The sequence below is a fragment of the Gemmatimonadota bacterium genome, from assembly GCA_041390125.1.
GTDB lineage: Bacteria > Gemmatimonadota > Gemmatimonadetes > Longimicrobiales > Gaopeijiaceae > JAGQIF01.
Genome location: JAWKQN010000004.1, coordinates 173,015 through 230,685, shown reverse-complemented (window position 1 = coordinate 230,685; position 57,671 = coordinate 173,015). Strand labels below are relative to the sequence as shown.

Below are 57,671 nucleotides of genomic sequence, written 5' to 3'. Positions count from 1 at the left end.
GTGTGGGGGGCCTCCCACGGCTCGGGAGCGCTACCGACCCAGCGCGCCAGCGCCCGGCCGATGTCCTCCAGCCGGATGGGTTTGGCCAGGAAGTCGTCCATCCCGGCTGCGACGCACTTCTCCCGGTCGCTCTCCAGCGCGCTCGCGGTGAGCGCCACGATGACCTGATGCGGTCGGTTGCCTCCCTGCTCGGCGTGGCGGATCCGGCGCGTGGCCTCGTATCCGTCCAGCACCGGCATCTGGCAGTCCATGAAGACCACGTCGTAGTGGCCGCCCTCCCGCGACAGCAGCCGCTCCACGGCCTGCTCGCCGTTGCCCACGATGTCGACGTGATGACCCAGGCGGCGAAGCATGCTGGAGGCGACCTTCTGGTTGACCGGCTCGTCCTCGACCAACAGCACGTGGGCGGGCGCGATCTCCGCATGGGTGGCTTCCGAGCTCGGCCGCGGACCCTGGACGGCGCGCGGCTCGGCCGCGAGCAGGTCGAAGAGCCTGCGCTCCCGCAACGGCTTGGCGAACACGCGCTCGTAGCCTTCCCCGAGCTGCAGGGTCGCCTCGTCGCGCAACATCATGGGCGCCATCAGGTGCAGCACCGACCCGAGCGTCGCCGGCGCGGTCCGCGCCCACGCCGCGATGCGGCGGAGCTCTTCGTCGCCGAGACGGTAGTCGACGAGCCCGATGTCGAACCGTCGGCCGTGCTCGAGCGCCAGACGCTCGCGCAATGCCGAGGCGCTGTCGGTCGCCACGACGTGCGCGCCCATCGCCTGGAGCCGCTCCCGCAGCGTCTCGCGCAGCGGAAAGCACGGCGTGACCAGGAAGGCCGTCCGCGGCACGCCCAGACGCGGGGCCGGATCGATCTCGTTGGCGAGGCGGGCCGGGAGAGACGCCCAGAAGGTCGAACCCGACCCGAGCCGGCTCTCCACGCTCAGCTCGCCGCCCATCAGGGACGTCAGCTCGCGGCTGATCGACAGGCCGAGCCCCGTGCCGCCGTAGTTGCGGGTGGTCGACGAGTCCGCCTGCGTGAACTTCTCGAACATGTGGAGGAGCTTGTCTTCGGCGATCCCGATGCCCGTGTCCTCGACGGCCATCCGGAAGCGCCCTGCGCCGGCCTCGCTGCCGCTCCACGACACGTCGACGAGCACATGACCTTCGGACGTGAACTTGATCGCGTTGCCGACCAGGTTCACGAGGACCTGCCGCACCCGTCCCGGGTCGCCGTACACACCGCGCGGCGCATCCGGAGCGTAGCGCAGGATCAGCTCCAGCCCCTTCTCGTACGCGCGCGGCGCCAGCAACTCCACGACGTCCTCGACCGTCTGGTGGAGATCGTACGCGACGTCCTCCAGCGTGAGGCGCCCCGCTTCGATCTTGGAGAAGTCCAGGATGTCGTTGATGATCGTGAGCAGGTTGTCCGCCGAGCGCTGGATGGTCTCGGCCTGCTCGCGCTGTTCACCGTCGAGATCACCCGCCAGCATGAGCGAGTTCATGCCCACGATGCCGTTGATGGGGGTCCGGATCTCGTGGCTCATGTTCGCCAGGAACTCGCTCTTGGCCTTGGAGGCCGCAAGCGCCGCCTCCTGGGAGTTGCGAAGCTCCTGCGTCCGCTCCTCGACCAGCACCTCGAGGTTCTGCGTGTGCCGGCGCAGCTCACGGTAGAGCTGGCCGCTCTCCATCACCGACGCGGCGTTGAAGAGGACCACCGAGAGGATCTTCTGGGCCGCGTCGGGCACGAACGAGGCGTGGCTGGGCAGCGCACCGAAGAACATCCCGAGCACGCGCGTGGGCGTGGCCAGGACGTGCAGGAGCACCCAGGGCCCCACGAAGTGACCGGGCACGAGGATCGGGCGGTTCTGGTAGAGCGACCAGGCGAACGTGCCGTCGCCGACCAGATGGTCGAGCTCGCGCCGGATCAGCTCGGCGGCCGGGCCGGGATCGACGTCCTCGATCTCGAAGCTGACGCCGTCGGGGTCGAGGCTCAGGAAGGCCACGGTCTGGAACTCCGCCAGCCGCCGGAGCACCGGCTTCGTGGCCGCGAACACGTCGATGGGCGAGTAGTCGCTGCGGGCATCCCCGGCCAACGACCGACTGAGCTCCACGACGGCGTCGAGCGCGTCGGACAGCCACGCCTGCTCCCTCGCCGTCCGTTCGGACGCCGAGGGCAGGCCCAGCTGGGTCCCGCCGGCCGGCTGGATCATGCGGCCATTCCGAGCTGGATGTGGGCGGCGTCGGTGAACTGGCGCTCGACCTCCTCCAGGATGGTCGGGATGAGTCCGGCGTCGACGCCGATGGTCTCCCACGCGGCCGCGTCGAGCTGCGGCACGTCGTGCGTCCCGGACGAGCCCAGGCTCAGGCCGTTGGCGATCAGGTCCGCGACGTGTACGACCGCCGTCTCGACCGGGAAGCGACCCGCCTGCGCCGGGCGATGATGGAAGGACACCGCCTCCTGGAACGCACCCGGGAAGTTCCACTGCGCCATGAGCGCGCCCCCGACCTGTGCGTGGTCGAAGCCCAGGACCTCGCGCTCGACCGCGTGGAGGGTCTCCCCCGATGCCTCGGCCCGCTCGATCGTGTCGCGCGCCTCGGCACCCTTCTCCTGGAAGATCACCAGGCGGCCCAGGTCGTGGAGCATGCCGGCGACAAAGAAGCGCTCGACGTTGAACTCGCGACGGTGGCTCGCCAGGACCCGCGCAGCGATGCCGCAGGCCAGGCTGTGCCGCCAGAAGGAATCCATGTCCACAAGATCCGCCGGCAGATTCTTGAACGCCGACATGATCGAGGTGGCCAGGGCCAGGTCGCGTACCTGCGCCGTCCCCACCACGCGGACGGCGTGCGTCACCGTGCCGATGCGCTGCGGGAACGAGAACAGCGCGCTGTTCACGAGACGCAGGAGACGGGCGGTCAGGCCCGTATCCTCCGACAGGACGCGGGCCACGTCGGCCGCACCGCTGCGCGGATGATTGATGACGGCCACCAGGCGCTGGTAGATGATGGGCGGCGACGACAGATTGGTCGCGTTCTTGAGCAGTTCGCGCGCATCAAGAGGCATGAGCGGATGCCTCCTCGGGCTGATGTTCCGAAGGGGTCTGGGACAGGGCTTCGGCGCGCTTCAGGACCGCGCGCTGGTAGAGCCCCGCGATCAGGGGATGCTGCAGGTTGTTGCGCGCGAAGCGGGCCTGGACCTCGGCCTGTACCTGCTCCATCACCTCGGGCGGGAGATCCGCGAAGGGGTCGACCGGGTCCTCGGCTTCGCCCTCGACCTCGATCTGCGTCACGCCCCACATGCGGAGCGCCTTCAGGAACTTCTCGTCGAGCTCCTTTCCGGCCGGAATGAGGAGGCGTCCCCGACGGTCGGTGACCGGTGCGGCCAGCACCATCCCGAGGTCGGCGCGATCGACGGAAATGACGGCCATGACGGATCCCGCTCGCTGGTGGTCGTGGAGGGACGCGCCTCTTGGGAGGGCGGTCCACCTGCGAGGAGTATCGGAGCGGCGGCGCGGGTTGTTGAAACGCGCTTCGCGTCCTGCGCCCCGGGCCGCGGGGTGTGGTGGTGCCGCCTCACTCGAGGGCGGCGGCGGCCGTGCTGTGCCTCGGGAGCACCGCCTCGTTCACCCGGAGGCGCCTACTCCACCCGCAGGCCTTCTTCCCCGATCTCGATGCGGATCACAGGAGTCTCGCGCAGCTGACGGGGGAGCTCGTCCACGTCCAGCTTGTCGAGGATGGGACCGAGGGCTTCGTCATCGAGGAGGGTCGCGTCCTCGATCGTGAGCCAGGCCCGAGCCGTGTCGTTCTCGATGACGGACCAGGTGTGCTCGTCGGAGTCGACCCCGTGCCCGTGATACTGGGTGGAGGCGCCAGGGAAGTGACGGGCGGCCCAGCGCGCGAGCCACGCGTCGACCCGCGCCACCGCGGCGTCCACCTCGGAGGTGTCGTCGTTCATGGAAAGCTCCCGGGAAGCTGGGGGTGAGGCCCCGGGGGACGGAGGACCAGCAGGAACGATAGCGCGGGCGACAGCGCGGCAGGAGGGGTGCGGCCGAGCGGGTGGCTGCCGATCGACCGGTCGCGGATCGGAGCGGGTCGGGGCCGGTCCCGCTCTACGCTGTGGGGCGCACGCCCGGGGGTCCTCCGTCCGAGAGTCGAACGGGTTCCGTCGGGCGGGATCGTCCTGCTCGCGGCGGGATCGTCCTGCTCGCGGCGGGATCGTCCTGCTCGCGTCAGGCCTCCCCGCCCGTCCCGCGCAGCACCACCTCGGCGACCTCGCCGGGCACCAGGACCGCCGCCTCGCGCGTCCACGGACGCCCCCGGTCCAGGCTCACCCGCCCGCCCGCCATGCCCGTCACCAGCACCCGTCCCTGGTCGCAGGGCACGGCGAACTCCACGGACTGGTTCGGCTGCAGATCGCCTAGCGACCCGCGCACGCCGCTGGAGTAGGAGGTGTCGAGCACGTAGTCGCTCGCATTGCGCACCCGGACCTGGCAGAGGGCGGCTGTGCCCACGCCCGTGTCCTGCACCTCCGCTCGGGGAGGGGCGGAGGAGGCGCAGGCGGACAGGAGCAGCCCGGCCACGGCCGAGACGGTGGACAGGGACGATCCGGGATTCACGGCTCTTCCTCCGATGGGGCGGGGTCGGAACGGGGGGCGGCTCCCGCTTACCCTGTGCAGGAGCCGTTCCGACGGGATCACGCGCCGATCGGGCGCACGTTGTCCAGCGGGAGGGACATCCCACGCGTGCGGAGCGGACATTCCACGCCTGCGGAGCGGAACATTTCCGCGCCTGCGGAGCGGGAACATTCCGCGCCTGCGGAGCGGACATTCCACGCCTGCGGAGCGGGACACGTGCCCGGACGTTCCCGCGGGAACGTGGGGGCGGGCGGATGCGTGGATGGGACGAGGCGGGCGGAGTCGAACCGCCGAATGGCCCTCTCAGGTCCGCGAATCAGACGTTCTGCTTGCGACGGCGCGGCCGTTCCATCGGCCCGGGCTTGTCCTGACGAGGCTTGGGCTATCCGATTGGCCGGAGCTTGCCAACCGCGGCGGCCATCTCGGGGCGCAGCCGCCCGGCGTCCGCTGCTGACGAAAGCTCTCGCACCGCAGCTCGCCTGGTCGAGAGGCTCAGGCCGCGGTCGTCGGCCTCTGACCAGTACTCCAACTCCTGGATCACCGCCCAGAGCGTGGCCTCTGCCTCCGGCCGGCTGAGATCTGCCAGAGCCGCAGGCGTGACGGCGCGCACGAACGCGTCCCGGTGGTCGCCACCGAGGAGCACGAGTCGGGCGTATCCCGCGTATCCATGAGGCATTCCACCGCTGGCCATCGCCGCGAGGTAGAGGTCCACCTGATCCGCACCAGGGAGACGAAAGTGGAGCCGCTGGAGCAACTCGCTCCGCACCGCCGCTGGGGCTCCGCCCTGTAGACCCGCCGCTCGAAGCGCTGCTGCCTCCGGCAGCACGTCATGCTGCACGTAGCCACGCGCCAACAGGTCGGCAAGCTCGGGCGTATCCGCCGAGCGAAGCCTCTCCTCGTACCAGGGAACCAACATCGCGGAAAGGCATGAGACCGCCCCTCCAGCCCAGTCCGCAGCCATTCTCGCGACGGCATTCCGATCCTGTACGTTGAGCAGGCGCTCCAAGAGCTCTCGATGCCAAGGGCTGTCCGGGCACGCCGAAATAGCCCAGGCAGGAGCCATCCGTGCATCGCGATGGCCTTCGACGAAACGCTCCACCAACTCTTCAGCATCGGGCCACACCGGTTCCCGGGTGACCTCCTGCCCCTTGGCGGGTGCCGACTGTGCCCAGAGCGCGAACGCGATTCCGATCGTCTTCATGCGCATTCGATGGCCCTCCGCAGATCGTCGAGTGTGCCTGGGGTTCCCGCGGGAACGCGGGGGCGGGCGGATGCGTGGATGGGACGAGGCGGGCCGACCGGGCCATTGCCCCCGCGCCGCTGCACGGGCGCTCAGGGCTGGAGCGTCCGCCGAAGCAGCAGCGCAGCTTCGATCAGAGGGGCTGTCGCGGCCGGATCGGCGGTTTCGCGCACAACCTCCGCCAGCACCTCGAGCATGGCCTCCCGGGTGCTCGAGGCCAACCCTCGGCCCGCGGTCATGACGGTGGCCTCGCGCACGATCGAGCGGAAGGCGGCGGACCCTTCGACATCACCCAACCGCCGGGCAGCGATCGGAAACAGACGCAACGAGAAGGCGTCGCGCGACTCACCCCCGATCAGGTCAGCCCTCGCCCGCTCCGCGTACATCCCGATGATCACCCCGCGCTCCAGAGCGATCGCATAGAGGTCGATCTGTGCACTTGCGTCCGAGTACGCGTGCAGGGCGAGCTGCGCGAACCCCCGTTGCTCGGCCTTGCGACCGGCAGCGAGCGCCTCGGCCTCGAGCGCGAGACGCGCACCTCGCGTCCCGATCCGCGACGCCAGCCGTCCCAACATCAGATACGTGACTCGCTGGAGCTCCAGGCCGCTAGTCATCACGCGCTGCAGCCACGGCTCGAGAAGCGGTCGGTGGCAGTCCTGGGCGGCGCCGGACCAGACGGACGCCAGTTCCAGGATGCGCTGCTCGTCCAGGTCGAGCTCCACCAGCCCGTCCAGGAGCTGACCATGCCAGGAGCTCGACGCGGGACACTCCGCCATGGCCTGGGCCGGCTCGACGAGTCCTCTCCCGTCTGCCCACCGCGCCACGGCCGCGGCGGGATCTTCGGGCGCTACCTGTGCGCTCGCGTCCTCGAAGACGAGCAAGAGAACGACGAGTGCTGCCCCGTGAGCCCAGAGCCGCCGTGGCATCCGCATCCGATCGCCTCCAGGGAGGAGCATTGGAGATTCCAGCGGGACCGGATCCCCTGGTCCTCGGATCCGCCCCCGTTCGGGACGGGAGCGAGGCAGGAGGCATGCCGCCATCGGGAGCGCCTGTGGCTCGAACCCGGGGCGCGGGCCGCGACCTGTGGCGGCGAGGTCGGTGCCCGGACGTTCCCGCGGGAACGGGGGGGCGGGCGGATGCGTGGATGGGACGGGGCCGGCGGACCGGGGTGGAGGCGAGCGGACCGGGGACGAGGCGAGCGGCCCGGAGACGAGGCGGGCGGACCGGGGACGAGGCGGGCGGACCGGGGACGAGGCGAGCGGATCCCGATCGACCTCCACCGGCGCACGATGCCCGGGGTCGATCGCCGCCGGGATGCACGAACGGCAACCCTGCGCGGGTGGCCGTTTCACACGTACGAGAGGCGCCGGGCGGAGTCGAACCGCCGAATGGAGGTTTTGCAGACCTCTGCCTTACCACTTGGCTACGGCGCCGGAAACAGGACGGGGGAGCGGGTCGGGTGACCGACACCACTCCCCCGTCAGAGCGGGAAACCGGACTCGAACCGGCGACCCCCACCTTGGCAAGGTGGTGCTCTACCAACTGAGCTATTCCCGCGGAAGTCCGCCCGGACCGGGGCGGGAAGAAATGCTATACGTTCGGGGTACGAGGTGTCAAGCCGGCCGGAACCTCCCGAAGCCCCGCAAATGCAGGTATCTTCACGCTTTCCAGGCCCCGGGCGCATGCGCGCGCACGGGGCGCCACCGTCCCCTCCCGGGTGGAGACTCCGCGACACGGTGTCGGACCTTCAGAGACGTCTGCAGGCGTGCACCGTCGCGGGGCTGACCGCGCTGGCCGCGCTCCTTCCCTCCCCTCGCTCGGCGTCGGCGCAGTCTCCCGAGAGCCCGCTGCTCCGCGGCGGCCAGGTCCGCCTGGAGATGCTGCCCGAGATCCGGATCTGGAACGAGCGCTACGGCGGAACGGCCGAGCCCTTCGACGAGCTCGAGCCCTGGGCCGCGGACTTCATCCTGCCGCAGGTGGACCCGTCGTTCCTCCCGCCGCTCGCAGACATCCAGAGCAGCCTGCGCGACCTCCTGGCCGATCCCGACCTGGTCGCGGACCTGGGCAGCACCCGCGCGCGCATGCAGGCCAACCGCACGGAGATCCCGCTGGGCCTGGCCGTCGGGGTGTTCGATTGGCTCACGGTGGGCGTACGCGTCCCCTTCGTCCGCCGCCGGGTCGAGGTCGACTGGGCCCTGGACCCCACGGATGCCACCCTGGGACGCAGCCCCGGCATCGCGGACGCGTCCGTGCAGACCTGGTTGGCGGAGCTGGGCGCCGTCATCGACCACGTGGCCGCCCTCGTGGACGAGCGCTGCACCACGCTCGGGGCCGCGGACCCGGCCTGCGTGCGCGGACAGGAAGCGGTCTCCACCGCCACGATGCTCTCCGAGAACCTGGCCGACGCCTGGGTGGGGCTGTTCTTCGTGCGCGCCGGCACCTCCGCCGCCGGTCGTCTGGGATCCCGCGTGGACGCCGTCGCGGACCTGCTGCGCCAGGAGGGCGACCCGGCCTTCATCGACCAGACCTGGGTGACGCCCCTGCCGTTCGCGACCGGGCCCGCACAGGTGGAGGACCTCCAGACCCTGGTGACGGACCCCGCCTACGGCGTGACCGCCGACCCGGTGGACTCGCAGCTCAGCTTGTGGGAGATGGGGGACGTGGAGGTCTCGGCCGCCCTGCGGGTCTTCGAGCGCCTTCCGGCCCGGGATCCGTCCGTCTCGGATTCGCTCGCCCGGGCGGGTGGGGGCGGCGTGGGGGTGCTGCTGGGCGTGGGCGCCACCTACCGCCTGGGCACCGGGCAACCCGACCTGGCCTTCGACTTCGTGGACCTGGGCAGCGGGGACGGCCAGGACGACCTGGAGGCCATGGTGTTCGGGCGCTTGGACCTGGGTGCCCGCATCCGAACCCGTTTCGAGGCCCGCTACGGCGTCCAGCAGGAAGGCGAGCGCATCGCCCGCGTGGGCCCACCCGAGCAGCCGATCCGGCTGCTGGCCACCCAGCGCACCCTGCTGTGGGACCCGGGAGACTACCTGGACCTGATGGTGGCCCCGGAGCTCCGCATCGCGCCCGAGCTCTCGCTGGGGCTCCGCTACCGCTACTACAGCAAGGGCGCCGACGCCTGGAGCCTGCCGGCGGGCGCGGAGCCCGACGCCGTGCTCCCGCCCCTCGAGGTGCTCTCCCGCGAGACGGAGGTGACCGTCCAGCACCTGGGGATCGGGGCGACGCTGTGGCCGTCTCCCCGCAGCCGGGCGCGCGACCAGTGGCCGCTGGCGGTGTCGGCCGAATACCAGCTTCCCTTGGGGGGTCAGGGCGGGATGGTGCCGCGCGACGCCCGCTTCCGGGTCTCGGCGCGGCTGTTCGTGACGCTCTGGTAGGTGAAGATGCCGCGTCCGCCCGATCGGAGCGCGGCGCGCACCGGAGGGTCGGACCGCCGCTCCGCCCTACGCCTTCCCCGCCAGCAGCTCGCGGGCGTGCTCGCGCGACACGCTCGACTCCGCGTCCCCGCCCAGCATCCGGGCGATCTCCTCCACGCGGGCGTCCCCGTCCAACCGCTCCAGCGAGGCCTGCGTGGCCTTGGCGCCGCTGCGCTTGGTCACCCGCAGGTGCTCGCCGGCGCGCGACGCGATCTGCGGCAGGTGCGTGACCACGAACACCTGGTGGCGTCCGGCCACGCGCAGCAGCGTGTCCCCCACGGCGTTGGCCACGGCGCCGCCGATGCCGGCGTCCACTTCGTCGAAGATCAGCGTGGGCACGCGGTCCACCTCCGCCAGCACCGTCTTGAGCGCGAGCATCACGCGCGCGAGCTCCCCGCCGCTGGCGATGCGGGCGAGGGGACGCGGCTCGAAGCCGGCGTTCAGCGACGCGTGGAACTCCACCCGCTCGCCGCCGTGCAGACCGGGCTCGGGCAGCGGGTCCAGGCGCACCTCGAACGTGGCCCCCTTCAATCCGAGGTCCGGGAGCAACGCGCTCACCTCCTCCGCCAGACGGCCCGCGGCCTGTCGGCGGCGCGCGCCCAGATCCCGGGCGGCCTTGGCCAACCGCCGCTCGGCCTCGGCGAGGCGCCGGTCCAGCTCGCCCAACTCGATGGAGCTGCCGGACAGCTCCTCCAGCTCGCGCTCGACCTGGGCCTGCGTGGCGCGCACGTCGGACAGCTCGGGACCGTACTTGCGCTTGAGCCGGTAGAGCAGGTCCAGACGGGCCCGGAGCTGCTCCACCCGGCCGGGATCGGCTTCGGTGCCCGACGCATAGCTCGCAAGCGCCCGACCGACCTCCACCAGGCGGTGGTAGGCCTCGTCCAGCAACGTCCCGTGCCCGCCCAGCTCCGCGTCCATCCGCGCCAGCTTGGCCAGCTCGTCCCGCGCGGCGCGCAGGCGGTCCGAGAGGGAGTCCTCGCCCGCGTACAGCAGCTCGGACAGGCCGTGGCTGCCCTGGAGCAGGTCGTCCAGGTGCTCGAGGCGGTCCAGCTCGGCGCGCAGGCGCTCGTCCTCCCCCTCCTCCACCGCTGCGCCCGCCAGCTCTTCGAGCTGGAACTCCAGGAAGTCCCGCCGCCCTTCGATCTCGCGCAGGCGGACCGCCCGCTCCTCGCGCTCGTCCCGCAGCGCAGCGCGCGCACGCCAGGCATCCTCCACCTCACCCACCACGCTACCCGCGCCCGCGAAGGCGTCGAGGATCTCACGCTGGGCGTCGCGACCCGTCAGGGCCTGATGCTCGTGCTGGCCGTGCAGGTCCACGAGCGCACGGCCCAGCTCCCCCACCTGGCCGGCGGTGCTGGGCGAGCCGTTGACCCAGGCCCGGCTGCGACCCTCGCGCGCGACCTCGCGGCGGAGGATGAGCAGACCGTCCGGGTCGTCCACGCCCAGCTCCTCCGCGCGGCGGCGCACGTCGGGCAGCCGGCGCACGTCGAACACGGCTTCGATGCGGGCGCGAGCCGCGCCCACCCGCACGGTGTCGCTGGAGGCACGCTCACCCAGCAGCAGGGAGAGCGCCCCCACGATGATGGACTTCCCCGCTCCGGTCTCGCCGGTGAGCGCGACCAGCCCGGGACCGAATTCGGCACGCAGGTCGTGGATGACCGCGTAATCGCGGATGCGGAGCTCGATGAGCATCGCGGAGGAATCTACCGGGGCGCCCGGGGCGCGCTCAATGGAGGGACGGGACGGAGCGGGTCGGCGACCGGGTGTCGTGACGCCGCACCAGGACCTGGTCCCGCGCGCTGCCTTCGGCGGCCGCGCCCGCTCAGCCGTGCGTGCTCGGCAGCGCCCAGCCCAGCTTCTCCCGCAGCGTCGAGAAGAACGTGTAGCCTTCGAGGCGCATCAGATCGATGCCGATGCTCCCGCGCCGGACGTGCACCGCGCTGTCCGGCTCCAGGTTCTGGGCCACCTGTCCGTCCACGGTGAGGCAGAGCTCGCTCGTGGGCTCGGCGGCGCGGATCGTGACCTCTGCGTCCGACGGCAGGGCCAGCGGGCGCACGGACAGGATATGCGGACAGATGGGCGTGACCAGCGTGCACTCGACGCCGGGAACCACCACCGGTCCCCCCGCGGAGAGGGAGTAGGCGGTCGAGCCCGTGGGCGTCGACAGGATGACGCCGTCTCCCGAGAAGCTGCCGATCTCCTCCCCCGTGGCGAGGGAGAGGTGGAGTCGCACGACGCGCGCCACACCGGTCGTGTGGACCACGACGTCGTTCAGGGCCATGTGGCGCCCGGCCGTGGTGCCGCTGACGCGCGCGTCCATGGTCACGCGCCGATCGATCTGGGTACGCCCGTCGAAGAGCGCAGCAAAGGCGCCGTCCAGGTCCCGCGCGGGGGCGGCCGTGAGGAAGCCCAGCCGTCCCAGGTTGATCCCGAGCACGGGGACGTCCCGACCGGCCACCAGGCGTGCCCCGCGGAGCAGGGTGCCGTCGCCGCCCAGCGTCACCATCAGGTCGATGCCGCTCGCGTCCGCCGGGAGGACCTCGACGCCGGGCCGGTGCAGTGCGGGCTCGGCGAAGACGGTGATGTCGCGCGCGTCACACAGCGAGCGGATGCGGTCGACCAGATCGGGCAGGCGCGGCTCATGGTCCTTGCCGATCAGGCCGATCCGCGCGAAGCGGCGCGGCGTGCTCACGCGGTCTCTCGCGACCGGCTCCCGGCTTCGGCCACCAGCGCCCGCACCCGCTCCTGGATGCCGTCCACGTCCAGACCGACCTCGGAGAGCAGCGCGCCACGGCCGCCGTGCATGATGAAGCGGTCGGGAAGCCCCATGGTGGCGATGCGCACGCCAGGCTGACGCTCGGCCAGCGTACGCGCCATCAGCGCGCCGAAGCCGTTGACCACCGTGCCTTCTTCGACGGTCAGGACCAGCGGACACGTCCGGACCACACGCTCCAGGACCTCTTCGTCGAACGGCTTCAGGAAGCGGCAGTTGACGACGGTGGCATGGATGCCCTGCGCGAGCAGCTGGCGTGCGGCCTCGTCTGCGACGCGCACCATGGTACCGACCGCCAGGATGGCCACGTCCCGACCCTCCCGCACCACCTCCCAGCGGCCGTATCCGATCGGCGGGATCTCGGCGAGCGGCGGCACCTCCTCCGGGACCGCGTCCCGCGGCCAGCGGATGGAGAACGGTCCGTCGTGCTCGACGCCCAGACGCAGCAGCGCCAGCATCTCGGCGCCGTCCATCGGCGCCGTGACGGTCATGCCGGGCACGGTCAGCATGTACCCGATGTCGAAGCAGCCGTGATGGGTGGGGCCGTCCTCGCCCGCGATGCCCGCGCGGTCCATGCAGAAGACCACGGGCAGGTCCTGCAGCGCGACATCGTGGACGATGTTGTCGTATGCACGCTGGAGGAACGTGCTGTAGATGGCCACCACCGGCTTGACGCCGCGCGTGGCCATGCCGGCCGCGAAGGTCACGGCATGCCCCTCCGCGATCCCCACGTCGAAGAAGCGGTCGGGGAATGCCTCGGCGAACTGATCCGTGCTGGTTCCATCCGGCATGGCGGCGGTGACGGCCACCACGTGCGGGTGGGTCCGCCCGATCTCGACCAGGCCCCTCCCGAACACCGTCTGGTAGCGCGGCAGACCTCCGCTGCGCTTGAGGCCCTGCCCCGTGATCTTGTCGAAGGGCGAGGCGCCGTGCCACTTGAACGGGTTCTCCTCCGCCAGCGCGTAGCCCCGTCCCTTCTGCGTGAGCACGTGCACGAGGATGGGGCCCTTCAGCTCCTTGACCCGCGCCAGCGTCTCGACGAGCGCGTCCAGGTCGTGGCCGTCCACCGGGCCGATGTAGCGGAAGCCCAGCTCCTCGAAGATCATGCCCGGCACGAAGAAGTGCTTGACGCTCTCCTCGAACTTGCCCACGGTGGCGCGCACCACGTCCGCGAGGCTGGTGGGCGCCTTGTGGATCAGATCGCGCACCTCGTCCTTGACCCGGTTGTAGACCGGGTTGGTGATCATCGAGGTGAGGTACTTGTTCATGGCGCCCACGTTGGGCGCGATGGACATGTCGTTGTCGTTGAGGATGACGATGAAGTCGCGCCCGCTGTGGCCGGCGTTGTTGAGCGCCTCGTAGGCCAGACCACAGGTCATGGCGCCGTCGCCGATGATGGCGATCGACTCCAGCTGCTCCCCCAGGACGTCGCGGGCCACGGCCATACCCCAGGCCGCCGAGATGGACGTGGCCGCATGGCCGGCGCCGAAGGCGTCGTACTCGGATTCGTCCCGGCGGCAGAAGGGGGCCAACCCGTCCTTCTGGCGGATGGTGGGGAGCTGTTCGTTCCGGCCGGTCAGGATCTTGTGGATGTAGGCCTGGTGCCCCGTGTCCCACACGATCTGGTCGCGCGGCGGTTCGAACACGTGATGCAGGGCCACGGTCAGCTCCGCCACCCCCAGGCTGGCCGCGAAATGGCCCCCCAGCCGGGAGACCACGTCGATGTGCCGGTCCCGGACGTCCTTGACCAGCTGGTGGAGCTCCTCGCGGGAGAGCTGCTTGACGTCGGCGGGAGATGCGACCCGATCGAGAAGGGACACCGTGCTGTCGACTCCGGGGTGGATGGGCGGACCGTCCGGCCCGTGGTGACCGCTCCCCCGCGGGGACCGGCCGGTCAGCGTTCTCGCCCCAATATATAGACGGCGAGCCCGTCGAGGGCAGCCGAGTGGATCCCGGCCTCCCGGAGCCCGGCGCGCGCGGCATCGACCACCTCCGCTCCGCGGGCACGGGCGCCGTCGAGCCCCAGGAGCGCCACGAAGGTGGACTTGTCGAGGTCCGCGTCGCTCGGCTCCTTGCCGAGCGCGGCGGCCGATTGCGTCCGATCCAGGATATCGTCGGCGATCTGGAAGGCCAGCCCGATGGCGGTGCCGTAGGCGATCAGCGCCTCACGCCGGGCGGGATCGGCCCCGGCGGCGCGCGCGCCCAGCTCCAGCGAGGCCGCCAGCAGCGCGCCCGTCTTGCGGCCGTGCAGGTGCGTCAGGGCCTCCTCGTCCAGGTGGCGCCCTTCGGCCTCGAGGTCCAGGACCTGCCCCGCCACCATCCCGGTGCCGCCCGCCGCCCGGCAGAGGCAGGCCACCACCGCGCCAGCCTCCCGCTCCGCCAGCCCCAGCGCCCGCGCGGCGGTCCAGGCCTGCCGCGCCGCGAGCGGGATCAGGAGCAGCCCGGCCCGGGTGGCCGCCTCCACCCCGTGCACCATGTGGGGGGTGGGACGCCCGCGCCGCAGCGGCGCGTCGTCCATGCACGGCAGATCGTCGTGCATGAGCGAATACGCGTGGATCATCTCGAGCGCCGCGCCGAGATCGTACACCGCGTCGGGCGCCCGCGCCGGATCGCCCTGCACGGCCTCCCAGGCCGCAGCCACCAGGATGGGCCGGATGCGCTTGCCGCCGGAGAGGACGCCGTCGTGCACCGCCGGGGCCAGCCGGCCCAGGTCGGGGGCCGCGGCCTCCAGCGCCCGGGCGAGCGCCGCCTCCACCCGGGCGCCGCCGGCCTCCAGGTACGACGGCAGCTCGAACGCGGCGGCCTTCACGCGTCCTCCGCCTCGAACGGCTCCAGACGGGCGCGCTCGCCCTCGCCGACCAGCTCGTCGATCCGCAGCTCGGCCGCCGCGAGGATCTCCTCGGCGCGCCGCAGGTGACCCACGGCTTCCTCGAACAGGGCGATGGCGCCATCGAGCTCCATTGGCTCCGACTCGAGGGAGCGGGCGATGCGCTCCAGGCGCGCGGCCAGCTCCTCGAGCGTGGGATTGGACGACGAAGACGAGCTCACGTGGATGGGCGTCCGGTGCGGCAGGGGATGGGCGAGGCGCGACGGAAGTTGTCCCCCGGCGCAGGAGCCGACAAGACGGTGCAGGTCACCCGTCGGTCGCAGCTGCCATCGTGTTTCGGGGGGGGAGGCCCCCGCACGGACTCGACCCGCAGCATCTCCCGCGGGCAGCCACGACACCGCGCCGGACACGAGCCGCCCCGCCGGAACACCTCTTGCGCTGTTCGGCCGTCGACGCTTCTCGAGTCGGGGGCGAGTCATGCCGTCCAGCGCCCGCATCCTCCTGGTCGCCCTCCTGGCGGCTCTCCTGTGTCCGTCCGCGGTCCCTGCACAGTACTTCGGCCGCAACAAGGTCCAGTACGACGACTTCGCCTTCCGCGTCGTGGAGACGCCGCACTTCGACGTGCACGTCTATGAGCGGGAGAGCGAGGGGCTGGTGGTCGACGCCACCCGCATGGCCGAGCGCTGGTATGAGCGCCTGTCGCGCTTCTTCGGGCACGGCTTCACCGAACGCAAGCCGATCCTGCTGTATGCGAACAAACCGGACTTCCAGCAGACGAATGCCGTATCGGGCTTCCTCTCGGAGGCGACGGGCGGCGTGACGGAGTCCATCAAGAACCGCCTGATCATGCCGTTCACGAGCTCGTACGCCGAGACCGACCACGTGCTTGGTCACGAGATGGTGCACGTGTTCCAGTACGACCTCGGGCGCGGCCGGGACGGAGCGGGACCGGTAGCGATCGGACGGCTTCCGTTGTGGGCCATCGAAGGGCTGGCCGAATACCTCTCCCTGGGGCGATCCCATCCCCACACCGCCATGTGGCTCCGCGACGCCGTAGTGCGGGACACGCTTCCGACCCTCGACGATCTCACGAACGAGCCGCAGCGGTATTTCCCGTACCGGTTCGGACACGCGTTCTGGGCCTGGTTCGCGGGCCGCTACGGCGACGTGGCATTGCGCACCTTCTTCCTGACCGCGGCCCGGGGCGGCCTGGAGGCCGCGGCTCGCACGGTGCAACGCCCGCTCGACTCCCTCTCGGTGGAGTGGCAACGAGATACCCGCGCCTGGTACGCCCCGCTGCTCGAGGGTCGGTCCGGCGGCGAAGCCTTCGGTCAGGCCGTGCTCGACGAGGGCGAAGAAGGAGGCCGCATCCATCTCGGTCCCGTGCTCAGCCCCGACGGCAGCCGGGTGATGTTCCTGTCCCAGCGCGACCTGTTCACGTTCGATCTCTACGTGGCCGACGCCACGACCGGCGAGATCCAGGCGCGGGTCTCGAGCATGGGCTCGCAGGACCCGCACCTGGAAGGGCTCGCGTTCACGCAGTCGTCGGGCACGTGGGCACCGGACGGCGAGCGCATCGCCTTCGTGACCTACGCGGACGGGGACAACCGGATCGCAGTGGCCGACGCCGCCACGGGCGAGCTTCTGCGCAGCTACGGGCTCGGTACCGCGGAAGCCGCCTACTCCATCGCCTGGTCGCCCGACGGTGCCTCGATCGCGGTATCGGGTTCCGAGGGCGGTGTGACCGACCTGTTCCTCCTGGACGTGGAGTCGGGGGCACTCCAGCGCCTGACCGACGACCCCTGGACGGAGCTGCACCCCGATTGGTCGCCCGATGGTCGCAGCCTCCTGTACGCCACCGACGCGGGCGACGGGAGCGATCTCACCGCGCTCTCGTTCGCTCCGCTGGGCCTCGCCCTGCTGGACGTGGCCACGGGCGAGCGCCGGGTCTTCCGGCCGCTTCCGGGCGGCGACCACACCAATCCGCGCTTCGGACCGGACGGACAGCGCATCTGGTTCCTGTCCGACCAGGACGGCTTCCGCGATCTCTACCGGATGACGCTCGGGAGCGGACGGGTGGAGCGCATGACACGGCTGCGCACCGGGATCTCGGGCCTCGCCGGCGACGCGCCCGCCCTGTCGGTGGCGCGCGAGACGGAGCGCGTCTTCTTCACGGTCTTCGAAGGCGGCGACTACATCGGGTACGGCGCGGATGGGGCGACCTGGGCCGGGGAGGAGATCGCGGGAGCCCGGGTCGCGGCCACCGTCCCGTTCGCGGGCGCGCCGCGCCCGATGGCGCGGCTCCTTCCTCCCGTGGAGTCGGTCACCGCGCCGCAATGGGTGACGGAGTACCTCCACGCGCCCTCCGTGGGCCTGCCGCCGCCCTCGCCGGACTATCCCTCCCACGACTACGACTCCGACCTCCGGCTCGACTACGTCGCGCAGCCGACAGCCGGCATCGGGGTGGATCGCTTCGGCACGACGCTCGGCGGCTCCATTGCGGCCTTCTTCAGCGACATGCTGGGCAACGAAGTGCTGGGCCTCGCGGTGGCGGCCCAGGGCGACCTGCAGGACATCGGGGGCGAGGGCATCTACGCGCGGCAGGGCCGCCGGCTGAACTGGGGCGTGACGGGGGGGCGCATCCCCTTCCGCAGTGGCTTCAGCCAGGTCCGCGACACCACGGTGGCGGACGTCGGCGGGCGCGTGGTGGATCTGGTCATCGACCGCACGTTCGTCAATCGAGGCGCGCTCTTCGCCGAATACCCGCTGAGCCTGACCCGCCGCTTCGAAGGCGAGCTCGGCTTCACGCGCTATGGGTTCGGCCGCGAGATCCGCCGCACCGTGCTCGCCGGCAACGTCGTGGTGGATCAACTCGAGCTCGGTCGGCCGGCACCCGACGCGATCCATCTGGCAACCGCCTCCCTGGCATTCGTGGAGGACTATTCGTTCTTCGGTTTCACCTCGCCCGTGCGGGGCGGCCGCTCACGCTTCGAGGTCCAGACGCAGCTGGGAGACATCGACTTCACGACCGTCCTCGCCGACTGGCGGCGGTACGTCTTCGCGGCGCCGTTCACGCTCGCCTTCCGGGGGCTGCACTACGGGCGCTATGGCGGCGACTCGGACGACACCCGCCTGAGCCCCCTGTTCCTGGGCCAGCAGTCGTTCGTACGCGGCTACTCCGTCGATTCGTTCGATGGACGGGAGTGCACGGTCACGCAGGGCAGTGCGTCCTGCCCCGAGCTGGACCGTCTCGTGGGAACCCGGATCGCCGTGGCGTCGGTGGAGTGGCGCGCGCCGCTCAACGGCACCGAGGCGTTCGGGATCCTGGACTGGGGTTTCGTTCCGGTCGAGCTGGCGGCGTTCGCGGACGGTGGGGTGGCCTGGACCGGGGACGAATCTCCCGAGTTCGAGCTCACAGCTCGCTCCTTGGAGCGCATCCCGGTCTTCAGCGCCGGCGTGACGAGTCGCTTCAACCTGCTCGGCCGGCTCGTGTTCGAGGTCTTCTGGGCCTACCCGTTCCAGCGCCCCGACCACGGGGGCGTCTTCGGCTTCCACTTCGCGCCGGGCTGGTGATCCGCCCGGCCACGCTCGCTACCGACAGGAGGCATCCGTGACGGCTGCACCGATGGGCGCCGCGCCCCGCTCCCGATCCTTCGCATCCGCGGGACGTCCGCAGATCTGGGTGGTCCTGCCGCTCCTCGCCCTCCTGCTCGCGTGCGGCCGGGGGGATGTCGAGGAAGCACCGCCCGCCTATGCGGAGCCTGATCCGCAGCTCGATCCGCCCCGTACGCCCAGTGGCCCCGACACGACGCCGGCGGCGGTCTGGTCGCACCTGGAGGAGTCGGAGTTCGACCGGACGTGGTTCCTCTTTCCCGGAACGGAGGAGCTGTACCCCGGCACCGACCCGCACGGCGCCCTGCTGACCACCTACGTCAACGGGCTGGCGCTGGAAGCCCTGCAGCGGGGCGCGGCAGCGCTGCCGATCGGCTCGCTGCTGGTGAAGCGCAACTTCGCGGCGGACTCGACCTTTGTCTCCACCACGATCATGTACAAGTTCGCCGGATACGATCCCGATCACGACGACTGGTACTGGTTGAAACGAGCGGCGGACGGGGCCATCGAAGCGGAAGGTCGGGTCGAGTCCTGCCAGGAATGTCATGCCCGCTCGGGATCGGACTACATCCGGACCGCCCGCCTGGGGAATCCCGAACCCGGCCTCTGAGCGCAGCGGAACCCGGCGCGCGCCTCCTCGCGGGGCGCGCTCCCGGAACGCGTCTTGCGACATCTCCCATGCGTCGAGACGACGCTCCCCGCAGAGCGGAGACGAAACACATGGATACACAGAATCTCAAGCGATACTCTTCCCTTCTGGCCATCCCCGCGCTCGCGCTCGCGACTTCCGCGCTGACAGGCAGCACAGCTCAGGCGCAGGTCGTCGACGGGCTCCAGGAGATGGACGAGCGACCGGTGGACTTCGAGGTGCGTGCGGGACCCAGCATCCCCGGTGACAACCTCACCGAGATCGTGGACGTCGGCTTCGCCGTCGGTGGTGCCGCGGACTGGTGGGTGAACGACCGGGTGGCCCTGCGGCTGGACGGAAACGTGGATCTGATGCCCGGAAACGACGTGGGCGCGATCGACGTGCAGCCGGACACGCGCCTGTTCCACTACGGCGGAGGGATCCTGGTGGACCTGATGCCCGCCGAGATGGAACGCTGGACACTGACGACGTCGTTCGGTGCGGGTGCGGTGACCATCGATACCGATGAGTTCGTCGCGGCCGCCGCGACGGAGGACAACGACTTCACCGAGACCTATTTCGACGTCAACGCCGGACTGCGCCTCGGCTACGAGGCCACCGAGAACCTGGAGGTCGCCGTGGGCGGTCAATCCTACGTGGCGTTCCTGGACGAAGAGGACACGGACGTCTTCGCCGTGGGCAACCCGGCGCTCGATCCGTTCGACACGTCGGTGACGTTCCCGATCACGGCCACGTTGCGCTGGTCGATGCCCAACTAGAGGGAATCGCCCGGTCACGCACGGCCCGATGACAGACTGACGTGACCTCGACACGAAAGGCCGGGCGCCCGCAGGCGCCCGGCCTTCTCTTCGTCCTGGCGGCCGCACCCGCCCCACCGGGACCCAGAGGCGGGCGGTGGCCGCGAACGGTCACGCGTCACGCGTGTCAGGTCCGGAACGCCGCACCGCCAGGGTGCGCGCCTGCACGGTCCCGTCGGCCACCCGCAGGTCGAAGCGCTCGCCCTCGTCGAACGCCGCGACCGAACGCAGCAGCGCTCCGTCGGGGGCGGTCGCGACACTGTAGCCGCGGCTGAGCGTCGCGAGCGGCGAAAGCGCATGCAGGCGGCCGGCCAGACCCGCCAGCCGTTCGCGCTCCCCCAGCACGCGGCGATCCAGGGCCCGGCGCGCCGCAGCCGAGGCCCGGTCGAGCCGCAACCGCTCCTGCACGGCGCGCCGACGGAGCGCGCGCCCGAGGCGCGGGCCCAGCCCGTCCAGCAGGGCGGTCAGCGCGGCGGCGCCGGGTACGACCATCTCGGCCGCCGCGGTCGGCGTGGGCGCGCGCAGGTCGGCCACGAGGTCGGCGATGGTCAGATCGGTCTCGTGTCCCACGGCCGAGACGACCGGCACGGGACAATCGGCGATGGCGCGCGCCACGACCTCTTCGTTGAAGGCCCAGAGGTCCTCCATGGAGCCTCCCCCCCGTCCCACGATGAGGACGTCCACCCGGCCACTCGTACCGAGGACGCGCACTGCGCGCGCGATCTCCGCCGCCGCACCGTCCCCCTGGACACGGGTGCCACGCACCACGATCCGCGCCCAGGGCGCCCGCGTGCGCAGCCCCTGCAGGATGTCGCGCAGCGCTGCCCCCTCCAGCGAGGTCACGATGCCGACACGGGCGGGCAGGCGTGGCAGGAGACGCTTGCGTGCGGGGTCGAGCAGGCCTTCGGCCTCGAGCTTCGCGCGCAGTCGCTCGAGCGCGAGGCGCCACAGGCCGTCGGCGCCGTCCGTGGTCAGGCGGCGCACGACCAGTTGATACTCGCCCCGGGCCTCGTACAGGGTGAGCGAGCCCTGCACCTGCACCTGCATCCCCTCGCCGGGATCGGTGGGCAGACGCTCGGCCTCGCTGCGGAACAGCACCGCGCGGATCTGCGCCTCTTCGTCCTTCAGGCAGAAGTAGCAGTGTCCGGAACGCGCGCGCGTCCACCCGGTCACCTCTCCGCCCACCCAGATGGGGGCGACGGTCTCCTCCAGCAGGCGGCGCACGGCGCGATTCACCTGCGCCACCCGCCACACGCGCGGGCGCGCGCGGCCCTCCTCGGGAGCGTCGGATTCGCTCAGCGGTCGGCTCCGCGACGGCGCGCCGCCGCGACGGTGTTGTGCATGAGCATGGTGATGGTCATCGGGCCCACGCCACCCGGGACGGGGGAGATCGCCGCGGCCACCTCCTTGACCGCGTCGAAGTCGACGTCGCCCACGGTGCGAAAGCCGCGCTCGCGCGACGCGTCCTCCACGCGGTTGGTGCCGACGTCGATCACGACGGCACCCGGCTTGACCATGTCGGCCCTGATGGTGCCGGCGCGCCCGATCGCGGCGACGAGGATGTCCGCCTGGCGCGTGATGGCGCCCAGGTCGGGCGTGCGGCTGTGGGCCACCGTGACGGTGGCGTTGCCGCCCCGGGCCTTGCGGAGCAGCAGCGCCGCCATGGGCTTGCCCACGATGTTGGAGCGGCCCACCACCACAGCGTGCTTGCCGGACGGATCGAAGCCGCTGCGGACCAGCATCTCGATGACCCCGGCGGGCGTGCAGGGCGCGAGGACGTCTGGATGATCCGTGGCCAGCAGACCCACGTTGATCGGGTGGAAGCCGTCCACGTCCTTGGCCGGGTCGATGGCCATCAGGACCTTGTGCTCGTCGATCTGGGACGGGAGCGGAAGCTGCACCAGGATCCCGTGGATGCGCGGATCGGCATTCAGCCCCGCGACCACGCCGAGCAGCTCCTCCTCCGAGGTGTCCGCCGGCAGCGTGATCTGCTGCGAATGGATGCCCAGCTCCTTGGCGGTGCGGTTCTTCATGCCGACGTACTGATGGCTCGCGGGGTCGTCTCCCACCAGGACCGTCGCCAGCCCCGGAGTCACTCCTTCCGCCTTCAGGGCCTCCACCTCTCCGGCGAGCTCGGTCCGGATCTCCTCGGCGATGGCCTTCCCCGAAATCAACGTCGCGCTCATCGAACTCCCTTTCGTGTGATGGGCTCGGAGGAGCCCGGACGGTCGGCTGGCGGCGGGCCCGGCCCGGACGTTCCGCTCGGCAGACGGCGCGAGGCGCCGACGGGCCCGCGCGTCAGCGCGCGAAATCCACGGCCCGTGTCTCGCGGATGACGACGATCTTGATCTGGCCCGGGTACTGGAGCTCGCCCTCGATGCGCCGGGCCACATGCTCGGTGAGCTGGGCCATCTCGGCGTCGGTGACCTTCTCGGGCTCCACCATGATGCGGAGCTCGCGTCCGGCCTGGATGGCGAAGCAACGCTCCACGCCCGGCTGCTCCATGGCGATCTCCTCCAAGGACTCGAGCCGTTTCACGTAGCTCTCGAACATCTCGCGCCGGGCGCCGGGGCGCGATCCGCTGATGGCGTCGGCCGCGGTCACCAGGAAGGTCTCGGCGAAGAAGTGCGGCTCCTCGTCGTGGTGGGCGCGGATGGCGTTCAACACCATGGGGTGCTCGCCGTGCTTCTTGCAGAGGCGGTAGCCCAGCTCCACGTGGGTGCCCTCGTGCTCGTGGGTCATCCCCTTCCCCACGTCGTGCAGCACCCCCGCGCGCTTGGTCAGCGTCGCGTCGAGCCCCATCTCCGCCGCCATGTGCCCCGCCAGCATGGCCACTTCGCGGGCATGCTGGAGCTGGTTCTGCCCGTAGGAGGTCCGGTAGCGCAGGCGGCCGAGCGCCTTGACGATCTCCGGATGCACCCCGTGGATGCCGAGCTCGTACAGGAGCTCCTCGGCGGCCTGGACCATGCCGCCGTCCACCTCGTGGGCGCTGCGCTCGACCACCTCCTCGATCCGGCCCGGGTGGATGCGACCGTCCTCGACCAGGCTCTCCAGCGCGATCCGGGCGACCTCGCGCCGGATGGGATCGAAGCCCGAGAGGATGACCGCCTCCGGGGTGTCGTCGATGATGACGTCGATCCCGGTGGCCTGCTCGAAGGCCCGGATGTTCCGGCCTTCGCGGCCGATGATCCGGCCCTTCATCTCCTCGGAGGGAAGCTGGACCACGGAGACCGTGGATTCGGCCGTCTGCTGCGCGGCGATGCGCTGGATGGCCAGGGCGACGATCTTGCGCGACTCGCGCTCCGCGTTCTTCTGCGCCTCCTCGGTGATCTGGCGCAGGCGGTTGGCGGCGGCCGCCCGGGCCTCGGCCTCGAGCGACTCGACGAGCTGCTTGCGCGCCTCCTCCGCGGTGAGCCCGGCGGTCCGCTCCAACCGGGTCTGGGCCTCGGCCCGATCGGATTCCGCCTCGGCGCGCACGCCGTCGATCCGGACGCGCTCGGCCTCGAGCGCCTCCTGCTTCCGGGCCGCGTCGACGTCGCGCTCGTTGAGCCGGGCGTACTGCTGATCGAGCAGGCCGGCCCGTTCGTCCGCCCGCCGCTCCACCCGATCCAGCTCGTCGCGGCGCCGCGACTCCTCGGCCTCCCAGGCCTCGCGGAGCCGGATCGCCTCCTCCCGTCCTTCCAGAATTGCTGCCTTGCGGGCGGCCTCCCCCTCGTCGCGCGCCCGTGCCAGGAGCCGTGAGCCCTCGTCCGTCGCAGCCGCCACCTCGGCGGCCCGACGCGCACGCTCACGCGTCCCCCGGACGAGGGAGCCCACGATGCTCCCTCCCAGGAAGGCCAGCACCGCCAGCGCCCACGCCAGCGGGGTCATGTATCGCTCCAAATCGGGCGTGTGGAACGCCCGTAGGACAGCCTCGTTCAGGGTCTCGGCGGGACCGGGTCCGGCCGAGCCCTCGTGGCCGGAGAATAGAGGAGGGCGGAGCGGCGCGGCAAGGAAGAGGCCAGGGGCGCGCCAGGCGCTCCGGGGTACGGGGCGCGCGTGGGCCCGGGGGCGGCAGGCCCCGCACCGTGCCCGGCTCCGGAGGAGGCCTGGCTCAGCCCTCCAGCGCGGCCTCGATGCGGTCGGCCAGGGCGGCGGCCGTCTCGTCCAGCTGGACCCGCAGGGCGTCCTCGCCGTCGCGGGCGCGAAAGAACTGGTCCGTGATGGACAGGGCGGCCAGGATGGCCGCCCGGTGACCCTCGACCCCGCGATCGCGGATCTCGCGGATGCGCTCGTCCACGAAGCGGGCGCAGGCCCGGGTGTATTCGGCGGGGGCGTTGGAGCGGATCGCGTGCTCCTCACCCGCGATCTTGACCGTCACCGAGGTGCGGGCGTCACTCATCGGCGTTCCTCCATGAAGCGCAGCTTGGCGCGCACGCGCTCGACCACGGCCCGTCCCCGGGCGAGTCGCTCCTGCAGATCCGCGTTCTCCTCCTCCAGCGCCCGGACGCGCTCCTGCAGGTGCCGGGGGCTTTCGGTCCCCTTCTCGAAGGCGCGCAGGAGGCCCTCCATCTCGGCCACCTGGGCTTCGGCCCGCTCGGCGCGTGTGCGCTCCTGGCCCCGGGCCGCGAGCAGGTGATCCACCGCCCGCTCCAGGCGCGCCACCGAGGGCGGCCGGGCAGGACGGTCAGGTCCGGGCGTCGACATCCAAGGCCTCCTTGAGGGCGGAGAGGATCCGGCGGATGCGCCCCTCCACGTCCCCGTCCCGGAGCGTGCGGTCGGGGGCCTGGAAGCGCAGCCGCCAGGCCAGGGAGCGCCGGCCCTCCGGCACGCCGGCCCCCTCGTAGACATCGAAGAGCTCCACCCGCTCCAGCAGCGGACCAGCGGCCGCGACGATGGCCTCCCGGACCGTCCCCGCAGTCGCGCCCACCGGCACCAGCAGAGCCAGGTCGCGCTCCACCGCGGGGAAGGCAGGCAACGGCCGGACGGGCCGGACGCGGGCGGGCGCGCCCTCCGCCGGCAGCTCCAGCTCGAAGCCCCAGACGGGATCCGCCCAGGCGGGCGCGTCCATGGCGGCGGGCCGCACCCGGCCGGCGAGGGCGAGGCGGTGCTCCCCTTCCCCCACCTGCCAGACGCCCTCCAGGACGGGGTGACTCGCGCCCTCGCCCCGGACCTCGCCGCCCGGGGTCGCCTCGCCCACCGCCTCCAGCACCGCCTCCAGCACGCCCTTGGCGTCCCAGAAATCCAGGGGCTCCCGCGCCCCCGACCAGTGCTCGGGATGGCGGGCCCCGGTCAGCACCACGGCCAGTCGGGTGCTCTCCCGCGGCTTCTCCCCGACCGGACCGGCGTGGAAGACCGTGCCGATCTCGAAGAAGCGCAGGTTGCGCTGCCCGCGATTGAAGTTGTGCTCGAGCGCCCGCAGCAGGCCGGGCAGCAGCGAATCGCGCAGGTGGGTGCCGTCGGTGGACAGCGGGTTCGGGATCCGGACGGACCCGGCCCTGGCGAAGGCCAGCGTGTGGATCTCGAAGAGCCCCTTGCCCACCAGCAGTCGACGTACCCGATCCTCGAGCTGGAACAGGGGATGGTCCGGCACGGTGCTGGGTCGGAAGGCGCCGAGCGTGTCCGGGAACCGGTCGTAGCCGTACGTGCGCGCGATCTCCTCGATGACGTCGATCTCGCGGGTCACGTCCCAGCTCCGGTGGCCGGGCACCTCCCACACGCCGTTGCCGTCCTCCAGGCCCCGGTCGACGAAGCCCAGCGGCTGGAGCAGCTCGCCCGTCTGCGCGTGCGAGACGTCGATCCCCAGCACCTGACGCACCCGCGCGGGCCGCACCGGGATCCGGCGCCGGCTCCACGGCCGGGCCGCCACCTCCAGCACCTCCGCGTCGGGCTCCCCACCGGCGGTGGCGACCACGATCTCCACGGCTCGGGCCAGCGCCTCGCGCTGGAGCTCGGGGTCCACCCCGCGCTCGTAGCGGTAGCTGGCGTCCGTGACCATGTCGAGCGCCCGCCGGGTGGCGCGCACCTGCCGCGGCTCGAACAGGGCACACTCCAGCAGGACGTCCGTGGTGCCGGTCGAGACCTCCGACTCCTCCCCACCCATCACGCCCGCCACGGCGACGGGACGCTCCGCATCGCAGATGGCCAGCATGGACGGCGACAGCGTGCGGGTCACCCCGTCCAGGGTGACCAGCCGCTCGCCCGGGCGCGCCGTGCGCACCACGATGGCCGACCCGGCCAGGCGGGCGAGGTCGAAGGCGTGGAGCGGCTGGCCGAGCTCCAGCAGGACATAGTTGGTGGCGTCGACGACGTTGTTGATGGGCCGCGCCCCCGCGGCCCGCAGGCGGGCCTGCAGCCAGGCCGGCGAGGGCCCCACCCGCACGCCCCGGACGACCGCGCCCAGGTAGCGGGGACACAGCTCGGGCGCCTCCACCGTGATGGAGACGCCGGCCGCCTCGGCGCGCCGGCCGTCCGTGCGGAGCGGAGCGGAGAACGGGCGCCCGTCGGGGATGGGAGGCAGCACCAGCGCGGACTCGCCGGCCAGCTCCCGGGCGATCCCGCGGTGGCTCAGGAGGTCCGGCCGGTTGGCGGTGACCTCCACGTCCAGCCGGGCGTCGTCGAGCCCGAGCGCCTCCACGAAGGGCATCCCGGGCGTGAAGGCCGGGATCTCCAGGATGCCCGCGTGGCTGTCGCCCAGACCCAACTCCTGTTCGGAGCACAACATGCCCTCGGAGACCTCACCTCGGATCTTGGCCTTCTTCAGGGTGAGCCCTCCGGGCAGCGTGGTCCCGACCGGCGCGAAGGGGTAGTGGCCGCCCGCCCGGACGTTGGGGGCGCCGCAGACCACCGAGAGCAGCTCCGGCCCGCCGGCGTCCACCCTGCACAGGCTCAGACGATCGGCGCCCGGATGCCGGCCGGCCTCGACCACCCGGCCCACGACGACGCCCCGGAGACCTTCGGCCAGGTCCACCACCTCCTCGACGGGCGTGCCCCGGAGCGCCAGGCGCTCGACGGTCTCGGCCACGGAGGCGGACCAGGCGGGCGCGAGCTCCCGCAGCCAGCGATAGGACACCTTCATGCGAACTGCCCCAGGAACCGCACGTCGTTCTCCACGAAGGTGCGCAGGTCGGAGATGCCCCAGCGGGTCATGGCCACGCGGGCCGGCCCCATCCCGAACGCCCAGCCGGTATACCGCTCGGGGTCGATGCCGACGTGCTCCAGGACGGCCGGGTCGACCATGCCCGCGCCCATGATCTCGAGCCAGTCGCTCTCGACCGCGGTCCCGTCCGGCAGGATGCGCGTGTACTTCACGTCCACCTCGGCGGAGGGCTCGGTGAACGGGAAGAAGGAGGGCCGGAAGCGGACGCGGGCCCCGGGTCCCCAGAAGCGGCGGGCGAACTCGGCCAGCGTGGCCTTGAAGTCCACGAAGCTGACGCCCTCGTCGATCACGAGCCCTTCCACCTGCGCAAAGGCGGGCAGGTGGGTCGCATCGGTCGTGTCCCGCCGGTAGGCCATCCCCGGCGCCAGGATGCGCACCGGCGGCGGGTGGTCCCGCAGCGTGCGGACCTGGACCGGCGACGTATGCGTGCGCAGCAGGAGAGGGCGCTCCAGGTAGAACGTGTCGGCGGCGTCCGCGGCCGGGTGCTCGAGCGACGTGTTGAGGGCCACGAAGTTGTGCCACTCGTCCTCGACCTCGGGGCCGCGGGCGCGCGTGAAGCCCAGGCCCCGGAAGATCTCCCAGATCTCGTCGATCACCTGCTGGATGGGATGGATGGCGCCGGTCCAGCCCTCGCGCGCGGGCCGGGTGGGATCGGCCACGGGGCCGTCGGGGGCGGAGCCTCCGCCCAACGACTGGGCCCGGGCATCCAGGGCCGCCTCGATGGCGGCCTTCACGTCGTTGGCCTTGGCGCCCACCCGCGGGCGCTCGGAGGCGTCCAGCGTGCCCAGGGCCCGCAGGAGGAGCGACAGGCGCCCGCCCTTGCGGCCCAGCCAGGCCACGCGCGCCGCCTCGAGCGCGGCGGCATCCCCGGCGCCGGCGATCTCCGCCTCGGCCTCCTGCGCCACCCGCTCCAACTCGCCGATCAGCCCCGCGACATCGGTCTCGGACATCCCAGATCCAGCTTCAGACGACACGCTGCAAACGAAAGCGAGGGTGCAACCTATGCGTCCACTTCCCAGGCCGGAAGTGTCCGGGGGAGAAGAAACGGGGCCGGAAGGGAGGATCCCCTTCCGGCCCCGGCGAACCATCGACGCGCGCTGCGGATCAGGCCGCCGCCAGCGTCTCCTTCACCTGGGCCGCGACGGCGCCGAACGCCTCCGGGTCCCGCACGGCCAGGTCGGCCAGCGCCTTGCGATCCAGCTCGATGCCGGCCCGCTTCAGCCCGTCCATGAACCGCGAGTACGAGAGGTCGTGCTCCCGAGCCGCGGCGTTGATCCGCGTGATCCAGAGGCGCCGGAAGTCGCGCTTCTTCTTCTTGCGGTCCCGGTACGCGTGCTCCCACCCCTTCTCCACCGCGTCCTTGGCGGTCTTGTAGAGGTTCTTGCGCCCACCGAAGTAGCCTTTGGCGGCGCGTAGGATCTTCTTCTTCCGCTTCTTGCGGGCCGGTGCGCCGGTCGAACGTGGCATGGTTGTCTCCTAGCCCTGGAGCAGACGCGAGATGCGCCGCTCGTCCGCCTTGGACACCAGCGTGGCCTTGCGCAGGCGCCGCTTCCGCTTGGTGGTCTTCTTGGTCAGGATGTGGCTCTTGTTGGCCTTCATCCTGCGGATCTTGCCCGTCCCGGTCTTCCGCATGCGCTTCGCGGCGCCCCGGTTGGTCTTCATCTTCGGCATGACGCCTGTCCGTCCTCGCTGGCTCTACTGCTTGGTGTTCAGGGGCGCCAGCACCATGGCCATGATGCGCCCCTCGAAATTGGGTTCCTGTTCGACCTTCGCGACGTCGCCCAGGTCCTCCATGATCCGTTCGAGCACCTCCACCCCGAGCTCGGGATGGGTGACCTGCCGTCCGCGGAACATCATGGTCACCTTGACCTTGTTCCCTTCCTCCAGGAAGCGGCGGGCGTGGCGGGTCTTGAACTCGTAGTCGTGGTCTTCGATCCCGGGCCGGAACTTGACTTCCTTGACCTGGATCACGTGCTGCTTCTTGCGGGCCTCACGGGCCTTGCGCGCCTCTTCGTACTTGTACTTCCCGTAGTCCATCATCTTGACCACGGGCGGCCGCGCATCGGGGGCGACCTCCACCAGGTCGAGCCCCTTCTCGCTCGCGCGCTGGCGAGCTTCGTCGATCGAAACGATCCCGATCTGCTCTCCGCCGTCGCCGATCAAGCGGATCGGGCTGATCCGGATCTGCTCGTTGACGCGGGTTCGTTGCTCTCTGATGGTCCTCCCTCCGGTTCGGGAAGCCGCCCGACCCCGCAGGCGGCGTGATTGGCCTGGTGCACAGACGCAAAAAGGCCCGATGTGTGATCGGGCCTTGCCGAACCGTCCTCCGCAACGGGGAGGAAGGGGGACGGTTCTTCATGGACCCGGCGATGCCCCCGAGGGGGATCGAGAGGTGGGGATCTGGCTCGATCCCACTTTCCACACTGTCGGATCAGGAATGTCGCCCGGGGCCCGACCCCGCGTCAACCCTCCACGGCCGGGAGCGCCCGCGTCCGGATCTCCTCCCGGAGACGGGCGGCGAACTCGGCCCGGTCCAGCACCTCCTGCTTCTTCCCCGCCCCGCGCCGACGCACGGCCACGGTCCCCGCCTCGGCCTCCCGCTCGCCCACGACCCCCATGTAGGGGACCTTCATGAGCTCCGCGTCCCGGATGCGGGAGCCGAGGGTCTCGCGGTCGGCCAGGTGTGCCCGGATCCCGGCACGGACCAGGTCGTCCACCAGCGCCTGGGCGCTCTCCTTCCACTGCTCGGCCACCGGCAGCACCCGCACCTGCTCGGGCGCCAGCCAGAGCGGGAAGTCGCCGCCGTAGTGCTCGATCAAGCCACCCACGAAGCGCTCCATGGAGCCCACCAGCACGCGGTGCAGCATCCAGGGCCGATGCCGCTCGTTGTCCTCGCCTATGTACTCGAGACCGAAGCGCTCGGGAAGGTTGAAGTCCAGCTGGACCGTGGGGCCCTGCCACAGACGCCCGAGCGCGTCGATCAGCTTGAAGTCCAGCTTGGGCCCGTAGAACGCACCCCCTCCGTGATCGTAGGTGAAGGGGACCCCGCGCTGCTCCAGGACCGAGGCCAGCACGCCTTCGGCGCGGTCCCACTGCTCCGTGGACCCCAGGGCCTTCTCGGGTCGGGTGGCCAGCTCGATCGTGTACGGATAGCCGAACGTGGTGAGCATCTCGTCCACCAGGTCGAGCAGGCGCTCGATCTCGCTCGGCACCTGGGCCTCGGTGCAGAAGACGTGGGCGTCGTCCTGCGTGAAGCCGCGCACCCGGAGCATCCCGTGCAGGACGCCACTGCGCTCGTAGCGGTAGACCGTCCCGAACTCGGCGTACCGCAGGGGCAGCTCGCGGTAGGAGCGCTGGCGGGCCTGGTAGATGGTGATGTGGCCCGGGCAGTTCATGGGCTTGGGCCGGTAGCGCGCGCCTTCGACCTCCATCGCGCCGAACATGTTCTCGGCGAAGTTCTCGAGATGGCCCGAGATCTCGAAGAGCCGCTCGCTCACGATGTGCGGAGTGTAGACGAGATCGTAGCCGTGGCGCACGACGAGCTCGCGCTCGTAGGTCTCGATCTCCGTGCGCACGACGCCGCCCCGCGGATGCCACAGGATCAGCCCGGGGCCGACACGGGCGTCCACGGAGAAGAGGTCGAGCTGCTTGCCGAGCAGCCGGTGGTCGCGCTTCTTCGCCTCCTCGAGGCGCGCCAGGTGTTCGTCCAGGTCCTTCTTCGAGAAGAACGCGGTCCCGTAGATGCGCTGGAGCATCTGGCGCTTCTCGTCGCCACGCCAGTAGGCGCCCGCCGCCGACAGCAGCTTCACGTGCTTGATGCGCCCGGTGCTCGGCACGTGCGGGCCTCGACACAGGTCCAGGAACGGACCGTTGCGATAGACCGTGATGACCTCGTCGTCACCGAGCTCCTCGAGCCGCTCGAGCTTGAGGGGATCGTCGGCGAAGAGCGTACGCGCCTCCGCCTTGTCCACCCGACGCCGCTCGAACGACTGGTCGGCTGCGAGCACGCCCGCGAGCACGGCCTCGATGCGCTCGAGATCTTCGGGCGTGAACGGCCGCTCGACGTCGAAGTCGTAGTAGAAGCCGTCGTCGATGCTGGGGCCGAAGCCGATGCCCGCCCGGGGGTCGATCGACCGCACCGCGGTGGCCAGCGCGTGGGCGGCCGAGTGCCGGAGCACGCCCAGCGCCTCGGGATCGCGCTCGGTGAGGATGCGGAGCCGGACGTCGTGGTCCAGGGGACGCATGAGGTCGACGACCTCGCCGTCCACCTCGGCGGCGAGGGCGGCCTTGGCCAGCCCGGGGCCGATCGCGGCGGCAACGTCGCCCCCCGTGGATCCACGGGGAAGCTCGATCACCCTTCCGTCCGGAAGCGTGACCTGGATGGTGTCGTTGGACATGGGAGCTCGGAGTCTCGGCCGGGCCTACCGTGCCCGCGCGCGCAGAACGTGGAAGGGCGGTGCGCCCTCGGGAAGCGTCCCAACATAACCCGACGAGGGCGGGGTTCAAGGCAGGCCCGGGCGCGGGGTGCGCGGCCGGACGCCCCGCGGACGCGGGTGATCCACGGCACGCCGCGGAGGTCGGTGGCCCGCTCCACGCATGCCTCGCCACAAAAGGGGACCGACCCGGACCTGGCACGATGCTCGCTCCCCGGTTGCGTCCCGCCGCGCCGCTGACGAGCCTTCCCGCGGCCCCCACCCCGATCCCGAGACCACGCCCTGACCACCGTTCCGCCTTCCGGTCCCCTGCCCCCCTCCGCGGAGCGCGCGGTGGCCCGCGGCTTCCTGGCGCTGGGCGCCGGCGAGGCCGCGGCCCGCGTGCTCACCTTCGCGGGACACGCCTGGGTGGCGCGGCAGCTCGGCGTCGGCGTCTACGGTGTGATCTCGCTGGCCGCCGCCGCCTTCCTCTACCTGCAGCGCGTGGCGGACGGTGGGTTGACCCAGGGGCTGGGGCTGCGCGAGCTGGCCGCCGATCGCGCCAACGTGGAGCGGCTGGCGCCGTCCCTGATCGTCGCGCGCCTGCTCCTCTCCACGGTCCTGGCGCTCCTCGTGGCGGCCGGCGCGCTCGCCCTGCTGCCCGCGCCCGACGGACCCGTCCTGGCCGTGATGGCGCTGGTGCTCCTGCCCTACGGCGCCAGTCCGTTGTGGGTGGCGCTCGGGCTCAAACAGGCGCGCGCGGTGGCCGGAGCACGCACGGTCGCGGAGCTGGTGGTGTTGGGCCTGCTGCTCCTGCTCGTGCACGACCCGGGCGACGTCGCGCGCGTCCCCGCCGCGCAGCTCGTCGGCGAGGGGGTGACGGCCCTGCTGCTCGCGCTCGCGCTCCGGAAGAGCGGAGTCCACCTGCGTCCCACGCTCGTGTGGGCGCGCGTCCGCCCGCTGGTGCCCCGTGCCCTCCCCCTGATGCTGTCGGGGCTGATGGCCCTGGTGGTCTACAACTCCGACTTCTTCTTCCTGCGCATCTTCCGGGACTCCACCGCCGTGGGGCTCTACGGTGTGGCGTACATGCTGGTGTCCTTCCTCCTCAACCTGGGCACGGCGTTCAACCAGAGCCTGCTGCCCACGCTCGCGGGACTGGAGGCAGGCTCTGTCGAGGAGCGCTCCCTCTACCGCACGTCCATGGCGCAGGTGTTCGCGCTCACCCTACCGGCGGCGGTCGGGGGCGCGCTCGTCGCGCCCGGCATCATCGCCCTCGCCTTCGGGGAGGGGTACGCGCTGAGCGCGCCCGCGCTGGCCTGGCTGCTTCCGTCCGTGCCGCTGGTGCTCCTGCGCGGCGTGCCCACCATGGCGCTGATCGCACGCGGACGCGAAGACCGGGTGCTGCGCATCAACCTCGTGGCCACGGGCGTGAATCTCGCCCTCAACTTCGCGCTCATCCCGGGGCTCGGGATCCTGGGCGCAGCGCTGTCCACGGTGGGGACGGAGGTGGTGCGGCTGGCCGCGGCACTCGGACACGCCCGCGCCGAAGGCTTCGCGCTGGACTTCCTGCCCCGCTTCCTGCGTCCCGCGCTGGCGGCGGCGGGGATGGCGGCCCTGTTGCTCGCGCTCCCGCACCTGGGCGTCTTGGTCGCGGTCCCTCTGGGCGCGCTCGCGTATGCGGTCGGGCTGACGCTCGTCGGCGGAATCCGCTGGGAGGCCGGCCGGCCTGTCCTTCAGGTCTGAGGTCGGGGCGGGAGGCGGCAGGCGTAGATGTCACCGCTTCCGAGCGTGCCGTCGAACTGCTGGCGCGCCTCACACTCGGATTCGACCTGGCGCGCCAGGTCGGGATGCGTGCTCTCCAGGTAGCGCGGGAAGACGTACACCACCCAGACCGGCCCCTGCGCGCGCAGCGCGCTCACCCGCGCGTCCTCCCCGTCGGGGATGGCCTGCCACGGCCGGGGCAGGTAGTGCTCGAAGGGCCACACGGAGACCCCGGCCGTGACGATGGGCTCGTCGGCCGGCACGTTCGCATCCACCCACGCGGCCGTCCCCACCCAGTCCTGCTTGGGGTAGGCGTAGTTGTAGCCGAGCGAGCGCACGAACACGAGCGCGATCAGCGCGACCGCCACGGCCGCCCCCTGCCCCGACCGGACGCGGGCGCGCTCCGGATCGGAGACCAGACGGGCCGCGACCCAGGCGCTGGTGGCGAACACGCCGCGCGCGAGGATCAGGAAAGCGAAGCCCACCAGGAAGAAGAAGAACCGCGGATACATGGTGCCGCGTGCGGCCAGCGCACCCAGGATGGTCACGAAGCCGGGTACGACGAACAGCGCGCACGCGAGCGGGGACTTCCTGGCGTAGCTGGCGACGCCCACGAAGAACAGCGCTGCGCCGGCCAGCAGGCCCGGACCGGCGCCCACGCCGGTGGAGAGCACGCGCCCGAGCTCGGCCACGGCCCACGCGGGCGTGGAGATGCCGCGCAGACGGGACGGCCGGTTGAGGAAGAAGTTGAGCACGTCGTCCAGCATGGGCGCATACAGCAACACCGTGACGACGGCCGATCCCACCAGCGCCAGCGCCGGCAGCCGCCAGGTGCGGAAGCGGCGGCCGGCGGAGTCGGGCACGAGCTGCAGACCGGCGAGCACGAGCGCGTGCCCGAACGCGGCGAAGACCATCGTGAGATGGGTGTAGGCGCCGAGACCGACCACCACCGCGTAGGCGAGCACGTCACGCGGACGACCCTGCTCCAGGATCCGGAGGAGCAGGTGGGTGGACAGTACCGTGGCGAGCGCGATCATCGTGTAGCCGCGCGCGTTCTGCGAGAACCACACATGGTGGTAGGACACCGCGAGCAGCAGCGCCGCAGCCAGTGCTTCGCCGCGGCTCACCCACCGGCGGCCGAGGACGTAGACGGCCGGTACCGTCGCGACACCCGCCAGGAACGCAGGCAGCCGGATCACGCGGTTGCTCTCCCCCAGCCAGGTCACGGCTCGATTGGCCAGGGCAGAGTAGAGTGGATGCTGCGTGTCGCCGGTGAACGTGGTGAGCAACGTACCGAAGGGGATGCGGAACGACTCCACCAGCGAGTACATCTCGTCCACCCACAGCCCGCCGCCCAGGTTGATCCACCGCAGGATCGCGGCCACGACGGTCACGGCCACGATGGCCGCCGTCCACATCCCATCCCCGCTGCGCGCCGGCGACCTCATGGGCGCCCTTCCGCGGCGGGCTTGCGCGCCACGGCGCTCAGCAGCGGGCCCACCGTGAACAGCAGGGACTTGAGCCCCGGCGTGCGCCGCACCACCTCGTAGGCGCCGATGGCGGCACCCACGGCTCCCTTGAAGTGCGCGCGCTGCTCCGCGGAGAAGCCGGGCAGGAACAGGCGAGGCTCGCTGAAGCGCGCATCGCGCAGCAGACGCGTGAGCGTCCTGCGCGAGAGCAGATGACGGACCGGGGGGATGGCGCCTTTGGCGCGCGCGTAGCGCGCCGTCCACGCCGCGGGCAACAGGCTCCCCAGCGGCAGGCCCGTGTGCGGATCCGGCCCGACGCTGAACCGGTTGGGTGTGGACAGGAAGCAGGTCCCACCCGCGCGCAGCACCCTGTGCGCGTCGGCGACCGTCGCGGCTTGATCGCGGCAGTGCTCGATCACCGAGTCCAGGGCCACGACGTCGAACCGCTCCTCCTTGAAGGGCAACGCCTCCGCGTTGGCGCACAGCAGCGGCAGGTCCAGGCCGGCCTCCTGGAGCCGCGCACGCCCCAGCACCAACCAGCGGAACGCCACATCCACGCCCACCACCGGACCGTAGCCCGCACGGGCGGCGGCGACGAGCAGCGGCCCGGTGCCGCAGCCCACGTCCAGGAAGGCGCCGCCCTGCCCCACCCCGCCGGCCTCCTGGCGCCAGCGGGCCAGCGAGGCCTGGGCCCGGGGGCCCGCCGCGAGGAGGCCTCGCTTGTACATGGCCGCGTCCGCCGGAGGGACGACCGAGGTCATGGAATAGTAGTGGTCGATGAGGGCCTCGAAGCCCCGCGTGGTCGCCGCCTCCGCCACCGCGCGTCCCTTGGCCCGATCGTCCTCGGGGCCGATGTAGGGATCGGGCCACCGACGGAGATCCGGGATGCCGGCCACGACCGGGTAGCGCGCCCCACAGGTGTGGCAGCGCCACGACTCCGTGGCGGACGCGTCCAGGTCCGCCCGACAGGCGGGGCAGACGACCTCGATGCCCTTGTAGATCATGAGGCGGCGGTGGATCTCCTCGCGAAGACCCGGATCGGGGGACTCACGGTCGGATAGTCCAGCGGCGGCCGCTGCACCCAGGGGAGCAACGGGCGCGACTCGAACGTGCGCACGAGCGCATACTCCGTGCCTCCCTCCATCAGGGCCCGGTAGAGCGTCGGAGGCAGCGAGATGCTGTGCGGCCCGGTGGTGGCCTGCGTGGTATGGTCCGGGACGACCAGCACGAAGCGGGGCGTCCGCTCCCGCCACCCGTCCAGGATGTCCCGGGTGGTGGCGGCGGTGGTGTCGGTGGGACCCAGGATGCCCAGGTAGAGCGTCGCCTGCCGGGAGGCCACGCCCGCCTCCAACGGCGGCAGCTTCTGGAAGGGGCCGAAGTGCTCCACGGTGTCGCCGGGTTCGGTCCGCTCGGCCAGCCAGGCCGCGGCCTCGTAGCGGGTGTCGCCCAGCATGGCCCACGTGACGTCCACGCCGCGCAGCGCCCCCAGCCCCAGCGCCACCACGGCCACCCCCGGGAGGGCGCGGGCCAGCGGCCCGGCCGCACGCAGACCGACGACCGCGAGCCGCGCCGCGAACGGCGCCAGCAGGACGGCGGTGGGCAGCAGGTAGCGGAGCTGCGTCACGCGCTGGCCCAGGAACATGTAGGCCGTGTAGCCCAGGACGGGCAGCAGCAGCGGCCACCGGTCGCGCTCGCGCGCCAGGACCCAGCCGACGCCGGCCAGGGCGAGCAGCAGCCCGGGCAGCGTCATCACGTCGATCAGCAGCTCGACCTGCCGCTGCGCGTAGGCCACCGAATCGGAGAGGGTCATGGCGTACGTGCGGATCACCCAGTTGCCCCCCCCGGACGCCGCGATCTGCGAACGGCCTCCGATGAAGCGGAGATGGGCCACGTAGCGCGACGGCTCGATGAAGAGCCCACTCCCGATCCCCAGCGCGAGCACGGAGGCGAGCAGGCCGGTGCCGTTCACCTTCCAGGAGAATCCCTCGCGCGGGGCCGGCCGCAGGCGCAGGCCCAGGAGCGACGCGATGGGGATCAGCAGGAACGCGCCGGCAGCGGCCTCCTTGGTGGCGAGCGCGCAGCCGGCCCACACCCCCAGCCAGGCTGCGCGGCGCGCGGTCCACCCGTCGCGCAGCGCCGTCGCGAACGCGGCGGTGGCGAGCACGATGAAGGCCAGCATGGGCACGTCCACGTTTCCCGTGCGTGCGTAGTAGAACATCGGGTACAGCGTGAGCACCGTTCCGGCGGTCCACAGCCCGGTGCGGCGGTCCCAGCCGACGAGGCCGATCCAGTACGCGCCCACCACGCACAGCACACCGAATCCCACAGTGACCAGATGGGCGATCCCCGAGAGGACGCGCAGACTGCGCACGGGGTCGGCCAGGCCGAAGGGGTATTCGCCGGTGGGATCGCTCAGGCCACCCGTGACCAGCAGCCCCGCCATGTAGGGCGCGTAGGCGCCCGCGACCACGAAGGGATAGAGCAGCGGATAGCCGAGATTCCGGTCCGGTTGGGGCGCGAGGATGTTGGAGACCTCCGCCAACGGCCCCAACGGGGTCTCGTCGTCCACCCCCCAGGACTGGGTGCGCAGGGGGTCGGTGGCGTGGGGTGCGCCCCACCAGAACGCCGGGACGTAGCACAGGAGCGCGATCAGCGCGACGCCCAGCAGGCGTGCGCGCTCCCCCTTCAGGGTGGGGCGCTCGGCCTCCACGCGGGTGTGGACCACGCTGGACCGATCAGCCGCCCTGCACGTGGAACGTCCCCATCATGCCCGCCTCGAGGTGCTCCGAGATGTGGCAGTGCATCATCCAATCGCCGGGATTGGTGATGTCCACGAGGAAGTCCACGGTCGAACCGACCGGTACGACGGCCGTGTCCTTCCACACGAGGTTGTCGGCGGGTACGCCGTCGCGACTCACGACCAGGAAGCGCTGGCCGTGGATGTGGAAGGGGTGCTGCATCGGATGGAAGGACTTCGGATCGTTGAAGATCCGGATCTTCACCACGTCCCCGACGGTGAAGGACCAGTCGATGTCCATGTTCTCGAGGCCCGTGGCCGGATCGCGCATGATCCACGTGACCTGGGCGCCGGTCGACAGCCAGTTCATCATGGGCATGGCGTCGTTCCACTCGACGGGTGGCACGTAGAGCGTGTCCATGAGCATGGACTGGACGATCGGGTTCGGCAGGTCCTGGACGCGGACCGTCAGCTCCAGCTCGTGGTCGGGCTCCCGGTCGAACTCCGCCCGGAAGCGCTCGATGTCGGCGATCACGTCCGGGTGGCTGCGCAGCGTGCCGAACGCCTGCCCCAGGTCGGGGCTGGCGGCGCCGGCGCCGACGCGAACCGTCCCCAGCGTATCCACGTGCGGGTAGAACTCGCCTCGGAAGTGGTTCACCGCCTGGATGGAGTTGGTGATGGCCACGGGGCCGCTCTCCTCGAAGCGCACGTCGACCACGTAGCGCTCGGCCGGAGCGATGACGACGCTCTCCACCCACTGCTCCTGCTCGTAGCGACCCACGTCGGAGGCCACGATCTTCACGCGTGCCCCGCCGAAGACCACGTTGAACGTACGGGTGTTGGCGACGTTGGTGAGGAAGAAGCGCACGACCTCACCCCGGTCCACGTCGAGACCGTACTCCGTGGTGCCGTTGACCAGCATCACGGTGCCGAACCGGCCCATCAGGGCATGCGTGGGCGTGCTCTCGCCCCAGGGGATCAGACCCTGCTCGTCGATGAGGACGTCGTCGAGCACCAGCATCTCCTGCCGGTGCGCGGGGCCGTAGTAGTCGGGGTCGGGCGAGTCCACCAGCAGGTTGCCGTAGAGGCCGAGGTCCTGCTGGATGTATTCCAGCACGTGCGGGTGGTACCAGTAGATGCCGGCGTCCGTGACCTTCACCTCGTAGAGGAAGGTCTCGCCGGGCGCGACCGGTGGCTGCGTCAGGCCGGGCACGCCGTCGAAGCGATTGTCGAGGCGCACGCCGTGCCAGTGCACGGTCGTCGGCATCTCGATGTTGTTCGTCAGCCGCACCACCACCGTCGTACCCTGCGGCGCGCGCAGGAGGGGTCCCGGGTACTGGCCGTCGTACCCGTACATGAGGTAGCTCTGTCCGGCGATGGTGCGCCGCACGATGCTGACCTCCATGTCCACGGTGTCGCCCGCCTGCACGTCGATCATCTCGGAGGGACGCGCCTCGGGGAACGACTCCGGATCCAATCCCGTGCCCAGCAGGAACGGCGCCACCGGAGGCAGCGCGGTCTCCAGCCCCGGCAGCATGGGCATGTTGGGATCCATCGGCGGCATGCGCCACGCCGCCGGATCCCCGGACATGGTCATCCCCTGGTGATGCTCGTGCTGCGCCGTCAGGGGCGCGACGGTGGAGCCCAGCAGCGCAAGCAGCAGCGCGAAGCGACGGAGCGCCTCAGTACCCGTACGCCGCACAGTTCTCCTGCTGGAAAGGGCCGTGCCCGGCCATCGTGTGCATCAGTCCCGACCGCGAGATGCCCCGCAGCACCACCGGCCCCTGCCAGCGCTCGCCCGTGGAGCCCGCTTCCTCGAGCGTCACGATGACCAGGAACTTGTTCCAGGCCACCGTGCCACTCGCGCGACCCGAGGCATCCAGCGTGCCCAGGCGCTCGGCCTCCGCGAGCGTGTTCATCGCCACCCAGACGGCGTACTCCCGCCCCGCGGGCGCCGGGGGGAGCCGGTGGGTGGTCACGTCCAGGGCGTACCGATAGCTGCCGTCCGCCTCGAGCGTCACGCCGAACGGAGAGCGCACGAACGACACGTCGGCGCCTCCGCTGGAGCGGCGCGTCCCGGGTACGGACGCCGTGGTGACGAGCGTGATGTTGTAGTAGTCCGCCGCGGGAGCCGTGCAGAAGCCCGGGGCCTCTGCGACCGGAGCGGGGGTGCCCCCCGCTCCGGTCAGCGCCAGAGGGATCAGCGCGAGCACCCCGGCCCGCCGACGGACCCGTGCCGGAATCATTGCTGTTCGCTGACCGGCCGGCCGGGTCCGCGGTCCCACTTCTGCACGCTGGAGATGTCGGGCATGCCCCACTGCGTGCCGTTCCACCCGCCGAAGCCGTCCATCCGGAACGTCCAGATGCCGGTGGACATGTCGCTCACGACGATCAGGCCGTCCTCGTTGCGGATGTCCACGCCGAAGGTGCCGTTGAACATCGGGTAGCGGTAGTCGGGATCGTTGGGCGGCCCGATGTAGGTGTCGTAGTAGCCGACCGTCACCGGGTTCTTCGGATCCATCAGGCTGAAGATCTGCAGCCCGTCCAGGTAGCCGGAGACGAACACGTAGGGCCAGCGTACCTCGTGGTTGTGGACGAGGTTGTCCCAGCTGGCCGTCCAGGCGGAGATGGGGCGGTTCACGTTCTGGACCTGGCCGCTCTCCGCGTAGCGGTCGAGCGCCTCCTGCAGGTCGAAGATCCGGAGCGGTGCGTACTGGTACTCCGTCTCCGCGATGACGTAGCGCCCGTCGGGGCTGGGTGTGAACGTGTGCCCGTACTGCACGCCCTGGATGTTGTTCAGCGTCACCATGAGCTTGGGCGTGGTCAGGTCCGTCACGTCGTAGACGTAGTACCCACCCGTGCCGCCGCCGTAGAAGCGGTCCGTGTTCGTGTCGGTGTGGAAGCCCACGTAGAAGTCGTGATAGCCGCGACCTCCGCGCGTGGACGTGTTCTCCGGCACCGGCACCCGGCCCGCGAGCGCGCGGTCCATGTCCCCGGCCACGACCGCTTCGAGGTCGTAGACGTTGGCGTAGGGTCCGCTGACCGTGGTGAAGAGATACGGCTTCCCGTTCGAGTGCTTGTAGATGAAGATGTTGTGGAAGCCGCCCTGGTGGTCGGGCTCCCGGATGCGCGCCACCTCCCGCACCTTGGACACGTCCGGCAGGTCCGTCACGTCCAGGACCACGGCGCCCATGTCCGAGTCCGGCCCGCCCTGCCCGAACTGGAGGGACTGCACCACGTAGTAGCGGCCGTTGGACTTGAAGTACTTCACGTCCATGCCGCCCGTGCGCAGGTGCAGGTCCTGGTCCTCGATGCGCCACTCGTAGATCACCCGCGGACGCGACGGGTCGGAGATGTCGACGATGTCCATCCCCTTCCCTCCGTGGTCGCCGTACTGCATGCGGGCCACGTAGGCATAGGGACGCTCGAGCTCCTGTTCGAGCTCCATGTCCGCCACGGAGAGCGCGTGGCCCATCGGCGTATGGCCGAGGACCTCCATGTTGTCGCTGCCTGGCTTCATGGGAGACCAGGCGGGGCCATTCTGGGCCAGCGCGGGAGCGGCCGAGCCGAGGGCCAGGGCCAACGAGAGGACGACGGACCGACGGGGCATGCGGGCCTCCTGCGAGGGATCTCGGTGCCAGGAGGCAAACCTAGGCCCGGATACGGAGGGCCGGCAACCGGGCGCTCCACCGCCGCACCCCGGGCGCCGATACTCCCCGACATGTGCCGCTTCACCCTCTACCTGGGCCCGCCGATCCGGCTGAGCACGCTGCTCCTGGATCCGTCCCACTCGTTGATCCGGCAGAGCACGCACGCCCGGGAGCGGGAGGAGCCGCTCAACGGGGACGGGTTCGGGGTGGGCTGGTACGTGCCGGAGCTGACCCCCGAGCCGGCCGTCTTCCGCTCCATCACCCCGGCCTGGAACAACCGCAACCTGACCAACCTGGCGCGCGTGGTCACGGCCCCCTGCATCCTGGCCCACGTGCGCGCGGCCACCCAGGTGAGCGGCGTGAACGAGGCCAACTGCCACCCCTTCCGCTACGGTCCGCTGCTGTGCATGCACAACGGCGACGTCGGGAGCTTCGCCCGCGTGCGCCGTCCCCTGCTCCAGACCGTCTCGGACGAGGCCTTCGGCAACGTCTACGGCAGCACGGACAGCGAGCACCTGTTCGCCCTGGTGATCGACGAGCTGGGCCGCCGGACCGGCGCGGCGGGCGCGGACGCGCTCGCGGACGCGTTGGCGGCGGCCATCTGGCGGGTGGTCGACCTGGTGGCGGAGCACGGAGGCGGGGCTCCGAGCTACCTCAACCTGGCCTTGTCGGACGGCCGCTCGGCCGTGGTGTCGCGCTTCTCCACCGACGCGGAGCACGGTCCGGAGTCGCTCTACGTCTTCCAGGGAGAGCTGTACGTCCCCGACCGGAGACGGGGGGCCGGCCCGCCCCCCGGGAACGGATCGGCCCTCGCGGGTCCCTCCGTGGTGGTGTCGTCGGAGCGGCTGACGGAGGATCCGGGATGGGTGGAGGTCCCGCGCAACCACCTGGTGGTCCTGGACCCGGACCGGGCACCGGTCTTCCGCGCCTGCGCGCGGCCCCCCGGCCGCGAGGTGGCACGGAGCGCCTGAGCCGCCCCTCGGGGGAACGGAGCTTGCACCACCCCCGGCCACCCAGCGCGGAGCGCGTCCGGCGCCGGTTGCGGGAGGTCCCGGCACGCTCTAGCCTCGGACTGCCCGACGCCGCCCGGCCGGGCCGCCGCTCCCGGACCGCATCCCCCCGGCCCCGAGTCCATGGCCCCGCCGCCCCGCCGTACCGCCTGGATCCTGTTCGCGATCGCGCTGGTCCTGTTCCTCCCCGGGATCCGGTGGGGCCTGCCCCACGCGACCGGAGCCGACCGCATCCTGGCCTGGGGCGCCGACGAGGTGGGGACGCTGGGACCGGTGGCCGAGCTCTACAGTGTGTTCCTGAACCCACAGGTCTTCAATCCGCAGTACCCGCTCTTCCACTACTTCGTGATGGCGCTGTTCGTCGTTCCCTACCTGGCGTACCTGCGCCTGACCGGGGGGCTGAGCGGGTTGTCGTCGGAGTATCCGTACGGGTTGGCCGATCCCGCGAGCGCGTTGGCCACCATGACCCTGCTGTCCCGCCTGGCGAGCCTGCTCATGGGGGCAGGGCTGGTCGTGGCCACGTGGAAGGCGGCCAGCCTCCTGTGGGGCCGGCGCGCCGGGCTGCTGGCGGCGCTCTTCACGATGCTGGCCGTGCCGGTCGTCTACTACGCCCGGACCAGCAATGTGGATCTGCCGGCCCTCTTCTGGACCTCGCTGGGCTTCGTGGTCTTCGCCCGCGCGCTCAAGGACGGGCTCACGCCGCGGCGCGGGATCTGGCTCGGCGTGTGGGCCGCCGTCGCCGTCGGGACCAAGGACAACAGCTGGGCGTTCTTCCTGGCCATGGGCCTGGCCGTCACGGCGCTGCAGCTGCGCGCGCCGGGCCCGCTCGCCGAGCGGCTCAAGCCGCTCTGGATGGGAATGGCCACCTCGGCGGCGCTCTACGCGTTCACGAGCGGTCTGGTCTTCCGACCGTCCCGCTGGCGGCAGCACGTGGACTGGGTGGTCGGAGCGGCCGTCTCGCTCGAGTATCCGCGCACGCTGGCCGGCGCGGCGGGCCTGTTCGCGGAGATGGTGTCGCAGATCGCATCCGCCATGGGGTGGGTCGGGCTCCTCGCCGCCCTGGCGGGCGTCTACCTGAGCCGACGCCAGCCCCGCACCACCTGGCCGGCCCTGGCGCTGATCGTCGTGCCCGTGCTGACGATCTTCCCGGTCTGGTTCCTGAACATCCGCTTCGTGCTCCCGCTCGTCTGGCTCCTCGGGCTCTACGCCGCCGTCGCCTTCGCGGAAGGCCTGGACGCACGCTCGGTCGGGACGCGCCGGGCCACCCTGGTGGTGCTGCTGGCGTCGTCGTCATGGCTGTTCGTGCGCGGCCTCGATCTCACGTACCAGAGCCTGCGCGACGGCCGCTATGCCATGGGAGCGTGGCTGGAGCAGCACGCCGCCGACCAGACCGTCGGCTACTTCGGGTCGTTCCGGAAGCTACCGCCGGTGCCGGCTTCGCTCGCGTGGCACCGCCTCCACGACGTCTGCACCCTGGAGGAGTGGGCGGGCGCGCCCGACATCCTGGTGATCATCCCGCAGCTGCAGTACGGGCTCGAGCACGAGTGGGAGATCACGGGGCCCACCTGGGATGCGATCGTCGACGGTCGACTCGGATACGAACGGGTGTGGCGCGCCCCCGACCGCGGTCTCTTCACGCGCCTCCCGATCCCGTTCGTCGACCCACCGATGCAGGTCTTCGCTCGCGGGGACTTCCTGGCCACGGTGCCGGAGGAGGCCCGGCGCACCCAGCGGGACCCGGCGCTGCTCGCGCCCCTCGAGCCGGTCCTCGCCCCGTGGATGCGCCGCGCGCGCGGGGTCGTGTGGTGGAGCCGGAACGAGCACCTCCCACACCCCTGCGGCCAACGCGACCTGTGGGATCCGTTCGGCGTGGAGCCGCCGCCGCCGTTCATCCACGCGACGGAGTGAGCCGTCCGTCCCGCGGCGGGGGACGCCGCCGGTGGGATGGCGGCGGACGGGACCGCTCCCCGGATGGCGAGGAAGCGTCGCGGAGCGCGCGGGTGGCATCCGTCGCGCCCCCGGGCCGGACCCCGAACGGCGACGCCCCGGCCTCCCGGAGGAGACCGGGGCGTGCCCGATCACAGCGCCGGACGGCTCGGCCGTCCGGTTCGGATCCTTCCTAGTACATGCCGCCCATGCCGCCGGCGCCGGGCATCGCCGGCTTCTCCTCCTCCGGCTTCTCCACCACGACCGCCTCGGTGGTGAGCAGCAGGCCCGCGATCGACGCCGCATTCTGCAGCGCGCTGCGGACCACCTTGGTCGGGTCGATCACGCCCGCCTCGACCAGGTCCTCGTACTCGCCGCTCTGCGCGTTGTAGCCGAAGCCCGACTTCTTGGCCTCGCGCACGCGCTCGACCACGATCGAGCCCTCGCCACCCGCGTTCTCGGCGATCTGCCGGATCGGAGCCTCCAGGGCCCGACGCAGGATCTGCACGCCGATGGCCTCGTCGCCCGACGCGTCCACCTTGTCGAGCGCCTTCTGGGCCCGCAGCAGCGCGACGCCACCACCGGGCACGATGCCTTCCTCGACCGCGGCGCGCGTGGCGTGGAGAGCATCCTCCACCAGCGCCTTCTTCTCCTTCATCTCGGTCTCGGTCGCCGCACCGACGTTGATGACCGCGACGCCGCCGGCCAGCTTGGCCAGCCGCTCCTGCAGCTTCTCGCGGTCGTAGTCGGACGTCGACTTGTCGATGGCGACACGGATCTCGTCGATCCGGCCCTTGATGGCCTTCTGGTCGCCGGCGCCGTCGATGATGGTGGTGTTGTCCTTGTCGATCACGATGCGCTTGGCGCGGCCGAGATCGTTGACGACGGTGTTCTCCAGCTTGTAGCCGACTTCCTCGGAGATCACCTGGCCGCCGGTCAGCACCGCGATGTCCTGCAGCATGGCCTTGCGACGATCACCGAAGCCGGGCGCCTTCACGGAGCAGACCTTCAGCGTGCCCCGCAGCTTGTTGACGACCAGCGTCGCCAGCGCCTCACCCTCGACCTCCTCCGCGATGATCAGCAGCGGACGGCCCATCTGGGCGACCTTCTCGAGGATCGGCAGCAGGTCCTTCATCGACGACACCTTCTTGTCGTGGATGAGGATGACCGGATCCTCCAGGACGGCCTCCATGCGCTCCGGGTCCGTGACGAAGTAGGGCGACAGGTAGCCGCGGTCGAACTGCATCCCTTCGACCGTGTCCAGCTCCGTGGCCAGGCCGCGGGCCTCCTCCACGGTGATGACGCCGTCCTTGCCGACCTTGTCCATCGCCTCGGCGATCAGGTCACCGATCTCGGAGTTGTTGTTGGCCGAGATGGCACCGACCTGCGCGATCTCCTTCTTCCCCTTCGTGGCCGTCGAGAGCTTCTTCAGCTCGGCCACGACGGCCTCGACGCCCTTGTCGATCCCGCGACGGATGCCCATCGGGTTCGAACCGGCCGTCACGTTCTTCAGGCCCTCGGCGAAGATCGCCTGGGCGAGCACGGTGGCCGTGGTGGTGCCGTCACCGGCGACGTCGGAGGTCTTGGTGGCGACCTCCTTCACCATCTGGGCACCCATGTTCTCGACCGGATCCTCGAGCTCGACCTCCTTGGCGACCGACACACCGTCCTTGGTGACGGTCGGGGAGCCGAACTTGCGATCGAGGACCACATTCCGCCCCTTGGGGCCGAGCGTCACCTTCACGGCGCGGGCCAGCTTGTCTACACCGCTCTTGAGGCGCGCGCGGGCTTCGACGTCGAATCCCAGCTCTTTCGCAGCCATGGTCTGTATCGTCTCCTAGCGAGTTCGCGATGTGCGTACGTATGCAGAAGCGCAGCGTATCCGCTGCGCTACGTGCTACTTGATGATGGCGAGGATGTCCGACTCCCGGAGGATGAGGTACTGGTCCCCATCCACGGTCACCTCGGTGCCCGAGTACTTCCCGTAGAGCACCTTGTCCCCGGCCGACACGTCGGGCGCCAGCCGCTTGCCCTCGTCGGACAGCTTGCCGGGGCCCACCGCGATGACCTCCCCCTGCTGCGGCTTCTCCTTGGCCGTGTCAGGGATGTAGAGGCCACCCCGCATCTCTTCCGCCTCATCGAGGGGCTTGACCACCACACGATCCGCCAGGGGCGTGATCTTGGTCGCCGCTTTGGTCGCCATGCTTGGCTCCTCCATCCGGATGAACCTGTTGAGCGCTCCGACGGCCGCCCCCCCGGGCGGTGTCGTTAGCACTCACTGCGCTTGAGTGCTAGTAAGGTAGGAAGGGCCGCAGGGACGTCAACCGGGGGTGGGCGGCCGGAGGCCTCTCCCAGGGGCACCGACGGCCCGGACCGACCGGGCGTGGTGCTCCGGGAGGGGCGGCGCCTGGACGTCAGCCGCTCCCTGACCGATCCGGGGGACGGGTCGACCGCGCCCCACCCGAGGGCTGCGACCGGGGCGTCGACAGGGGCGGGCGGCGGACGGCGCCGAGCCAGCGGCGTACCGCCCCGGGCACCGCGGCCCGGCCCTGGGCGGGGTATCCCCGGCCTTCGGCGAGTCGCTACCTTCGGCCCATGTCCGCACCACCCAGCCCTGCCGATCACCGCCGCGCCGAGCTGCTCCGGATCGCCAGCCGGACCTTCGCGGTGGGCATCGAGCGCCTCCCGGCCCGCCTGCGCGAGCCGGTCCAGACGGCCTACCTGCTCCTCCGGGTCTCGGACTACCTGGAGGACTCCGAGACGCTGCCCGAGGTGCGCAAGGTGGCGCTGCTCCGGGCCTGGGCCGACGCGCTGGACGCCGAGGCCCCGTCCCGTTCCACCTCCCATCCCGGCGCAACCCCCGACCCCGGGGCGGTCTTCGAGGCCGCTGCGGCCGGGGCCTCCTCGGCGCCGGGGCCTGCCGCCTCCGACTTCGGCACCCTGCTGGGCGCGGTGGACGAGGAGACCCCCGACGCGGCGGTGGCCCGGGAGTACGCCCTGGTGCTGCAGGCGCTGCGGGCCCTGCCCGAGCCCCGGCGCGGGATCGTGCAACGCCATGTCGGGGACACCACCCGCGGCATGGCGCGCTGGGTGGAGCGTGGGCCCGACTTCGAGGACGAGGCCGACCTCGACGACTACATGCACGAGGTCGCGGGGCGCGTGGGATGGTTGCTCACCGACCTGTTCGCCGCGGAGAGTGCGGAGGTGGCCACCGACCGCGCGCGGATGAACGACCTGGGCCGCTCGTTCGGGCTGGGCCTGCAGACCGTGAACGTGCTGCGCGGCCTGCACCAGGATCACCACCGGGGATGGCTGTACGTGCCGCGCACCTGGCTGCGCGATGCGGGGCTGTCGGGCCCCGAGCTGTTCGAGCCGGCATACCGGCAGCAGGCTCTCGCGGTCCTGGAGCGTCTGACGTCCAAGGCGGCGCGGCACCTGGACGACGCCGTCCATTACACGCTCGCGCTGCCGCGCCGCCTGCACGGAGTGCGCGTCTTCTGCGCCCTGCCCCTCTTCTTCGCGCTGCGCACGCTGGCACTCACGCGCTCGAACCCGGACGTCTTCACCCGCGAGGTCAAGATGACCCGCCCCGAAGTCGCGCGCATCGTCGCGCGCACCCAGCTGCTCGCGTGGAGCAACACGTGGGTGCGGGGGGCCGCCGCCCGGCTCAGCCGCCCCGGGCGCTGAGCTCCCCGCCCGCGAGCATCAGACCGCGCAGCGTCAGCAACGGCTCCACCCGCTCGACCGTCCGACAGTGCGGCCCGAGCAGCGTCGAGAAGCCACCCGTCGCGACGACCAGCGGCTCCGCGCGGCCCCACTCCGCGCGGATGCGATCGACCATCCCGTCCACCCCGTCGACGGCCATCCAGAACACGCCGCTTCGCATGCAGTCCTCGGTGCGCCGCCCGATGACGCGCTCGGGGAGCTCCAGGCCGATGCGCGGCAGCTTCGCCGTGCGCTGCGAGAACCACTCGAGTCCCACCGATACGCCGGGCGCGATCACACCTCCCTGGAAGACGCCGTCGGCCGTGATGCAATCGAACGTGGTGGCCGTGCCGAGGTCCACCGCGATGGTGTCGCGTCCGTAGAGGCGCGCGGCGGCCAGCGTGTTGACGATGCGGTCGGCGCCCACCGTGAGCGGCTCGTCCACGTCCAGCCGCACGGAGAGCGGCGAGGACGCCTCGACCGTGAAGACCGCCCCGGGGGCCAGGGTCTCGAGCGCCGCCACCAGCACCGACGTCACGCGCGGCACGACCGAGCCCACGACCGCGCGCTCGATCGGGGTGTCGCCGTGCCCCGCTTCGGCGAGCAGGGCCCGCAGCAGCACACGCACCTCGTCCGCCGTGCGGGGCATGTGGGTGCTGAGGCGCCAGTGGGCCACCATGTCGAGCGTGCCGGGCCGGGCCAGGCCCACCACGGTCTCGGTGTTGCCGACATCGAACAGCAGGTGCATGGACCTCCTCACGGTTGCGGCGGAGCGTCCGCCGTCGAATCCACCACCGCACGCACACCCCCCGAGCGCACCACCACCACGCTCCCCTCGGAGGTGCGCACGCGGAGCCCTCCCGCCTCATCCACCCCCATGGCCTCTCCGGAGGGCCCGGCGTCACAGCGGACCTGCCGACCGTGCAGCGCGTCGCGTGCCGACCAGGCCGCGTGCCACGCGGAGGCGGGCGCGCTCCAGGCGGCGCGCAGGCGTTCCAGGATGGCGCCGGCCAGGCGCGCGCGCGAGCCCGGCTCCGTCGGGCCGCCCGCCTCGACGATGGACGTGGCCAGGCCCTGCAGCTCCGGCGGGAAGTCTTCGCGGTGGTGGAGCACGTTGACGCCGATCCCGATCCGGAGCGGCGCGCCCGGAGCTGTCTCGCAGAGGATGCCCGCGATCTTTCGTCCGCCCAGCTCGACGTCGTTCGGCCACTTGAGGCGGGGCGCCAGGGGGGCGAAGGCCCGCTCGATGGCCTCGGCCACGGCCACACCCGCCAGCAGCGGTGCGGGGCGCCCGTCCGTCAGCACCGGCGCCAGCACCGACATCCACAGCCCGCGCCCCGCCGCCGAGCTCCAGACGCGGCCGTCACGTCCCCGGCCCGCGGTCTGCGCCTCCGCCAGGACGACCGCCCACGGGCGCAGGCCCCCGTCGACGCGTTCGCGCAGGCGGTCGGCGGTGGAGCCCAGCCGGTCGTGGATCTCGAGGGCCTCCAGGTCCCACGCGTGGGCGAGGTCGGAGACCTGCCGGCCCTCCCACCGCCTGCGCACGTCAGGACAGGATGCGCAGCGACAGGTCCGCGGTGGGCGCCGAATGGGTGAGCGCGCCCACGCTGATGAAGTCGACCCCGGTCTGGGCGACGCCGCGCACGGTCCCGAGCGTGACGTTGCCCGACGCCTCCGTCTCGGGCGCGCGGCCCTGCAGCGCGCGCACCCGCCGCACGCACTCCCGCATGGTGTCCGCAGACATGTTGTCCAGCAGCACACGGTCGACACCCAGCGGCAGCACCCGCACCAGCTCGGAGACGGTGGTGACCTCCACCTCCACCGGGAGCGCGGCGCGGTTGCCATGGCGAACGCGCGCCACGGCCGCCTCGATCCCCCCGGCCGCCGCGATGTGGTTGTCCTTGATCATCACCATGTCGTAGAGCCCATGGCGGTGGTTGACCCCGCCGCCGTCGCGCACGGCGCGCTTCTCCAATGTCCGCCAGCCCGGAGTGGTCTTGCGCGTATCCAGGATCCTCGCGCCGGTGCCGGCCACGGCGTCGACGAAGCGTCGGGTGAGCGTGGCGATACCCGACAGGTGGCCCAGGAAGTTGAGCGCCGTCCGCTCCGCGGTGAGCACCCCGCGGGCCGGGCCTCGGATCTCCATCACGGCGGTCCCGCTCTCCACGTGGCTTCCGTCGGCCAGGAGCGGTTGCGCGTCGAGGCGCGGCTCCACCGTCGTGAACACGCGGGCGGCGATCGCGCCGCCCGACACCACGAGGGGCTGCTTGGCCACGATGGTCGCGCGCGCCTCGGTCTCGGCGGGCACGGTCCACAACGTGGTGAAATCCCCTTCCGCCACGTCCTCCTGCAGCGCCATCCGGATCAGGGCCGCGGCCTCCCGCACCGGGTCGTCGGGGGACTCGTTCATCGCCACACTCCCAGATAGATCAGGAACAGGATGCCCAGCGGCCACAGATAGAGGGCGAACTGGTGGAACGCGCGCCGCCTGAGCAAGGCCACGAAGGAGCGGATGGCCAGCACCCCGGTCAGGGCCGCCGCGACGCCACCCACGAGAAGGGGCGCCAGGCCGTTCCCGCCGGCGGCCATGACATCCGGAGCCTTCAACACCGCGGCGCCCGCGATGGCCGGGATCGACATCAGGAACGAGAAGGCGGCGGCCTCCGTGGGGTCGACGCGCGCCCACAGGCCGGCCACGACGGTGCTGCCGGAGCGCGAGATCCCCGGGATCAGCGCGAACGACTGCGCGAAGCCCATGGCCAGGGCCGAGCCCACACGCGGATGCCGATCGGCGCCCCGCTCCAGCGCCCGGCGCGTGCTCCACAGCAGCGCCCCGGTGACCAGGAACGCCAGCGCGACCGCGCGGGGATCCTCGAAGAGCGCGGCGATGCGGTCCTCGAAGCCGAGGCCGATCACGGCCGCGGGGATCGTGGCCAGGACGAGGAGACCGATGTAGCTCCAGGCGTCGCGCTGTCCGCGCACCGCATCCGCGACCAGACGCGCGATCCGCTCCCGATAGACGACCAGCACCGAGATCAGGGTGGCCACGTGCACCACGATCTCGAAGGCCACGCCCGGGGCCTCGACGCCGAGCAGCGTCTGTCCCAGGACCAGGTGCCCGGAGCTGGACACCGGCAGGAACTCGGTCGCGCCCTGGATGATGCCGAGGATCAGCGCGTCCCAGAGGGTCACGTCCGGCTCCCCGCGAGCACGTCGGCATAGAAGCGCTCGTACTCGGGAACCACGCGCGCGGCCGAATAGCGCTCCACGGCCCAGGATCGCGCGGCCCGACCCATCGCGCGTGCACGCTCGGGGTCGTCCAGCAGCTCGAGCGCAGCGTCGGCCATTCCTTCGACGTCACCCACGTCCAGCAGATATCCGTTCTCGCCGTCCGCGACGAGCTCGGGCAGCCCGCCCGCACGCGACGTGATCACGGGAGCTCCCGACGCCATGGCCTCCAGTGCGGCCAGACCGAACGATTCCGCCTCCGACGGCAGCAGGAAGGCGTCCGCACACGAGAGCAGCTCCTCGACGGTGGCGTGCTTGCCCAGGAAGAGCACGTCGCTCTCGATCCCGAGCTCGCGCGCGCGCTGCTCCGCGCGGATGCGGTCCGGCCCGTCTCCCACCATGACAAGGCGGGCGCGGCGGGCGGCCCGGACGCGCCCGAAGACCTCGATGACGTCCGTGACGCGCTTGACCGGTCGGAAGTTCGAGACGTGCATCAGGATCGGCTCACCACCGGGCGCGAGGCTGGCGCGATGACAGGGTTGCCGATCGGGATGGAAGACGTCGGGGTCGATGAAGTTGGGAATGACACGGATCCGCTCGTCCGGCACCTGGAAGTGCGTGACGGTCTCCCCCCGGAGGAACTCCGACACCGCGGTCAGGCCGTCCGACTTGAGGATGGAGAAGCGCGTGATGGGCTTGTAGGAAGGTTGCATCCCCACCAGCGTGATGTCGGTGCCGTGCAGCGTGGTCACGATGCGGGGGCCGGCGCTCCCCATCATCTCCTGCGCGATCCATGCGGAGGCGGCATGGGGGATCGCGTAGTGCGCATGGACGAGATCGAGCTCGTAGCGCGTGGCGATGTCGTGCAACGAGACGGCCAGGGCGAGCGAGTAGGGCGGATACTCGAACAAGGGGTAATCCGCCATCTCCACTTCGTGGAAGAAGACGCGCTCGTGGAACGACGCGAGACGGAACGGCAGCGCGTACGACACGATGTGCACCTCGTGTCCGTGCTCCGCCAGCTTGAGGCCCAGCTCGGTGGCCACGGCTCCCGAGCCGCCGTAGGTCGGATAGCAGCTGATCCCGATCTTCATGCCGCGCGCCTCTCCTCCTCCCAATGGTCCACGACGACGCGCACCTGGTCCTCCAGGGGCCGGGTCGCCTCGAGCCGAACCGCCACGTCCGGAAGCTGGTTCCGGAACCACGTGAGCTGCCGGCGCGCGTACTGGCGCGTCTGCCGCTTCATCTCCGCCGCCGCGTCCGCCAGGGAGCGGGTGCCCTCCAGCACGTCCCACATCTCGCGGTACCCGGTTCCGGTCAGACCGGGATGCTCCCGCCGATAGCCCTGGGCGCGCAGGGCGCGCACCTCGTCCGCGAGGCCCCCCGTGATCATGCGCTCCACGCGCGCGTCGATGCGACGGTCCATCTCCTCGCGTGGAAGCTCGAGCAGGACGACCCAGGCGCGCACGCGGGGCGGCGGGCCGGCCGACCGCTGGTGCCACTCGCTCAACGCGCGCCCCGTGAGCAGAGCCACCTCCAGCACCCGCTGCACGCGCTGGCGGCCCCCCGCCCGGGCGAGCGCGGCCCGCTCCGGGTCCAACGCGTCCGCCCAGCGGGCGAGCTCGGGCAGCGGACGGGCGGCCAGCCAGGCCCGGAGCTGCTCGCGCCGCAGGGGATCCAGGGGCGGTTCCGCAAAGATCGGTTCGGTCAACGCGCGCAGGAAGAAACCCGTGCCGCCGACCAGCACGGGCTGACGGCCCCGCTCGACGATGTCTTCGATCCACGCGGTCGCCTCGCGAGCGAAACGCCCCGCGCTGTATCGCTCGTCGGGCTCGACACGGTCCAACCCGTGGTGCGGGGCGCGGGCCCGGTCCGCCAGCGCCACCTTGTCGGTACCGATGTCCAGGCCCCGGTAGACCTGGCGGGAGTCCATCGAGATGATCTCCCCCTCCCACACCTCGGCCAGGCGCAGCGACAGGGCCGTCTTGCCGGACGCGGTCGGTCCCACGAGGGTCGGGACGCGCCAGGGCGGCGCGGAGGCGCCCCCGACCGGCGGCGCCTCCCGGACATCGGGGGAGCGCACGCTCATCCGCGGGCGAAGCGCCGCCCCAGCTCGGCTGCGGACAGACGCACCACGGTGGGACGACCGTGCACGTCGTGATGGGGGAGCTCGGTGGCGAAGAGCTGATCCACGAGGGCCTGCATCTCGCGCTGGTCCAGGCGCTGACCGGCCTTGATGGCGCCCTTGCAGGCGAACGTCATGGCGATGCGCTCGTGTTGGTTGCGGGCCGAGCGCACCAGCTCGGATCCCTCGGTCAGCTCGCGCACCATCTCGCGGAAACAGCGCTCCGCATCGAACCACGGGTGGGGATCGGGCACGGCGTGGACGATCACCGTATCGGTGCCGAACGGCTCCACCTGGAAACCGGCCCGCTCGAACAGACCCGCCAGGGAGAGCACCTGCTCCACCTCGGCGGGGGTCAGCCGGAGCGTGAGCGGGAACAGGAGCCGCTGCGCCGTCTCCCCACCGGCCCCGAAGGCGTTCATGAGACGCTCGAACAGGACCCGCTCGTGCGCCGAGTGCTGGTCGATGATCAGCACCTCGTCCCGGGTCGCGACGAAGATGTACGTGTCCAGTGCCTGCCAGACGTGGCCGGACGGGGGCGACGGACGGGGCGCGGGCGATCCCGCGGTCGCGGGCTCGCCGGGGCCGGGATCCCCGGCCAGGAAGAGCGCCATCTGGTCGGGGGGCGGAGCGTCCCCCGGTGCGGATCTCCGGGGTGGGGGCTCACGCACCACGAGCGGCGCCCGGGCGGGTCGTCCCCCCAGGGGTGCCGCGCTCTCCTCCGTGGTCAGCGCGGTGCGCACGGTCTCCTCGATCAACGCCTCGACCGGGCCGGCGTCGCGGAAGCGGACCTCCAGCTTGGCGGGATGCACGTTCACGTCCACCCGGTCACCCGGCACGCGCAGGAAGAGGAACAGCCACGGACGTGCACGGGACGGTACCGTCGTGGTGTAGGCCCGGTCGGCCGCGCGCAGAAGACGCGCATCGCGCACCGGGCGCCCGTTGACGAACACCTGGACACGGCGGAAGCCCGGCCCCGCCTTGTCGGGTCGCTGCACCAGCCCCCACGCCTCCGTCTCCCCCGCCCGTCCGTGGACGGGGATGAGCTCATCCAGGGCATCGTTGCCCCAGAGCGCGGCGAGGCGAGGACCCAGGTCGGTGGCGGACGGCGCGTCGATGAGGGTGCGCTCGCCCGAGATCAGCTGCAGCGCGACCGGCGGATGGGCGAGGACGAGCGGAGCGAGCAGCTCCACCACGGCGCGGGTCTCGGCCGCCACCGGCTTCAAGAACTTGGCGCGCGCCGGCGCATTGAAGAACAGGCGGCGCACCTCGACCGTGGTGCCGCGCTGGCGTGCCGTGTCCGCCACGTCCACGATGCGCCCGGCCCGCCCCAGGATGCGCGTCCCCGGATCGCCGGAGCCGTCGGCCGTCTCCAGCACGAAGTCGGACACGGACAGGATGGACGGGAGGGCCTCACCCCGGAAGCCGAACGTGCGCACACCGACCAGGTCGGCGGCCTCGACGATCTTGGAGGTCGCATGGCGGTCGAGCGCCAGCAGCGCATCCTCCCGGCTCATCCCGCAGCCGTCGTCGCTCACCCGGATGCGCTGCTTCCCGCCCCCGGCCAGCTCGACGCGGACGCGGGTGGCCCCGGCGTCGAGCGCGTTCTCCACGAGTTCCTTGACCACGGAGGCCGGACGCTCCACCACCTCGCCGGCCGCGATCTGGCTCGCGACGTCATCCGAGAGCACGCGGACGCGCCGGGGGCGCGGGACGTTCCCGATCACGACGCGCCCGGACCGTCCAGGTGGAACAGCCGTGCCGCGTTCGCGCTCGTCGCCCGCGCGAGCGCGGCGGGCTCGACGCCGCGCAACTCCGCGATCCGTTCCAGCGAACGCGGAAGGAAGGCCGGCTCGTTGCGGCGACCCCGGTGCGGCACGGGTGCGAGGTAGGGCGCATCCGTCTCGATCAGCAGCCGCCCCTCGGGGATCCGGGCCAGGCGCGCGCCGCCGTCGAAGTTCCGGAAGGTCGCGATGCCGCCGAAGCCGAGATACCACCCGGCCTCGAGCGCCGCGTCCAGGAGGGCGTCCCCGCCCGTGAAGCAGTGCAGCACCCCCCCCACACCGCGCTTCCCTGCCTCCTGCACGAACGTGCGGGTGTCGTCGTCGGCGTTGCGGGAGTGGACCACCAGCGGAAGCCCGAACTCGTCCGCCAGCTCGAGGTGGTGGCGGAACCACGCCTGCTGCCGTTCACGCGGCGCGAAGTCGTAGTGGAAGTCGAGCCCGGTCTCACCCAACGCCACTGCGCCTCCGCGCTCCACCAGGCCGCGCACGGTCGGCAGTGCGTCGGAGGGATCATGGGCATCGGCGGCGTGGGGATGGACGCCCACCGTGGCCCAGACGCCGGGCGTGTGGGCGGCCAGATCCAGCGCGGCGCGCGCGTCGGTGGGATCCGAGGCGATGCTCACGATACGATCGACCCCCGCGTCCCGGGCCCGCGCCAGCACGGCGGCGAGGTCCTCTCCGAACGCCTCCGCCGTCAGATGGCAGTGGCTGTCCGTCAACGAAACGGAGCCCCGGAACGGCCCGTCCGGGGCTCCGTGCGCGCCCGCTTCGTCCACCCCGCGTCCGTCAGACCGAAGCGGTGACCGCTTCCTCCCGCCGGCGGCGCTCGCGGTCGCGCTTGCGCTTGTCGGGATCACCGCCCGCTCCGTAGCGCTGCCGGATCTCGATGAGGGCCGGCGAGGCCACGAAGATGGAGGAGTAGGTCCCGACCGCGATCCCCAGGATGAGCACCAGGGTGAAGTCGCGGATCACGGGCCCACCGAGCACCAACAACGCCACCAGCACGGCCAGCGTGGTGGTCGAGGTCATGATGGTGCGCGGCAGCGTCTCGTTGATGGAGCGGTTGACCAGCTCGATCGGGTCCGCCTTCTTGGCGCCCCGCTTGTTCTGGTTCTCGCGGATGCGGTCGAACACGATGATCGTGTCGTTCAGCGAGTACCCGACGATGGTGAGGATGGCGGCCACCGTGGCCAGCGCGATCTCCACCCGGAAGAGCGCCAGCGCGCCCAGCGTGATCAGGATGTCGTGGGCGGTGGCGATCACCGCCGCCACCCCGAAGCGCCACTCGAAGCGGAACGCGAGGTAGATCAGCGTGAGCAGGAACGAGAACAGGATGGCCAGCGCCGCCTTGCGCTGGAGCTCGGCCCCGATCTTGGGCCCCACCCCCTCCGTTCTCAGCACCTGGTAGCTCCCGGCCCCGAACGCCGGATCCAGACCTGCCCGGATCTGCCCCTCCACCTCCTGGATGTCTCCATCCTCACGGAGCGGCAGGCGGATGGTGAAGTCGTTGTCGCTGCCGAAGCGGGTGATCGACGGGTTGAGCCCGCCCAGGGCCCCGCGCACGGTCGCCACGTTCGTCGGCTCGTTGAAGCGCACCTCGACGAGCGTCCCGCCCGTGAAGTCGACGCCGTAGTTCAACCAGGAACCGAGCGTCGCCACGTTGAAGAGCATGGCGCCGATCCCGATGGCGAGCACCACCGCCGAGATCGCGTACGCCGTGCGGCGCCGCTCGATGAACTTGAAGCTCGCGTTGCGGAAGAGTCTCATGGCTCGGCGCGTCTCAGATGCTGATGGCTTCCGCGCCCCGCTTCCCACGCATGTAGAGCAGGAAGAAGGTGCGGGTCACGTAGATGGCGGAGAAGAACGAGGCCAGGATGCCGATCGACAGCGTCACTGCGAAGCCCTGGACCGGACCCGTCCCGAACTGGAAGAGGATGAGGGCCGTGATCAGCGTCGTGACGTTGGCGTCCACGATGGCCGAGAGCGCGTGCGCGAAGCCTTCGTCCACGGCCAGCCTGGGCGTGCGCCCGGCGTCCAGCTCCTCCCGGATGCGCTCGAAGATCAAGACGTTGGCGTCCACCGCCATTCCGATGGACAGGATCATGCCGGCGATCCCGGGCAAGGTCAGCGTCGCGCCGATGCCGGCCAGACCGCCCAGCACGAGCACCACGTAGACCGCGAGGGCGCCGACGGCCAGCACACCGGCCAGGCGGTAGTACCCGACGACCATCACGATCACCAGCGCGATGCCGACGATGCCGGCCAGCTTGCCCTGGTCGATGGAGTCCTGACCGAGTGACGGACCCACCCGGCGCTCTTCGATGATGCGGAGCGGAGCCGGCAAGGCGCCCGCGCGCAGCACGAGCGCCAGGTCGCGGGCCTCTTCCATGGGTGCACCTGCGAGGTCGATCTGTCCGCGCTGTCCGATGCGGTCCTGCACCGTGGGCGCCGAGACGACCTCGTTGTCCAGCACGATGGCGATCCGGTCACCGATGTGCTCGCCCGTCACCCGCGCGAACGAGCGGCCGCCGCGGCGGTTCAGCTCGAAGACCACGATCGGGCGCGAGTACTGCGGGTCGCGGTTGGCCACCGCGTCGTCCAGCATCTCACCGGTGAGGAAGGCGTCGCGCTCGAGCACATAGAGCTCGTAGTACGTACGCGTGCCCACACCGACCGGCTCCCAGCCCCATTGCAGCGTCGCGTTGCGGGGCAGGGCGCGCTGGACCTCGGGAAGGGCCAGGAAGCGGCGGGCCACCTCGAGGTTCGCGGACTCCACCAGGTAGGTGCCGGGCTGAT

The 57,671-nt window shown here is 71.5% G+C and carries 49 protein-coding genes and 2 tRNA genes (2 of these 51 running past the window's edge); 8 read left to right on the top strand and 43 right to left on the bottom strand.

Annotation, left to right across the window (positions count from 1 at the left end):
* The 9 genes from R3E98_04310 to R3E98_04270 all read right to left on the bottom strand — a co-directional run.
* Positions 1-2,195, bottom strand: partial view of an ATP-binding protein gene (locus R3E98_04310; GenBank protein ID MEZ4422606.1) — the 5' portion only. The gene continues 364 nt to the left of window position 1, outside the view; only the first 2,195 of its 2,559 coding nucleotides appear in the window; it begins with the start codon at positions 2,193-2,195; its stop codon lies beyond the left edge, outside the window.
* Entirely contained in the window at positions 2,192-3,046 is an 855-nt protein-coding gene (locus R3E98_04305) for an HDOD domain-containing protein (protein MEZ4422605.1), read from the bottom strand. The genes R3E98_04310 and R3E98_04305 overlap by 4 nt, the downstream gene beginning before the upstream one ends.
* Positions 3,036-3,410 (bottom strand): hypothetical protein, encoded by a 375-nt coding sequence (locus tag R3E98_04300; protein MEZ4422604.1) that lies wholly within the window; start codon positions 3,408-3,410, stop codon positions 3,036-3,038. Before R3E98_04300 ends, R3E98_04305 begins: the two co-directional genes overlap by 11 nt.
* 209 nt (positions 3,411-3,619) lie before the next feature.
* Positions 3,620-3,937 carry a hypothetical protein gene (locus tag R3E98_04295; GenBank protein ID MEZ4422603.1) on the bottom strand — a complete coding sequence of 106 codons (318 nt, stop codon included), beginning with the start codon at positions 3,935-3,937 and terminating at the stop codon, positions 3,620-3,622.
* 274 nt (positions 3,938-4,211) lie between these two features.
* Positions 4,212-4,598 (bottom strand): hypothetical protein, encoded by a 387-nt coding sequence (locus R3E98_04290; protein ID MEZ4422602.1) that lies wholly within the window; start codon positions 4,596-4,598, stop codon positions 4,212-4,214.
* 400 nt (positions 4,599-4,998) lie between these two features.
* The gene (locus R3E98_04285; protein MEZ4422601.1) at positions 4,999-5,823 is read right to left on the bottom strand and encodes a hypothetical protein; all 825 of its coding nucleotides are present in this window, start codon (positions 5,821-5,823) and stop codon (positions 4,999-5,001) included.
* 125 nt (positions 5,824-5,948) lie between these two features.
* Positions 5,949-6,632 (bottom strand): hypothetical protein, encoded by a 684-nt coding sequence (locus R3E98_04280; GenBank protein ID MEZ4422600.1) that lies wholly within the window; start codon positions 6,630-6,632, stop codon positions 5,949-5,951.
* A gap of 585 nt (positions 6,633-7,217) precedes the next feature.
* A tRNA-Cys gene (locus tag R3E98_04275) sits at positions 7,218-7,289 on the bottom strand.
* 51 nt (positions 7,290-7,340) lie between these two features.
* A tRNA-Gly gene (locus R3E98_04270) sits at positions 7,341-7,413 on the bottom strand.
* Positions 7,414-7,592: 179 nt separating this feature from the next.
* Here R3E98_04270 and R3E98_04265 point away from each other — a divergent pair.
* Positions 7,593-9,233 (top strand): hypothetical protein, encoded by a 1,641-nt coding sequence (locus R3E98_04265; GenBank protein MEZ4422599.1) that lies wholly within the window; start codon positions 7,593-7,595, stop codon positions 9,231-9,233.
* Between the two features lie 66 nt (positions 9,234-9,299).
* Here the strand turns inward: R3E98_04265 and recN are convergent, their stop codons facing one another.
* The 5 genes from recN to xseB all read right to left on the bottom strand — a co-directional run bounded on the left by recN (position 9,300) and on the right by xseB (position 15,093).
* Complete coding sequence (recN, locus tag R3E98_04260) at positions 9,300-10,964, bottom strand: DNA repair protein RecN (protein ID MEZ4422598.1); 1,665 nt, start codon at positions 10,962-10,964, stop codon at positions 9,300-9,302.
* 130 nt (positions 10,965-11,094) lie between these two features.
* Entirely contained in the window at positions 11,095-11,964 is an 870-nt protein-coding gene (locus R3E98_04255) for an NAD(+)/NADH kinase (protein ID MEZ4422597.1), read from the bottom strand.
* The gene (dxs, locus tag R3E98_04250) at positions 11,961-13,865 is read right to left on the bottom strand and encodes a 1-deoxy-D-xylulose-5-phosphate synthase (GenBank protein ID MEZ4422596.1); all 1,905 of its coding nucleotides are present in this window, start codon (positions 13,863-13,865) and stop codon (positions 11,961-11,963) included. The genes R3E98_04255 and dxs overlap by 4 nt, the downstream gene beginning before the upstream one ends.
* A gap of 74 nt (positions 13,866-13,939) precedes the next feature.
* A complete protein-coding gene (locus R3E98_04245; protein ID MEZ4422595.1) occupies positions 13,940-14,854 on the bottom strand; it encodes a polyprenyl synthetase family protein in 915 nt (304 codons plus the stop codon).
* Positions 14,851-15,093 carry an exodeoxyribonuclease VII small subunit gene (xseB, locus tag R3E98_04240; GenBank protein MEZ4422594.1) on the bottom strand — a complete coding sequence of 81 codons (243 nt, stop codon included), beginning with the start codon at positions 15,091-15,093 and terminating at the stop codon, positions 14,851-14,853. The genes R3E98_04245 and xseB overlap by 4 nt, the downstream gene beginning before the upstream one ends.
* A 256-nt stretch (positions 15,094-15,349) precedes the next feature.
* Between xseB and R3E98_04235 the strand changes: the two genes are divergently transcribed.
* The 3 genes from R3E98_04235 to R3E98_04225 all read left to right on the top strand — a co-directional run bounded on the left by R3E98_04235 (position 15,350) and on the right by R3E98_04225 (position 19,891).
* Positions 15,350-18,445 (top strand): peptidase S9, encoded by a 3,096-nt coding sequence (locus R3E98_04235; GenBank protein ID MEZ4422593.1) that lies wholly within the window; start codon positions 15,350-15,352, stop codon positions 18,443-18,445.
* A 37-nt stretch (positions 18,446-18,482) separates the two neighbouring features.
* Positions 18,483-19,094 (top strand): hypothetical protein, encoded by a 612-nt coding sequence (locus R3E98_04230; GenBank protein MEZ4422592.1) that lies wholly within the window; start codon positions 18,483-18,485, stop codon positions 19,092-19,094.
* A 110-nt stretch (positions 19,095-19,204) separates the two neighbouring features.
* The gene (locus R3E98_04225) at positions 19,205-19,891 is read left to right on the top strand and encodes a hypothetical protein (protein MEZ4422591.1); all 687 of its coding nucleotides are present in this window, start codon (positions 19,205-19,207) and stop codon (positions 19,889-19,891) included.
* A 150-nt stretch (positions 19,892-20,041) separates the two neighbouring features.
* Here the strand turns inward: R3E98_04225 and xseA are convergent, their stop codons facing one another.
* From xseA to thrS, 11 genes are all read right to left on the bottom strand, one after another.
* Complete coding sequence (gene xseA, locus R3E98_04220; protein MEZ4422590.1) at positions 20,042-21,166, bottom strand: exodeoxyribonuclease VII large subunit; 1,125 nt, start codon at positions 21,164-21,166, stop codon at positions 20,042-20,044.
* A 59-nt stretch (positions 21,167-21,225) separates the two neighbouring features.
* A complete protein-coding gene (folD, locus tag R3E98_04215; protein MEZ4422589.1) occupies positions 21,226-22,116 on the bottom strand; it encodes a bifunctional methylenetetrahydrofolate dehydrogenase/methenyltetrahydrofolate cyclohydrolase FolD in 891 nt (296 codons plus the stop codon).
* Positions 22,117-22,228: 112 nt separating this feature from the next.
* Positions 22,229-23,800 (bottom strand): ribonuclease Y, encoded by a 1,572-nt coding sequence (gene rny, locus R3E98_04210; protein ID MEZ4422588.1) that lies wholly within the window; start codon positions 23,798-23,800, stop codon positions 22,229-22,231.
* A 223-nt stretch (positions 23,801-24,023) separates the two neighbouring features.
* The gene (locus R3E98_04205; GenBank protein ID MEZ4422587.1) at positions 24,024-24,311 is read right to left on the bottom strand and encodes a cell division protein ZapA; all 288 of its coding nucleotides are present in this window, start codon (positions 24,309-24,311) and stop codon (positions 24,024-24,026) included.
* Entirely contained in the window at positions 24,308-24,616 is a 309-nt protein-coding gene (locus tag R3E98_04200) for a hypothetical protein (protein ID MEZ4422586.1), read from the bottom strand. Before R3E98_04200 ends, R3E98_04205 begins: the two co-directional genes overlap by 4 nt.
* On the bottom strand, positions 24,597-26,987 hold the full coding sequence (gene pheT / locus R3E98_04195; GenBank protein ID MEZ4422585.1) for a phenylalanine--tRNA ligase subunit beta: 2,391 nt from the start codon (positions 26,985-26,987) through the stop codon (positions 24,597-24,599). Before pheT ends, R3E98_04200 begins: the two co-directional genes overlap by 20 nt.
* A complete protein-coding gene (gene pheS / locus R3E98_04190) occupies positions 26,984-27,994 on the bottom strand; it encodes a phenylalanine--tRNA ligase subunit alpha (GenBank protein MEZ4422584.1) in 1,011 nt (336 codons plus the stop codon). The genes pheT and pheS overlap by 4 nt, the downstream gene beginning before the upstream one ends.
* 178 nt (positions 27,995-28,172) lie before the next feature.
* Positions 28,173-28,535, bottom strand: a complete 363-nt coding sequence (gene rplT / locus R3E98_04185) for a 50S ribosomal protein L20 (protein ID MEZ4422583.1) — start codon at positions 28,533-28,535, stop codon at positions 28,173-28,175.
* 9 nt (positions 28,536-28,544) lie between these two features.
* Positions 28,545-28,739, bottom strand: a complete 195-nt coding sequence (rpmI, locus tag R3E98_04180; protein MEZ4422582.1) for a 50S ribosomal protein L35 — start codon at positions 28,737-28,739, stop codon at positions 28,545-28,547.
* Positions 28,740-28,763: 24 nt separating this feature from the next.
* Entirely contained in the window at positions 28,764-29,285 is a 522-nt protein-coding gene (gene infC / locus R3E98_04175) for a translation initiation factor IF-3 (protein ID MEZ4422581.1), read from the bottom strand.
* 245 nt (positions 29,286-29,530) lie between these two features.
* Positions 29,531-31,465 carry a threonine--tRNA ligase gene (thrS, locus tag R3E98_04170; protein ID MEZ4422580.1) on the bottom strand — a complete coding sequence of 645 codons (1,935 nt, stop codon included), beginning with the start codon at positions 31,463-31,465 and terminating at the stop codon, positions 29,531-29,533.
* Between the two features lie 369 nt (positions 31,466-31,834).
* On the opposite strand from thrS, the gene R3E98_04165 reads away from it, so the two are divergent.
* Positions 31,835-33,223, top strand: a complete 1,389-nt coding sequence (locus R3E98_04165) for an oligosaccharide flippase family protein (GenBank protein MEZ4422579.1) — start codon at positions 31,835-31,837, stop codon at positions 33,221-33,223.
* On the opposite strand, the gene R3E98_04160 is transcribed toward R3E98_04165, so the two are convergent.
* Genes R3E98_04160 through R3E98_04135 form a run of 6 tightly spaced genes read right to left on the bottom strand, consistent with a single transcriptional unit; the run spans position 33,214 to position 41,057 of the window.
* On the bottom strand, positions 33,214-34,689 hold the full coding sequence (locus R3E98_04160) for a glycosyltransferase family 39 protein (protein ID MEZ4422578.1): 1,476 nt from the start codon (positions 34,687-34,689) through the stop codon (positions 33,214-33,216). The two genes, R3E98_04165 and R3E98_04160, sit on opposite strands and share 10 nt — an antisense overlap.
* The gene (locus tag R3E98_04155; GenBank protein ID MEZ4422577.1) at positions 34,686-35,714 is read right to left on the bottom strand and encodes a methyltransferase domain-containing protein; all 1,029 of its coding nucleotides are present in this window, start codon (positions 35,712-35,714) and stop codon (positions 34,686-34,688) included. The genes R3E98_04160 and R3E98_04155 overlap by 4 nt, the downstream gene beginning before the upstream one ends.
* Complete coding sequence (locus R3E98_04150) at positions 35,711-37,435, bottom strand: glycosyltransferase family 39 protein (protein ID MEZ4422576.1); 1,725 nt, start codon at positions 37,433-37,435, stop codon at positions 35,711-35,713. Before R3E98_04150 ends, R3E98_04155 begins: the two co-directional genes overlap by 4 nt.
* Positions 37,436-37,445: 10 nt before the next feature.
* On the bottom strand, positions 37,446-39,149 hold the full coding sequence (locus R3E98_04145; protein ID MEZ4422575.1) for a multicopper oxidase family protein: 1,704 nt from the start codon (positions 39,147-39,149) through the stop codon (positions 37,446-37,448).
* Positions 39,130-39,693, bottom strand: a complete 564-nt coding sequence (locus R3E98_04140; GenBank protein ID MEZ4422574.1) for a hypothetical protein — start codon at positions 39,691-39,693, stop codon at positions 39,130-39,132. The genes R3E98_04145 and R3E98_04140 overlap by 20 nt, the downstream gene beginning before the upstream one ends.
* Entirely contained in the window at positions 39,690-41,057 is a 1,368-nt protein-coding gene (locus R3E98_04135) for a hypothetical protein (GenBank protein MEZ4422573.1), read from the bottom strand. The genes R3E98_04140 and R3E98_04135 overlap by 4 nt, the downstream gene beginning before the upstream one ends.
* A 111-nt stretch (positions 41,058-41,168) precedes the next feature.
* On the opposite strand from R3E98_04135, the gene R3E98_04130 reads away from it, so the two are divergent.
* Both R3E98_04130 and R3E98_04125 read left to right on the top strand, forming a co-directional pair.
* A complete protein-coding gene (locus R3E98_04130; GenBank protein ID MEZ4422572.1) occupies positions 41,169-42,068 on the top strand; it encodes a class II glutamine amidotransferase in 900 nt (299 codons plus the stop codon).
* A 162-nt stretch (positions 42,069-42,230) separates the two neighbouring features.
* Entirely contained in the window at positions 42,231-44,015 is a 1,785-nt protein-coding gene (locus R3E98_04125; protein ID MEZ4422571.1) for a glycosyltransferase family 39 protein, read from the top strand.
* A 211-nt stretch (positions 44,016-44,226) separates the two neighbouring features.
* Here the strand turns inward: R3E98_04125 and groL are convergent, their stop codons facing one another.
* The gene (gene groL / locus R3E98_04120; protein ID MEZ4422570.1) at positions 44,227-45,855 is read right to left on the bottom strand and encodes a chaperonin GroEL; all 1,629 of its coding nucleotides are present in this window, start codon (positions 45,853-45,855) and stop codon (positions 44,227-44,229) included.
* Positions 45,856-45,930: 75 nt separating this feature from the next.
* Complete coding sequence (gene groES, locus R3E98_04115) at positions 45,931-46,236, bottom strand: co-chaperone GroES (protein ID MEZ4422569.1); 306 nt, start codon at positions 46,234-46,236, stop codon at positions 45,931-45,933.
* A 392-nt stretch (positions 46,237-46,628) separates the two neighbouring features.
* Here groES and R3E98_04110 point away from each other — a divergent pair, with 392 nt between their 5' ends.
* Positions 46,629-47,720 carry a squalene/phytoene synthase family protein gene (locus tag R3E98_04110; protein MEZ4422568.1) on the top strand — a complete coding sequence of 364 codons (1,092 nt, stop codon included), beginning with the start codon at positions 46,629-46,631 and terminating at the stop codon, positions 47,718-47,720.
* Here R3E98_04110 and R3E98_04105 read toward each other — a convergent pair.
* The 10 genes in view from R3E98_04105 to secD are tightly spaced (at most 13 nt apart) and all read right to left on the bottom strand, a layout consistent with a single transcriptional unit that may run on beyond the window.
* Positions 47,701-48,486, bottom strand: a complete 786-nt coding sequence (locus R3E98_04105) for a type III pantothenate kinase (GenBank protein ID MEZ4422567.1) — start codon at positions 48,484-48,486, stop codon at positions 47,701-47,703. The two genes, R3E98_04110 and R3E98_04105, sit on opposite strands and share 20 nt — an antisense overlap.
* Positions 48,487-48,494: 8 nt before the next feature.
* The gene (locus R3E98_04100) at positions 48,495-49,283 is read right to left on the bottom strand and encodes a biotin--[acetyl-CoA-carboxylase] ligase (protein ID MEZ4422566.1); all 789 of its coding nucleotides are present in this window, start codon (positions 49,281-49,283) and stop codon (positions 48,495-48,497) included.
* 1 nt (position 49,284) lies between these two features.
* On the bottom strand, positions 49,285-50,148 hold the full coding sequence (gene nadC, locus R3E98_04095) for a carboxylating nicotinate-nucleotide diphosphorylase (protein MEZ4422565.1): 864 nt from the start codon (positions 50,146-50,148) through the stop codon (positions 49,285-49,287).
* On the bottom strand, positions 50,145-50,930 hold the full coding sequence (locus R3E98_04090; protein MEZ4422564.1) for an undecaprenyl-diphosphate phosphatase: 786 nt from the start codon (positions 50,928-50,930) through the stop codon (positions 50,145-50,147). The genes nadC and R3E98_04090 overlap by 4 nt, the downstream gene beginning before the upstream one ends.
* Positions 50,927-52,060, bottom strand: coding sequence for an N-acetyl-alpha-D-glucosaminyl L-malate synthase BshA (gene bshA, locus R3E98_04085; GenBank protein MEZ4422563.1), 1,134 nt, complete (start codon positions 52,058-52,060; stop codon positions 50,927-50,929). The genes R3E98_04090 and bshA overlap by 4 nt, the downstream gene beginning before the upstream one ends.
* Positions 52,057-53,049 (bottom strand): tRNA (adenosine(37)-N6)-dimethylallyltransferase MiaA, encoded by a 993-nt coding sequence (gene miaA / locus R3E98_04080; protein ID MEZ4422562.1) that lies wholly within the window; start codon positions 53,047-53,049, stop codon positions 52,057-52,059. Before miaA ends, bshA begins: the two co-directional genes overlap by 4 nt.
* 2 nt (positions 53,050-53,051) lie before the next feature.
* The gene (mutL, locus tag R3E98_04075; GenBank protein MEZ4422561.1) at positions 53,052-54,818 is read right to left on the bottom strand and encodes a DNA mismatch repair endonuclease MutL; all 1,767 of its coding nucleotides are present in this window, start codon (positions 54,816-54,818) and stop codon (positions 53,052-53,054) included.
* Entirely contained in the window at positions 54,815-55,651 is an 837-nt protein-coding gene (locus R3E98_04070) for a TatD family hydrolase (GenBank protein MEZ4422560.1), read from the bottom strand. Before R3E98_04070 ends, mutL begins: the two co-directional genes overlap by 4 nt.
* 10 nt (positions 55,652-55,661) lie before the next feature.
* Positions 55,662-56,642: a protein translocase subunit SecF gene (secF, locus tag R3E98_04065; GenBank protein ID MEZ4422559.1), complete on the bottom strand. Its 981-nt coding sequence runs from the start codon at positions 56,640-56,642 to the stop codon at positions 55,662-55,664.
* A gap of 13 nt (positions 56,643-56,655) precedes the next feature.
* On the bottom strand, positions 56,656-57,671 hold the 3' portion of the coding sequence (gene secD / locus R3E98_04060; protein ID MEZ4422558.1) for a protein translocase subunit SecD. 604 nt of this gene lie beyond the right edge of the window; only the last 1,016 of its 1,620 coding nucleotides appear in the window; the start codon falls outside the window, past its right edge — the gene reads right to left on this strand; the stop codon is at positions 56,656-56,658.

Bases quoted from the DNA above. Each gene is read 5' to 3' on its own strand.
- R3E98_04305 (MEZ4422605.1), bottom strand. From the start codon at position 3,046: ATGCCTCTTGATGCGCGCGAACTGCTCAAGAACGCGACCAATCTGTCG.
- R3E98_04300 (MEZ4422604.1), bottom strand. From the start codon at position 3,410: ATGGCCGTCATTTCCGTCGATCGCGCCGACCTCGGGATGGTGCTGGCC.
- R3E98_04295 (MEZ4422603.1), bottom strand. From the start codon at position 3,937: ATGAACGACGACACCTCCGAGGTGGACGCCGCGGTGGCGCGGGTCGAC.
- R3E98_04285 (MEZ4422601.1), bottom strand. From the start codon at position 5,823: ATGCGCATGAAGACGATCGGAATCGCGTTCGCGCTCTGGGCACAGTCG.
- R3E98_04280 (MEZ4422600.1), bottom strand. From the start codon at position 6,632: ATGGCGGAGTGTCCCGCGTCGAGCTCCTGGCATGGTCAGCTCCTGGAC.
- recN (MEZ4422598.1), bottom strand. From the start codon at position 10,964: ATGCTCATCGAGCTCCGCATCCGCGATTACGCGGTCATCCACGACCTG.
- R3E98_04235 (MEZ4422593.1), top strand. From the start codon at position 15,350: ATGCCGTCCAGCGCCCGCATCCTCCTGGTCGCCCTCCTGGCGGCTCTC.
- R3E98_04225 (MEZ4422591.1), top strand. From the start codon at position 19,205: ATGGATACACAGAATCTCAAGCGATACTCTTCCCTTCTGGCCATCCCC.
- folD (MEZ4422589.1), bottom strand. From the start codon at position 22,116: ATGAGCGCGACGTTGATTTCGGGGAAGGCCATCGCCGAGGAGATCCGG.
- rny (MEZ4422588.1), bottom strand. From the start codon at position 23,800: ATGACCCCGCTGGCGTGGGCGCTGGCGGTGCTGGCCTTCCTGGGAGGG.
- R3E98_04205 (MEZ4422587.1), bottom strand. From the start codon at position 24,311: ATGAGTGACGCCCGCACCTCGGTGACGGTCAAGATCGCGGGTGAGGAG.
- R3E98_04200 (MEZ4422586.1), bottom strand. From the start codon at position 24,616: ATGTCGACGCCCGGACCTGACCGTCCTGCCCGGCCGCCCTCGGTGGCG.
- pheT (MEZ4422585.1), bottom strand. From the start codon at position 26,987: ATGAAGGTGTCCTATCGCTGGCTGCGGGAGCTCGCGCCCGCCTGGTCC.
- rplT (MEZ4422583.1), bottom strand. From the start codon at position 28,535: ATGCCACGTTCGACCGGCGCACCGGCCCGCAAGAAGCGGAAGAAGAAG.
- rpmI (MEZ4422582.1), bottom strand. From the start codon at position 28,739: ATGCCGAAGATGAAGACCAACCGGGGCGCCGCGAAGCGCATGCGGAAG.
- thrS (MEZ4422580.1), bottom strand. From the start codon at position 31,465: ATGTCCAACGACACCATCCAGGTCACGCTTCCGGACGGAAGGGTGATC.
- R3E98_04160 (MEZ4422578.1), bottom strand. From the start codon at position 34,689: ATGAGGTCGCCGGCGCGCAGCGGGGATGGGATGTGGACGGCGGCCATC.
- R3E98_04155 (MEZ4422577.1), bottom strand. From the start codon at position 35,714: ATGATCTACAAGGGCATCGAGGTCGTCTGCCCCGCCTGTCGGGCGGAC.
- R3E98_04140 (MEZ4422574.1), bottom strand. From the start codon at position 39,693: ATGATTCCGGCACGGGTCCGTCGGCGGGCCGGGGTGCTCGCGCTGATC.
- R3E98_04135 (MEZ4422573.1), bottom strand. From the start codon at position 41,057: ATGCCCCGTCGGTCCGTCGTCCTCTCGTTGGCCCTGGCCCTCGGCTCG.
- R3E98_04130 (MEZ4422572.1), top strand. From the start codon at position 41,169: ATGTGCCGCTTCACCCTCTACCTGGGCCCGCCGATCCGGCTGAGCACG.
- R3E98_04125 (MEZ4422571.1), top strand. From the start codon at position 42,231: ATGGCCCCGCCGCCCCGCCGTACCGCCTGGATCCTGTTCGCGATCGCG.
- groL (MEZ4422570.1), bottom strand. From the start codon at position 45,855: ATGGCTGCGAAAGAGCTGGGATTCGACGTCGAAGCCCGCGCGCGCCTC.
- groES (MEZ4422569.1), bottom strand. From the start codon at position 46,236: ATGGCGACCAAAGCGGCGACCAAGATCACGCCCCTGGCGGATCGTGTG.
- R3E98_04110 (MEZ4422568.1), top strand. From the start codon at position 46,629: ATGTCCGCACCACCCAGCCCTGCCGATCACCGCCGCGCCGAGCTGCTC.
- R3E98_04105 (MEZ4422567.1), bottom strand. From the start codon at position 48,486: ATGCACCTGCTGTTCGATGTCGGCAACACCGAGACCGTGGTGGGCCTG.
- nadC (MEZ4422565.1), bottom strand. From the start codon at position 50,148: ATGAACGAGTCCCCCGACGACCCGGTGCGGGAGGCCGCGGCCCTGATC.
- bshA (MEZ4422563.1), bottom strand. From the start codon at position 52,060: ATGAAGATCGGGATCAGCTGCTATCCGACCTACGGCGGCTCGGGAGCC.
- secF (MEZ4422559.1), bottom strand. From the start codon at position 56,642: ATGAGACTCTTCCGCAACGCGAGCTTCAAGTTCATCGAGCGGCGCCGC.